Below are 43077 nucleotides of genomic sequence, written 5' to 3' on the forward strand. Positions count from 1 at the left end.
TGACGATCCGACCAATGACTTGAACGCCTACAAGTATCATTTGACTGCTCTCGCTGAATTAATCGTCGCTGCCTCCTTGAAATTAAAGGAAATGACGCTCATTCCATTATTACGCGGTCAGCTTCTGGCAACATGTTCATAACTCAGAAAATATTTGCAATAAAATCCTGCGCTTCTTGCGCAGAATTTTATTGATAACTGTTTAATAGCCGAACCCCCGTCCGGCGATTTATATTTTGTCGTCCGGAAGCGACGCATAGGGATGCGGCTCCATCGCTCAAACATAATTGCCGCCTGTGGCGGCCTGATTTCTGGCTGGCGGTTTTGCAGCCCTTACCGGAATATTCCGGTCAAATCGCGGCAGGAAAGAAATTCCGCGCCGCGCTGTTTCAGCAGGGTGATCAGCCGGTCAAGCTCCCGTGCCGCGCGTTGCCCGCAGTTTTTGACGATAAAAGGGTCGGGCTTGACCGACCCTTCCCCGAAATGAATAAGGCCCCGCGGCATTTCATGAAATTCCCAGGGATGCATGTAAAAACAGAAGACCGGCGGCAGTTTTTTGCGCGCGTAAAATTCCAGCATGTTGTCAATGTGTTTCATCAGCGCCGCGGCCCCTTTGGTTCTGAAAAGCGGCCATTGGTCGCGGTCGCGTCCGTATTTGTCCCTGCTTTTGATGGTCATGTCGGCAAAGTTCGGAATTTCAAGGATCTTCATATTGCCTTCCTTGGTCCAGTCCTTGCGGCTGGGGTGATAGGGGGTCAGCCGTCTTTCGTAAAAATAGAGCGGGTAGGTGGCGTCCGCCGTAAAGCCGAGGTCTTCCAGGGCATTGACCATGGCGGTGCTTCCCCAGAGGCGCGGCGCGCGGAAGGAAGTGGTTCTTTTTCCCAGCGCCCGGCTGACAATATCGGCGGCCGTTTCAATCCGGCGGAAACATTCTTCCGGAAGCACGGGTTTCAGGCCGGGGATTGGAAAAAGCTCGTCGCCGATGGTTTCGTGGTAAAGCGTATGGCAGCCCACCTCGTGTCCGGCCTGGTCCGCCTTTTTCACAATCTGGGGATATTGCCTGGCGGCGTCGCCCACAAAAAAGAAAGTGGCCGTGATTTTCTGTCTGGCAAGCACCGCTAAAATGCGCGGTGTTCCCTTGAGCAGCCCCTCATAAAAAGGAGTCCAGCTGCCGATGTCCGTTTCCATGTCAAAACCCAGCACAACGATCGGTTTCATTGTTTATTGTTTGGCGCGCCGCGTTAGAACGCCGCGTTCATATTTTTTTATTTCGTTTAACCATTCAATTCCGGCGGGAACTCCCTGCCGCCGGCAATACTCGTTCCAGACAATGCCGGCCGGCATGGTTTTTAATTCTTCCAGCAACGCCAGGCGTCCGGTGTGGTTTCCCCGCCGTTCCATTTGCCGCAAGTTTGTTGCCGGCTCAAGCATGGCGGTCAGGAAAGCTTTCAACACGCCGCGCGCGGCGATCACCCATGCCGCGACGCGGTTAATGCTGGCGTCAAAAAAATCCAGGCCGATTTTCACGCGGCCAAGAAATCCGCCGCGGACAATTTCCTCGGCCAGGCCGCGCAGTTCGTCCGAAAGAATTGGCGCGTGATCGCTGTCCCAGCGGATGCCGCGGCTGATATGCAGAAGGATGCCGTCAAGATACAACAGGAGCGCCGATAACTTGTCGGCCACCGATTCGGTCGGGTGAAAATGTCCCATGTCCAGGCAGAGCATTTTGCCGTTGGCGACCGCGTAACTTAAATAAAAGTCATAAGAACCGGCCACGTAGGCTTCCGAGCCGATTCCGAACAGCTTGCCCTCAAGGGAATCAACGAGGTGGCGCGGGTTGAATTTCCGGGCAAAGATTTCATCCAGTGATTTTTTCAGAATTTCGCGCGGTTTTTTACGGTCAAACGGGATATCCTTGAAACCGTCCGGGATCCAGATATTGGTCACGCAAGGGGACCTCAATTTTCTGCCGATATCCGCGCCGATGCGCCGGCAGGCGGCCGCGTGTTCTATCCAGAACCTGCGACTGTTTTCGTTCCGGGCGGACAGAGTGAAGCCGGAAGCGGCGAGGGGATGGCCGAAAAATGTGCCGTTGAAATCCAGCCCGAGCCGGTTGGCCTGCGCCCATGCGATCCAGGCGGAAAAATCGCGCGTTTCAAGCTCGTTGCGTTGTTTTCCGGGCCGGCGCGGCTCGGCGTAAATGGCGTGGAGGCTGACCCGGTGTCTCCCCGGGATCAGGGTGAGCGCCTTGTGAAGGTCGGCGCGCAATTCTTCCCCCGAGCGCGCCCGGCCGGGATAGGAGCCGGTGCAGACCAGCCCGCCGGAAATGCCGGTCTCGTTCAAAAAACCGGTAACGTCGTCGCCCTGCCAGCAGTTGAGCGCAATGTTTATTTTCCGCAAGCCGGCGATGGCCTGTTCCGTGTTCACGCCCAGGCGCGCGTATTGTTCGCGCGCCAGCCGGTAGATTTTTTCAACTCCTTTGTCCTTCATGGAAACCGCTTTTTGCCTTTTCGGGTTACCGGCGCAGCGGCGCCAGTTTCAACGCGTTGCCGGAATAAATTTTTTCCAGTGTTTCTTCCGGCAGAGCGAGGTTGTTCAAGAAATCCTGGTGCTTGTTGTCAAAATAATCGCGTCCATAGAGAATACGGTCCTGGAATTCCAGCAGGAAATCCCTGGCGAATTCCGGATCGCGGGTCAGAGCGTTCAGTCCGGACCCGGCCGAAATGTCGCAGTATAAATTTGGATATTGCCGAAGCATGGCGATCAGTTTGCCGCCCGGCGCGATTTTGCCCTTGGGATAGGCGGTTTTATCGTGCTGTCCATCGCCGGAGATATGCGCCCAGAATCCCGGGGCGTGGCCGCAGAAAATTGTTTCCGGGCATGCGCCGACCGCGCGTTCAAACGCTTCCAGGCCGCCTCCGTACCACCAGTTCGGCCGCGGATATGCGGCGCCGGTGTCAAATTCATAATCAATATGTGCGATAACCGGAACATGTTTTTCTCCGCAGAAACGGTAGAGGCGGAGGGCGTCCGGGTTGTCATACATCATTCTTAATTTAAGCTCGCCGCAGACGCGCGCGCCGTAGATTTCCATGGCGGCCTGCAGCTTGTCAATCGCCTCGGCCCGGCGCGGATCAGGGGCGTAACCCAGGACAAACCTGCCCGGCGCCCGTTCCGCGCAGGAAACACAGCGTGCAAAAGGAATCGGGCCGTTTGCTCCGCCCGCGTCGGGAACGACGTTGCCGTAGGCGGGCGCGTATTCGTCAACCGGGCATTCCCAGCTCAAAAGCCAGGCAGCGTCAATCTTGAAAAGGGCCATGTTGGCCAGGAATTTGTCCAGGTTGTGTCCGTGCCAGTCGGGATGGTTGTGAGCGTCAATAATCATCTGAATGCCCGTTCCGCTTTTGCCAGAATTTTGACGATATCATCGGCTTCGGTCTTGCCCCAGCTTTCAAAAGAGGTCAAAACAAAGTGGTCGTTGATGGCCTGCAGGGCGTTGGGGCAGTTAAACACGCGCGGCGCATTGCCTTTGTAAAGCGGCGAGGACCACGGCAGCCGGCTCGTTCCGAAAACGCGCCGGTTCTTGAACCAGTCGTGCAGGTGCGGCATGTGTTTATAGGATGGGGCGACGATTAATCCTTCGGCGGCCAGCGCCCGGCAGTAGGTTTCCTTGTCGCAGGTTACGGCTTCCGGATGAAACCGGAGGCGCAGGAACCAGTAACTGGGTTTCCCCCCCTTGACTGTTTCCGGGAACGAAACGGAACGCAATCCGCTTATTCCCCTCTGAATCCATTGCGCCATCCGCCGCCGGCGCTGGATAATGCCGGGCAGTTTTTTCAATTGCGCGCCGCCGATGGCCGCCGCCAGGTCGTTCAGGTTCAGATTCAGCGCGGCGACGCAGTTGGTTGAGCCGGGCGGCATGAAAAACGGCTTGCCGCGGTCGGCAACGCGCCGGGCCTGATGGTATATTTTTTTACTGCGGGTATAGACGATGCCGCCCTGTCCGCCGGTGCAGAAATGTTTTCCGAACATGGTGGAAAAAGCGGCCGCGTCGCCGAAGGTGCCCACCAGCCGTCCGTTAATCGTGGCGCCGTGGGCCTGGGCGCAGTCTTCCACCACCGGGATACGGCGTTTCCGGGCAACCCGCATTATGCCGTTCATGTCGGCCGGTTCGCCGTGGATATGGGCCACCAGGATGGCGCTGGTATGAGACGATATCATTTTTTCAATCTGTTCGGCGCCGGCGTTAAAACTGCCCGGGGCGGTGTCGGCCACGACGGGAATGCAATTCAGCAGGGGAATCGGCATCATTCCGCCCGGATCGGTGATCGGGCTTACGATGATTTCGGTGAAAGGCTCAATATCCAGCGCGCGCAGGGCAGCGTAAACGGCGTTTGTGCCGGAATTGACGGCGTCCGCGTATCCGCCGCCCATGAAGCCGGCGAACTGTTTGCAAAACGCTTCTTCCTCGGGGCCGTTATAACCGAAAGCGTTGCCGGATGCGATGGCTTTGTCAAACAGCCCGTCAACCGCTTTTTTTTCTTCTTTACCCAGCAGTTTTCTGGGCGGCCATGGCCGGGAACGGACCTTCGGGCCGCCGTGCAGCGCCAGTTTCGGGCAGGAGCAGGAAGTTTTGCGGGGTGAAGTGCGGCTCATTATTTTTCCTTTCTATTTTGTATTTGCCGGAAGGGAGATGCCAGATTGTCACTGAAGTCCCGGAATGCTGGGCGCACCCTCCCACGGCTGGGGCACGTTCCAGGGAATATCGGAAGAATTGTTTGTGGATGAACAGCCTTGCAGTCCGATGAACAGCGCGCCGGCCAGAATAATACAGAGGAAAACCCAAGCCGGTGATTTGGCGCGGCGCGGAATAAAAATATGTTTTCGTGAAACTTTCAAAACATTAAACATGCTCCGCTTTGCGGAAGCGCACAGCGGGAGCAAAAGTTTTCAGCCGCGGCCCGGAAAAAACCACTTCAATAGAGGATGCCGTCGCCGTTTTGGGGTATTGTCTGCTGCCAGTCATTGATAATTTCCGCCACGGCCAGATCGTTCGCTATGCTTGCGAGCCGCACTTTGCCGACCAATTTGTCCATCCGGTAGACCATCAGCTCCAGGTCCGGCGCGGCGGTCTTGATGCTTTCAGGCGTCAGGCGCAATATCAGGAAATTCCATTCGGGATTGACATAGGCCACAACCCCCTGCCGGCCTTTCGGAATGATTTTTTGCTGGAGTTCCGGGAAAGCCTTGACTTGCAGAATGCCGATTTTATCCTCCAGGACGGAGACCTGGTCGGTCAGGTCCTGGTTTTCAACTTCCATCTCTTCCAGCCGCGCTTTCATGGCGTCGGCGGTGGTGATCAATTCGCTCTTCTGGCGCTCCAGTTTGCCGATGGCCACTTCCTTCTCGCTGATGATATTGTTTTTTTCCGCGATGACGCCTTCCTGTTCCTTGATCTTTGCGTTGGCGGCGGCCAGTTCCAATTTGGTGTTTTTTAGCTCGTCCTGGGTTTTGGCCAGGGTCAGCTTGGTATCGGCCAGTTCGGAGCGGGTATTGTTCAGACAAACCAGCTGGCTCTGGGCGGCCGTTATCAACCGGTTCAGCGGTTCATCCATTGCGGGCGGTCCGCCGGGTTTTGATTTAAACGTTTTCAGTTGATCGTCCGGAATTGAAAACATGACGTTAGTGGCGCCTTCGTTTTCAATGGTGGCGGCGATTTTATGGATGGCGCTTTCAAGTTTCTGGGCGCGACCCTTGAGGGTTTCGCGTTGTTGGAAAAGGCGCACGGCCATTACCAGGGCAATAATACTCAACACCAGGGCGGCGGATATGGCAATCCTTGTAATCAGCCTAAACATATTCTTTATTTAATAACAGGAAGGCGGAAAAGTCAAATAATATTTAAAAAAATAATTACTGGTTTTTTTTTGCCTCTCCTGTAGAATTAACCGTGTCTTTCAGAAACAACCGGGGGGCTTTTTATGGCGTCGGTCAGCGCGTGGATTGTGCGGGAATATTTTGAAATGCTGGGATTTTTGATCATCCAGCCCTGCAAGTACGCGATCAGCGGCCGGCCGAAAAGGATTGAAGAGGAAACCGACCTGATTGCTTTTAACCCGCTCGTCGCGGAGCAGTCCGTTCCCCCTCATATTTTATGGGTGACCGCTGATTTGAAAAAAATCGCGCGAGCCGTGATCGGCGTCTACGGCTGGCATACCGAGCGTTTTTACCCGGCCATGCTTGAAAATCTTCCGGAACTCGTCCGTTTTGCCGGCGAGGAATCGGCGCGCATGGCGTCCCGCCGGCTCGGCGGCGGCCAGATCGTGAAAATACTCTGCCTGCCCCAGCTTCCGGTCGCGCAGAAACTCAAGGATGACGCCTTGCGCCTTCTCAAGGCCATGGGAATTGACGGGGTTCTTGAATTCCGGACAATACTCGCCGAAATAATCAGCCGCGTTGACAAAAACCGCAATTATGAAAAGTCGGACGTACTGCAGGTCGTCCGTATTTTTAAAAATTACGGCCTTTTCCGGGAGGCGCAACTGGAGCTTTTCAGCGGCCGGCGGAAAACCTGTCGCCGAAAGGAATCCGCCGTTGAGTCCTGAATCCGCGAAGGCGGCGTATGACCGAACGCGAAGCATATATTGCCCTTAATATGATGGAAAGCATCGGCCCGGTCGGGACGCGCGCGCTCGTTTCATTGCTCGGCGCGCCGCAGTCCGTTTTTGAGGCTGCGCCGGAAAAACTGCTGGCCGCGCAGGGCATCGGGAAAGGGACGGTTGAAAACATTATCGCGCAGCGAAACAATGCGCGTCCCGGCGAGGAAATCAGGCGCGCCGCCGCAATGGGGGCGGCCATTATCACGCCGGCTGACGGCGATTATCCTAAAAGTCTCGCTCAAATCCACGATCCGCCCCTTGCCCTTTATGCCGTCGGAAGTCTGACGGCCTCCGACCGGCGCGCGATTGGCATTGTCGGTTCGCGCCGCACCACCATATACGGCCGGGAAACCGCCGAGTCTCTGGCCTATCAGCTCGCGCACGCCGGTTTTACGGTGGTCAGCGGCCTGGCGCGCGGCATAGACACGGCGGCCCACCGCGGCGCGCTCAAGGCCGGGGGACGGACATTGGCCGTTCTGGGCGGGGGCCTGGATTGTGTCTATCCCCCCGAAAACAAACCGCTTGCCCGTGAAATCGCCCGTTCCGGGGCGGTTTTGAGCGAGTTCCCTCTTGGGAGAAAGCCGGATAAAACGACCTTTCCCATCCGCAACCGCATTATCAGCGGCCTTTCCATGGGCGTGGTGGTCGTTGAAGCGGGCTTGACAAGCGGCGCGCTGATTACCGCCAATCAGGCGCTTGAACAGGGGCGGTGCGTTTTTGCCGTTCCGGGCCGCATTGATTCGCCGGCCTCCAAAGGAACTCATCTCCTGATTAAAAACGGCGCCCGGCTGGTGGAAAATGCGGACGACATTCTGCAGGAATTTGAGTTTCTTATTCCGCGCTCGTCTCCGGCGGATTCAGCCGGCGCCGCGCCGGATAATTTTCTGCCGCCGCTTGACGACGATGAAAAAAAAATTGTCAGGTGCCTTGGCGAAGGCGAAAAGAACGTTGATGAGCTTATTCGCGGGACGGGGATCGGCGCGGACCGTTTCGGCGCTGTATTGCTGGCCCTTGAAATGAAAAGAATCGTGCGCCTTCAACCCGGAAGGATGATTCATCTTGTCCGCAAAATCGTTCCGGGAGAAAGTTAAACATGCCGGCTCCGAAAGGAAGTATTAAAATTCTGGAAGAAGACAAAGGCGTTGGCCATTTCCTTCGTTATCTGAAAGGCGAGCGCAACGCCTCGGCGCATACTATTGCCAATTATCTTTTTGATATCCGGCAGTTTGCGTTTCTGACCTGGGGCGGCGGCGCCCGGCCCCCTTATTCCTGGCCTGCAATTGATAAATTCGCGGCGCGCAAGTTTGTGGTCCAGCTTCAGAAAATGTCGGCCGGCGCCGCGACCATCGGGAGGAAAATATCCAGTCTCCGCTCTTTTTTTAAATTTTTAAGCCGGGAAGGATACGTCAAACAAAACCCTTTCGCCGGTCTTTTGTCGCCAAAGCGCAGAAAGGGCCTGCCGCGCGTTTTGACCATAGGCGAAGTCGGCCGGCTGCTGGATGCGCCCGGGGGGGACGATGTTTCCCGGCAGGAAGAGAAGAAAGGGGGAGACCGCCGTCGGCGGGCCTGGCTTGAATATGCCGTCTTGCGGGACAAGGCCGTGCTAGAGGTTTTATACAGCACGGGCATGCGCCTTGCCGAGCTGGCCGGCCTGGAAGAAAAGAACATTGACCTGCTGGCGGGAGTGATCAAGGTGCGCGGCAAGGGTAATAAGGAGCGGTTTTGCCCGATGGGCCGGCCGGCGGCCGCCGCGTTGTCGGCCGCGCTGCGCAAAAGGGGCGATATCGTTTCTTTTCTCCGTGTAAAAAAAGGAGCGTTGCCCTTGTTTATCGGCCACAGCGGCGGAAAACTTACGCCGCGTTCCATGGAACGGATGATGAAACGCTATCTGATCCAAGCCGGCCTCAACCCTGATATTTCTCCCCATGCCCTGCGCCATTCCTTTGCCACGCACCTGCTGGATGCCGGCGCCGACTTGCGCAGCGTGCAGGAATTGCTCGGACACTCCAGTCTCTCCACGACCCAGATTTATACCCATGTCAGCGTTGAACGCCTGAAAAAAGTATACGGCGAGGCGCATCCCAGGGCCTGAGGGGGGCGAAAGAAAGAAGACAAAGAGAAATGGAACGGATAATCTGGACTTGTTATAATTTTCTTTTCGCAATCGGATATTTTCTGATCCTGCCGCGCTTTTTGTGGCGCATGTGGCGCCGCGGAGGCTATTTGCCCGCCTTTGGCCAGCGGTTCGGCATTTACGATGAATCCGTCCGGCAAAAACTTTCCTCGCCGCCGGCGCGTGTCTGGATCCATGCCGTAAGCGTGGGCGAGATTCAGGTGGCGCTGCGGTTCATGACGGAACTGCGGGCGGAAAAACCGGCCGTCAGATTCATCCTGACAACGACGACTTCCACCGCCCATGCGCTCGCCGGGAAAATGATGAGCCGGGGCGACCTCCTGCTCTATTTCCCGATTGACTTCCCCCTCGTGATCGGCCGCGTTTTACGAAGACTGAACCCGGCGGGACTGGTTCTCGTGGAGAGCGAGTTATGGCCGAACCTGGTCCGCCAGGCCGCCTCCCGGCGGATACCGGTCATGCTTTTGAACGGCAGGATTTCAAACCGTTCCTTCCGCGGTTACCGGTTTTTACGTCCGCTGGTGCGGAGAATTCTGGCGCATTTCACCATTCTCTGCGCGCAGAGTAAAACGGATGCCGGCCGATTGATTGAGCTGGGAGCCGACCCGGAGCGCGTGCGGGTAACCGGTTCGGCGAAATATGATATCGCCGGCGTTCCCTGTCCGGCCGGCGCTCAATTCGCCGGAAATCTTCGTGCGCTCGGATTTGGAGAGGACAAACTTCTGTTTGTCGGCGGTTCCACCTGGCCGGGCGAGGAAGCCGCCCTCCTGGAAATTTTTATCAAATTGCGCGGCCGGCATCCCGGCTTGCGCCTCGTTCTGGTCCCCCGCCATGCCGAGCGCCGGAAAGAGGTTATGGCGGAAATCGCGGCCAGCGGCCTCGCGTGCAGGCTGTGGAGCGAAGCTTCCCGCGTTATTCCCCGCAATTTTTCAGCGGATGAGAACCGGGTCCGCGTTGCGGGAAACAGTCCGTTCAATGATGTTCTCCTCGTGGATACCACCGGCGAACTGCGGGCCTTTTATGCGGCCGCCGCCGTTGTCTTTATCGGCAAAAGCCTGGCCGCCAGGGGCGGACAGAATCCCATTGAAGCGGCGGCGTGTTCCAAACCGGTTGTGGCCGGCCCGCATATGGAAAACTTTGACGCGGTCGTGGCCGATTTTCTTGAGGCCGGGGCGATTGTGCGGGTCGGCGGCGCCGGAGAACTGGAGCAGGTCGTCGGCCGTTTGCTGGGCGATGCCGGGGAACGCCGGCTTATCGGCGAGCGCGCCCGGCGGGTTGTGCTTGAAAAATCCGGGGCGCTCCGCGCCAGCACAAAATTTTTTCTGGACAGCCTTTCCGCCGATTCGCGTCCCGCCGCTTCTTGTGCGTTCCGGATTTAGCCCGGCAATCCGGCCGCGGTTCTTCGTCCGGCCCACCGTTTTTTTAAATTTAAAGCGAAGATTACTCCTCGCCGGATAATTCCGGGAGTTTAAATCCGAATTTCAGCGGCGAAAAAAAATGAAAAAAAGCAAAAAAATCGTTGACATGTTTTCTTTCAGAGATAGATTTAATTTCAGCAGGGTTCTAAGTTAATCGTTCAGACAAAAGAATTGAGCGAATCGTTGCAAGTAGCCCTAGTCTATAGCTCGAAAAAAAAAGCGCGGAAGGTGTTGGGCGGCGCCGGCCCGGACGGAGGGGACGCGCGGGCCGACCGTCCTTCCGATCTGCTGGTTGAGTATGACGGCGATAAAACCATTGCGGCCGTGGCCGGGGCCCTGGCGCGCCGTTTCCGCGTGACGCTTGTTGAGGCTGATGACCGGGCTTATTCCCGGTTGAAAAGAAACCGGCCCGACCTGGTGTTTAATATTTCCGAAGGTTTCCACGGTCCTAACCGCGAGGCGCATATTCCAATTATCTGCGAAATGCTGGGGCTGGCTTACACCGGCTCGGACGGATTAACGCTGGGTATTTGTCTGGACAAGGCCCGCGCGAAGGAAATCCTTGCTTTTAATGGCATTCCCACGCCGGCTTTTGCTGTTTGCGCGGACCCGCGCCGGTTGCATCACGGCAATCGGCTGCCCGTGCCGGCCATTGTCAAGCCGCTCAGGGAAGGATCCTCCAAGGGCATCCGGAACGACAGCGTGGTTTTAAAGCGGAGCGATCTGCGCTCGCGCGTAAACGCGGTGATCATGCAATACCATCAGCCGGCCCTCGTGGAAGAGTTTCTGCCGGGCCGTGAGTTTACGGCCGGTGTTTTCGGCAATGCTCCCGATTTTGAAATCCTGCCCCTGATAGAGATCAACCACAAGTCCCTTCCCCCCCATGCCAATCCGATCTATTCGTACGAAGCCAAGTGGGTGTGGGATTTGCCCGAAAGGCCGCTTGACATACTCGTCTGCCCCGCCCGGGTGCCGCCGCGTCTGCGCGCCCAGATTCATGCAATAGTAAAGCGGGCGCTGACGGTTCTGGGCGTGAGGGACTGGTGCCGCGTTGATTTGCGCCTGGACTCCGCCGGCCATCCGAAAATCATTGAGTTGAATCCCCTGCCGGGGATCGCGCCGGACCCGCGCGATAATTCCGCTCTGCCCGCGGCCGCCCGCGCGGCCGGTTACAGTTACCATGAGCTTATATTAAGGGTGGCGCAGGCCGCCATACAGCGACAGGATATCAGGTGAAACGGCGCAAGAATAAAAAAATACTGGCGGCGGTCGTTTACGACGTCTTCATGCCGCGCCGTACGGCGCCGGACGAATTGGAAGCGGCCGCCATGGAGGAGGACGCGCGCTACGTGTGTGAAACGCTGGCCGCCGCCGGGTTGGAAGCGGTCGCGGCGCCGATTGACGGCAATATTTTGGCGGCCCTCAACGCCCTTAAAAAAATCAACCCGGCGGTGATTGTCAACCTGTGCGAATCTTTCCGAAATCGCTCTTCTTGCGAAGCGCAGGTTGCCGGTTTGTTTGAAATGGCCGGCTGGCCATGTACCGGCAACAGTTCAAACGCCCTCTGGTTGTGCGAGGACAAGTTCAGGGCCAAGGCGGTTCTGCAGTCCTGCGGCTTGCCGACGCCCAAAGGCTGGCTGGTGTCCGGCGAAAAAGATATTCCCGCCAAAGCAGATTTTCCGTTGATCGTGAAACCCAACTTTGAAGACGGCGGCATCGGCATCTATGCCGACTCGGTGGCTTATGATTGCCGGGCGCTGGCAAAACGGGTGAAACGCGTGATTTGCAAGTACCATCAGCCGGCGCTTATAGAGGAATTCATCAAAGGCCGGGAATTCAACGTGGCCTTAATTGAAATTCCGGGGAGCCGGCGGATCAAAGTTCTGCCCCTTTCGGAAATCAGTTTCGCCGGTCTGCCGCCGGATCTGCCGCGCGTGGTGGGTTACGAGGCAAAGTGGATTCAAAAACATCCTTTTTACAAGGGCACCACGCCGGTCTGCCCGGCGAGAAACGTTCCCCCGGAAACGGCCAAACTGCTGCGCGCGCTGGCGCTTGAAACCTGGCGGGTTATGCGGCTCAACGGCTACGCCCGGATTGATTTCCGCGTATCGGCCGGCGGCCGGCCCTATATTCTTGACGTCAATCCCAATCCGGATTATTCCGCCGACGCCGGATTGGCCCGCTCGCTCGCGGCGGCCGGCATAAGTTTGCCGGATTTCTGGCGGGGACAGGTGGTCCTGGCTATGGAAAGCGGCAAAACAAACCCATGAACATCAGGGCCATGACGGAAAACGACCGGGCGGCGGTAGCGGAAGTCATCGGTTCCGCCGGCGTCTTTAGCGCGGAAGAGCAGCGAGTGGCAATTGAAATGATTGACTCATATCTGCGCCGGGACGGGGAAGACTATGATGTCGCGGTGGCGGAAGACGAAACCGGCCCGGCGGCCGGTTTTGTGTGTTACGGGCCAACCCCCCTCACGGAAGGAGTATGGGATATGTACTGGCTGGCCGTTCATGGCGGCCGCCGGAAACAGGGATTCGGACGGGCCCTGCTGGCCTGGCTTGAAAAAACTGCGGAGGAAAAAAAGACAAGGTTGATCGTGGTGGAAACCTCGTCCACTCCGCCCTACGCCGGCACCCGCCGTTTTTACGAACGGATGGGATACGCGGAAACGGCGCGTATCCGCGATTTTTACCGCCCGGGCGACGACCGGATCATTTACTGCAAGTATTTGTTAAATCAGGGAGGCGTTTCCTGAAAATTAAAGCACCAACCGGAGAAAGATAATGCAAAATTGGCGAAAGTTAATGCGCAAAAGCCTGACGACGGCCGACGAAACGGCTGAAATTTTCGGGCTGAATCCCGAGGCGGTGAAACAGGTCGCATCCCGGTTCAGAATTCGCATCAATCCTTATTACTTGAGTCTGATCAAAGACAAGGGCGGGCCGCTTTACCGGCAGATTGTGCCCGACCCTGCCGAACTGGAAGATAACTGCGGCATGTCGGACCCGCTCGCGGAGGAAGGCGATTCTCCCGTACCGGGCATTGTCCACCGCTATCCCGACCGGGTCCTGTTTCTCGTATCGCACGAGTGTGCTTCTTACTGCCGCTTTTGCACGCGCAAGCGGATGGTCGGCAATCTGGCCAAAATGTATCCGCGTTTCATTGAAAACGGTTTGAAGTATATCCGCCTTCATCCGGAAATACGCGACGTGATTGTTTCCGGCGGAGACCCGCTGATGCTTTCCGATAATCGTCTGCATGCCGTTCTGAAAGAGTTGCGCGCCATTCCCCACGTGGAAATCATCCGCATCGGCACGCGCGTCCCTTGTTTTCTGCCCCAGCGCGTCACTCCGGGGCTTGTCCGCATGCTTAAAAAACATCATCCCCTCTTCATGAACGTGCATTTTAATCACCCGGACGAGCTCACTCCCCAGGCCGGGCGCGCCCTGAACCTGCTGGCCGGCGCCGGTATTCCTCTGGGCAACCAGACGGTTCTGCTGAAGGGGGTCAATGACGATCCGGAAGTCATGAAAAAACTGATGCAGAAACTGCTGGTTTTCCGTGTCCGGCCGTATTATATCTACCAGGCCGACATGGTGGCCGGCACGGCCCATTTGCGCACCACGGTCCAGAAAGGTCTTGAAATCATTGAAGCCCTGCGCGGCTGGACATCGGGACTGGCTGTGCCGCATTTTGTCATTGACAGCCCCGGCGGCGGCGGCAAAATTCCGCTTCTGCCGTCTTACGTGGAATCCATCAGCGACAAGGAAGTCGTTCTGCGCAATTACCGCGGCCGCCGGTTTGTTTATAAACAGGTTGCGGCTTCTCTTCCCGAGGAAAAACCGCCGCCGGCCGACGGCGGGGCTGAGGAGAAAAAATTATCCCGCCGACCTGCGGTCAACCCCGTGACCGCCTGAAAAAGAAGATGATTTGTTTGGCGCCCTATCGTTATCGCAATAACACAATCATTCATGAATGCCATCCGGCTCCGGCAATATTTTTTCCCCTTCTTTGCTTTTCTGGCCGGCGGCGCCTTGTTGCTCATGCTCCATACCCGCGGGCATGTGGTTGAACCTGTCTTTTTGCGCTACCTGCTGGTGTGGGCCCCCGTTGCCCTTTTTCTGGCCGCCGCGGCGCGTAAGGAATTTTCCGCGGCGGCGCCGGACTTTGCCCGGCCGGGCGCCATCCTGCTCATCTTCATGGTTCTCTATCTCTTTTCCAGCAGTGCGGATTATCCCTGGTTTTATTTCCTTTCCTGGCTGCCGCGCAATACCTTCGGCTTCCATCTGCTAGAATCCCAACTTGGCCGGTTCGTTCTGCTGACGGCGCTCATGGCGCCGTTCTTGATGGCGCGCGGGCGCTGGATAAAATTTGCCCTGCCGGTTATCCTGCTTTACGCCGTTTTCTCCTCCGCCCATGCCTTCATCCGCGAGACGGGCGGCGCTTTCCTTTACCGCGACGATCATCCCTCCTTCCTTTTCCGGCTGCATGAATTTTGCGCCGCTTTTCCCAGTCCGGTCAATTACAATCCGTTCTGGAACGGCGGCCTGGTCTCAAATCATCCGGTTCTGACGGGGACGCCGGCGTTTGGCGTTTTTTTTCTGCCTTTTTACGGGTGGCTGCCGATTGAGCAGTGTTATACGCCGCTCATTGCGGTCGTTTTCATAGGCCTTGTGCCGCTGATGGCGCTTTTTTCCATGCGGCTGATCGGCGCCTCCTGGCCGGCGGCGTTCATTGCCGGCATTCTGGCGCTGGGCACGAGCCAGTTTTATTTTCTCTGGCTTTTGTTCTACGGCACGGTCGGGGCCGTTTTTTCGGCGGCCTGCCTGATGCCGGTGAGCGCGGTCCTGTTTCGCGCGCTCTTTTTAAACAAGCGTGAAAAATGGGCGGGGGTCATTCTGGTGAGCGGGGCCTGTTTCCTGCTGATGTGGCCGCCGAACGCCCTTCTGGCGGCGGTGTTACTGTTCGTTCTCCTTCTGAATTTCCGGAGGCTTTCGCGGCCGAATGTTTTTTTCCTGCTGGTTTGCGGCGCCATAATCATTTTACTCCAATGGCCGCAGATTTTTGAGATATCAAAGGAATTGCTGCAGGGATATTACGCGGGCGCGCCGGTTGTTTCTGAAAAGGTCCGCTTATCCGGGCTGTTTTTTAACGGTTACGGCAAGCTCGTTGATTATATCAGAATGGCGCATCCCCTGCTCATTTTCCTGGGGTTGGGCGGCGCCATTGCGGCGGTTGGCGTAAATTGCCGCCGTTGGTTTCTGCCCCTCATTCTATTCCTGCTTCTGCTCACAGGGTGGGGGCCGGAGCTTGCTCCGCAATTTCAGTTGTTCAGAATGATGATCCCGCTTTCTTTCGCCGCAGTCTTTCCGGCCGCGCTGGCGGCGGACGGAATCTTGCGCGCGCCCGGCGCGCGCTTCGCGCTTTTCCGCGCCGCCGTCATCGCCGTCCTGGTTGGCGGGGCGGTCAACACCGTTCTGCTGTTCGGCAATCATGCGCGGGCGCCTTATCAGACGATGTCTTCCGATGGTTACGCTTTTGCGGATTGGATCCGCGCCAACGCGCCCGAAGGGACGCGGGTTCTGTTTGCCGGGTCAACCGTGCACGGATATGACGGCGGTCATGTGGCTTTTCTGCCTTGCCTGACCGGGCGGGAAATGATGGCCTGCGACTATTATCATTTTTCGCCAACGGCCGTTGAATATGATTATCCGCCCCGGCCGTGGCGCGATAACGCGGAACTTTTCAACCGGTTCCTGGAGTTTTACAACATTTCGGTGATTACAACCTTGCGCGACAACTGGAAAGAATACCTGCGTTCCCGTCCCGATGAGTATCGGGAGGGCCAATCGTTCGGCGAGGGGAAACCGCTCGCGTTTTTCCGCGTCGCGCGCCCGGCGCTATCGCAGTTTCTTGAAGGCGCCGGGCGGGTAAAAGCTTCGTTTAACCGGCTGGAAGTTGATTTAAACGGGACAAATGAGCGGGCCGTCATTAAATATAACTGGCAGCCCGGCCTTTTCGCCGATAAACCGGCGGAAATTTTCCCCTGTCCGGCCGGACCGGGGATCAGGCTGATCGGCATCCTGCCTCATGGCCGGACAAATATTGTCATCCGCTATAAATCATGGCCGTGAGCGAATTACATTGCGGGGACATGGAGCGCGCGGCGGGGCGGAACAAAAAGGAAAACCTGCGCTCACTGCGTTTCGGCGGTAAAATTTTTATATGCCTGCTCTTGCTCGGCGCTGTCGTCCGCATTTACGGCGCCTGGCAATTGCGGTTTAATCTCAATCCGGATGCCGGCATTGCGGCGCTTATGGCCGGCCACATGGCGGCGGGCAGGGATTTTCCCGTATTCTTCTACGGCCAGCCATACATGGGGAGTCTTGAGCCGCTGATCGGCGCCGTTTTCTGCGCGCTTTTCGGGACCAGCGGCTTTATGGCCGCCCTCGGCACGGCTTTTGCCGGCTGGCTCATTCTTTTCGCGGTTTACCTCTGGGCCAGAGACGCGCATTCTCCCGCCGCCGGTTTAATCGCAATGGCTTATTGCGTGATCGGGCCGTCCGGTTTTATTCACTACAACGTATCCCCCCGCGGCGGATATATGGCCGCCATCCTGTTGAGCGCGTTGATTCTCTGGCTGAGTTCAAAATTGATTTCTGAAACGATGGCATCGTCAGCTGACCCGGAAAACCGGGGTGCGCAACGCCCCGTGTCCGGTTCGCTTTATCGCAAATGGTTTTTACTCGGACTCCTGGGCGGACTCGGCTGGTGGTCCAACCAATTGATTGTTTCCTCCCTCTTGACCGCCGCGCTGATGGCATCATTATTTCTCCGGGGGAAGGTTTTTTCGCGGAATACTCTTCTGGCGGCCATCGGGTTTTTTGCCGGGAGCCTGCCCTTCTGGTGGTGGAATGTCAACCACGGCTGGGAGTCGTTTGTCTTTGCCGGCTCGCTCGGCCGGACGCCTTTTCTGGCCGGTCTGAAGATGTTTTTTTCCAGCCGCATTCCCGACCTGCTTGATCTGAACCACGGTTCTTTGGGTTGGCGGATTGTTGGGGCGGCGGTTTATGCCGGCGCGCTTGTTTTTGTTTTGTTTTTCATGCGGCGCATGCTGAAAGGCCGTTCCGCCGGCCGCCGGGTTTATTTTGGGGCTTTGTTCGTGTTCATTCTCGTTTCCGGTTTCTTTTTCAGCATTTCGCATTTTGCCCTGATGAACACCTCCCGCTACCTTCTGCCGCTGGTGCCGGCCGTCGCCGTTGTCCTGGGGATCGCAACGGCGGAAATGGCGGATAAAATAAAGGGGCGGATGAAAATATTAAGCTGCATCCCCCTGCTTGCGCTGGTGGCCGGCCAGTCCGCCGGTTTCTTGTGGCTGGCGCGCCGCGGCGCCGGCGAAGAGGCGTATCAACAACAGATTGAAGCTTGTGGAAATTTTCTCCGGTCCCGTCAAGTAGACGCCTGTTACGCTCCTTATTCCCGGCACGCCTGGAATTTCGCGCTCAAGGAAAACATATGCTTTTGCGATCTGCCCACCGAGCGGTACCGGCCGTATATGCTTCGCGCCGAGCTGGCCGATAAAATCGCCGTGTTGGACAACCTGGGCGATATTGACAATTTTATCGCCAATTACGGCGGGCGCGCGGCCATTCTTTGGCGCGAAGGAACGCAGATCGCCTGCGATTTTGTTCCTCCCGGCGGCGGACTGGCGCCCGTTCCGGCCGAAGCCATTGTGTCAATCCGCGATTCGCTTGACCGCGACGTTTTTTCCGAAATAACCGACGGCAATATTCATACCGCCTGGGAAAGCGCCGCCGCCGGATGCGATGACGAATGGCTTGAGATTACCTTTAAAAATCCGCGCGAGGTCGCCATGTTGCGTCTGCTTTCCAGCCGATATCCCGGGAACTGGCAGATTGCCGGAGAGGACGAGCATGGCGTCCGGAGAAACCTGACGCCCTCCGTTGCAACGGCCGGTTATATCTGGTCCGGTCCGCGTCCTTACTGGAGTTACGGCCGGCCGGGATATCGTCTGGAATGCAGAATTCAGCCCGGAACATTCAAACGCCTGTGGCTGCACCGCCTGGAAAGCAATTCCTTGTTGCTGGAATTGCAGTTGTTTGGTCCGGCCCCCGCTCCGGCGAGCGAAGTGTCCGCGCTCAATGAATTGCTGGATGTCCTGCGCGAAAGGAATATGAAAAGATTGTATTGCGATCGTTGGCCGGCCAACGCGGTTTTTTGCGCGGCGCGGGGCGCGGTGGAAACCCCGCTTGATCCCGATGTGTTCGGCGGCGGCCCGCCGGTTTTAAGCGACGATATCCTTTTCACGCCCCGCACCGGCATCCTTGTCCGCGGAGAAGACGCCGGTTTTTGCGGGCGGGTCCTCCGTGAACGGATGATTGAAATGCGTTCCACAAAAATCGGGCCTTGGGTCCTTTTTGATTTCTCGCCCGGCAGAACGCCCGGGCAAAACACGGCCAGGCCGGGCAAATGGCTTCCGCATTACGGGAGGGATTGCGAATTGCATTGGGCGGGTTTTGGCTGTTTGGCTAAAAACAACAAGCGCTGGGCGGCTGAACTGGCGGACCGGGCGGATTTTTGTTCGGCAAAAGGAGCGCCGGCCGCGGCCGTTGTTCTCCTGCAAAAAGCGCTGGAAACATGGCCGTTCTATCCGCCGGCCGTGGAACGGCTGGCCCGTCTGGCGGCGGAGCATCCTTTCCCGCCTGTTCCGGAAGCCGGGCGCTGGATGGCCGAACTGAAAAAAATGCAGCCGGAAACCAGGGCGGAAATCAAATTTGACAACGGGGTTGAATTTGCCGGCATTTCGCTCTCCACCAATGAAATTGCGGCCGGCGGCAGTCTGACGGTGAAATATTTCTGGAAATACCCCGTTGCGCCCCCGGCCGGCCGGCCCTGGGTTTTCGTGCATTTTTTGCGGGGTTGTGATATTTTTCAGGACGATCGCCCTTTGGAGCGGTTTCCGGGCGCGGAGTGTCAGCCGTTTCAGGAGCTTTTTATTGAAACCAGAAGTTTTACCGTCCCCCCGGCCGCGCCGGCGGGAGAATATTTTATACGAATAGGACTTTACGACGCGGCCCGGTCGGATCAAAGACGCCTGGGCGTGAAATCCGTCCTGCCCAGCCGGTTGAATGCGGCGGAGCTTCCGGTCAAACTGACGGTGAAAACGGAAAAAATAAAGACGAATGATGAAAGATAAAACAACACATATTCACGTCCTGGCGGACCACGTGATCAATAAAATCGCCGCGGGCGAAGTGGTGGAGCGGCCCGCTTCGGTGGTTAAGGAGCTGATGGAAAACGCGCTGGATGCGCGCGCTGGCAACGTTGACGTTGAAATCACCGCGGGCGGTAAAAGGCTGATTGCGGTCAGCGACAACGGCCTGGGCATGGACCGCAACGACGCGCTTCTTTCAATTGAACGGCACGCCACCAGCAAGATCAACGACGTGGATGATATTGAGAAAATCGCCACGCTCGGATTCCGCGGCGAGGCCCTGGCGGCGATCTCCTCGGTTTCCCGTTTCACGCTCCGCACCCGCCGCGCGGATTCCCTCGCCGGGACCGAACTGGTCATGGCCGGCGGGAAAATGCAGGATGTGCGCGAGGTCGGCTGCCCTCCCGGAACTCTGGTGGGGGTGCGTCATCTCTTTTTCAACGTGCCGGCGCGCCGGAAGTTTCTGCGGACGGAGCAGACGGAGGAAGCCCATATCCGCCAGGTTTTCATGATGTATGCTCTCTCCAATCCAAAAGTCGGCCTGCGGCTGAAAGCCGATAACCGGCTTGTATATAACCTGCCCGCCAACGCGACCGTGGAAAACCGCCTCGGCGATATCTTCGTTTCCATTTCAAAGAACGATCTCCGGCCGGTGGCCTGGTCGGCGCCGGGAACGCGCATCAGCGGTTATGCGGCTTTGCCTTCTTTAACCCGCGCCGACCGTTCCGAGCAGTATCTGTTTATCAACCGCCGTCCGGCTTCCGCCGCCCTGCTTGTCGGCGCCATTCGCGAGGGTTACCAGGGGCTCATTCCGAAAAACAGATATCCGGTGATATTCCTTTTCTTGGAAATTAATCCCGACCTGGTGGACGTTAACGTTCATCCGGCCAAAAAAGAGGTCCGCTTCCGCAATCCGGGTGAAATACGCAACGCGGTTGCCATGGCCATCAGGGAGGCGCTTAAAAACCCGGGCTTTGTCCGCCCGTTTCCGGTCCCGTTTGCTTTTGCTTCGCCGTCCGGCGGCCGGACCGCGCCGGGCTTGTCGGCCGCTGGCGGCGACGGCCGGGAAATTCGGCCGTCCGGAACAATTGATTATGCGCGGCCGCGGAAACATAAACCTGGCGGCGTTGCGCCGGCGGCGTCCGTCCTGCCGCTTGCCGGTCATTTTGCGCCGGCCGCGAATGAAGGAACGGGTTCGGAGGAAGAAAACCAGAGGAAACCCTGGGCCTGGCGCCGGGTCGTAGGGCAGATTGCCAATCTCTATGTGCTCATGGAAACCGAGGATGGACTGGTGCTGATGGATCCGCACGCGGCGCACGAACGGGTGCTCTTTGAGAAATTCATGGCGGAGGCCGCGCAAAACGCGGTGAAAAGCCAAACCCTCTTGATGGCGGAATCGGTGGTTCTTTCCCCTCCCGATGCCGTTTGCATCCGGCGCGCGATAACGGCGTTGCGGAAAATCGGGTTTGGCATCGCCGAATTCGGGCCGGACACTTTCCTGGTTGACGCCCTGCCGGCCTGTTTCGGCAATGTTGCCGCGCGGTCGCTGCTCATGGAAATAGCGTCAGCCCTGCATGAATTGTCCGGACGCTCCGCCGGCGAAGACGCGTTGAAGGAGCTGATTGCCCGGTCCGCCTGCCATGCGGCGGTCAAGGCCCACAGCCGCTTGTCGGAAAGCGAAATAGAACGCTTGATTTCGGAGCTGGAAAAGGCGGAAATGCCCTATACCTGCCCCCACGGCCGGCCGGTGATTATTCATTTCTCATTTCAGGACCTGGCCAGGAAATTCGGCCGGAACGCGCCGCGCGGAGAATCCGGCTGAAATTGGCGCGCGGCCGGTATCTGATTTTTCCGGCCCGCGCGTACCGTCAAAAATGCAGTTCAGCGCGGCAAGGTCGTTCAGGCGAACCGGTTTGCGGAACAAAACGGCAGGAATGTTCCGGAGGATGGAATCCGGCGCTCGCGCGCCAAATGGGCGCGGAGTTCTTCATAGGCGAGCTTATAACGCTTGCGCTCCTCCTCGTTCATGTCTTCCAGGAGCGATCGCCGGAGGTCTTCCACCGGTTCTTGCGACAATTTGAAAAGGTGCGCCGCGTCGTCCAGCAGTTGTTCCCCGCTGCGCGCGAATTTTACCGTCTGGTTGATTTTGCCGCGCAGATGAAGAAACTGCCAGAGGGGGCTTTTGCGGTCGTCAAGTTGAAGTTCATTGTCCAGCAGAAGCCGCGCCGAATACATGCAGATCAGCATCATTCGGATAAAGGCCATGAACGATTCTTCCAGCGGATTGGTCCGGGTTGATTTTGCCGCCAGCGTTGAGTGCTCCAGCGCCGATTGGAGATAATAGAGGCTGCCTTCAATCAGTTGCACCCTGCGTTTCGCCGGTGTTTTTCCGGCGCATTCCTGAAAAAGCCGGCGGGATTTTTCAATAAAGGCGCTGCTTCGGGCCAGATGCACCGGCCGGTTCAAATCGTAAACCGAATTGGCGTTTTTGTTCACCGTTGATTGGTCTTTCTCTCTGCTTGCAATTGATTGCTTTTAGTGCCATATTATCGCGACATAGGCAAGAAAAAAAGCGTTTGCATTAGGTTTTGCGGAGATTGACAAAAATGCTTGATATCAAATTTATCCGTGAACATGAAACAGAAGTCCGGCAGGCCTTGGGCCGCCGCGGAGCAAACGTAAAGCTGGATGAATTGTGCGATGCGGACCGCGGCCGCCGCCGGCTCGTAACCGAAGCGGAGGCGTTAAAACAACAGCGCAATGCGGCTTCCGAAGAAATCGGTCGGATGAGAAGGGAAGGTTTGGATACTGCCGCCCGTCAAAACGCGGTAAAAGATATCGGGGGGAAGATTGCCGAGCTTGACCGTCTGGCGCGCGAAAAGGAAGAACAACTTGAAAAACTGCTTTTAAGCATTCCCAATCTGCCGCATTTCTCCGTTCCGGATGGTAAAGCCGGGCAGGACAATGTTGTCCTGCGCACGGAGGGCGCGCCGCGCGCCTTTGCCTTTCAACCCCGCACGCACCTTGAAATCGGCGAACAGCTCGGGCTTTTTGATTTTGCCCGGGCGGGCCGCCTGAGCCGGGCCGGGTTTCCGCTCTACGTCGGGGCGGGGGCCAGGCTTGAGCGGGCGTTGATTCGTTTCATGCTTGATCTGCACGTCCGGCAACACGGTTATCTTGAAGTTGCGCCGCCCTTTGTCTGCAATTCGCCGGCCATGACCGGGACCGGCCAGCTCCCCAAGATGGCGGAGGATATGTATTTTGTTTCTTCGGACGACCTCTGGCTGATTCCCACGGCCGAGGTCCCGGTGACCAATATTTACCGGGAGGAAATCATTGAGCGTCCTTTGCCGATCAAGCTCGTGGCCTATTCGCCCTGTTTCCGGCGCGAAGCGGGCGCCGCCGGCAAGGAAACGCGGGGGCTTATCCGGGTGCATCAGTTTGACAAGGTTGAAATGGTTAAATTCGTGGAACCGGAAACTTCGTATGATGAGCTGGAAAAGCTGGTCAATGACGCGGAAGAGGTTCTGCGCGCCCTCGGCCTGACTTACCGCGTGATGGCTTTGTGCGCCGGCGACTTGAGTTTTGCCGCCGCAAAATGCTATGACATTGAACTCTGGGCGCCCGGCCAGAACGCCTGGCTGGAGGTTTCATCCTGCAGTAATTTTGAATCATTCCAGGCGCGCCGGGCTAACATCCGCTGGCGGAACAGCAAAAAGAAAGTTGAATTTGTCCATACCCTGAATGGTTCCGGCGTGGCCTTGGCCAGGCTCGTGGTGGCGATTCTTGAAAATTACCAGCTGGCCGACGGATCTGTTGAACTGCCGGAGGCGCTCGTGCCCTACATGGACGGCGTCCGGCGGATTGAAAAGGCCGCTCCCGGCGATCGTTTGTAATGCTTGCGCGGATGCCGGGCGCTTTGCCTAATATTTTGCTTTGATAAATCGCAAACAATCGGAATCGTCTCCAAAATTGGAGGTACAATGAACTATCGCCCTGACCTTCTGGATGAAAAATCCCCCGGAAATATAAAGGTGGTTCAGCTTACAACGGAAAAGGACGTACCCAGCTCGCATATTTACATGGAGGCCCCTGATGGTCTTTGATCTTGAAAAGCCCGCCGTAAAGCTCATCCTGCAGGGGCCGACCTGGTGCAACATTCATCCGCAGTATTGCCGCAGTGCCGCTGCGGACGCCAGCCATGATATTATGGTCCAGGAAAACCACGGCAATGTTGTCGACGCCCGGGGAGAACTACAGAAACTGGTCGGCGGAAACGGCGCGGATATTCACGTGATCCGCGACGACGGCACGAATTTCCGTAATATGCCGTGGGGCCGGGATGGAAACGAATTCTGTCAGGGACATCAGTGCTGGCGGGGACAGAGCACGTGGGCGATTACCGGCACGAGTGTCCGGGAGCCCCAAGAAGCACGGCTTTTTTAATTCGGACGAATCGGGCCTTTTGCAGGCCTATATGGTTACCCTGGCCTGACCGGACCGGGTGCGCGGAAAAATTTCATGAAAACGGCCATGTTCTGGCATACCGGCCAAGCGGGCCGGGTCGTTTGCGAGCTTTGTCCGCATCATTGCCGCATCACGGAGGGGCAAAGCGGCATCTGCGGCGTCCGGAAGGCGCAGGGCGGCAAATTATACGCGGCCGGATACGGATTGATCTCGTCGGCGCACAACGACCCGATAGAAAAAAAACCGCTTTATCATTTTTATCCCGGCACGCAGATTTTCAGCGTCGGCGGGTGGGGTTGTAATTTCAAATGCAGATTCTGCCAGAACTGGACCATATCCCAGCAGGTTGACTTGAAAGGCAACGTGATTCAGCCCGAAAAAATCGTCGCCGCAGCCCGGGATGCAAATTCCAGGGGGATCGCCTACACTTACAACGAGCCGCTGATAAACGTTGAATTTATTGCCGAATGCGCGGCTCTGGCCCGCAAAACCGGTCTGTTTAACGTGCTGGTCACCAACGGCTACATTGAAAAGAAACCGGCGGAATTTATTCTGCCCCTGATTGACGCGCTCAACATTGACGTCAAAAGCATGGACGAAGAATTCTATAAAAAACAGTGCGCCGGGTCGCTTGCGCCGGTACTGGAATTCGCAACACAGGCGGTTGCGGCCGGGTGTCACGTGGAAATCACCTGCCTTATTATTCCCGGGTTGAACGACGCCGAGGAACAGATAAAACGGCTGGCGGAATGGACGCGTTCTAACCTTGGTGAAAAAACCCCGCTCCACTTGAGCGCCTATCATCCCGAATTCAAGCTGGAACTGCCGCCGACTTCGGCCGGAACCCTGGAACGCGCTTTCCGGTTGTGCCGGGAAAAACTGCTTTATGTGTACATCGGCAACCTGTTTTCCGATTCGGGACGGGATACGCTCTGCCCGCAATGCGGAAATTTATTGATTGCCAGGCGCGGATGCGGCGTCCGCGCCGCCGGCCTGAAGAAAAATCTTTGCGCCAAATGCGGCTGTGCGGCGGATGTTGTTACGGGCGCCTGAACATCAGGAAACCACGGCCGGGCGACCGGGGATGAAATGCGCGCCGGCCGTTCCCCGCCGGAAAACCCTCATTTTTTTGCCGCGGCCGCGCGCGCGGTCCGTTTCTTCTGAATAAGCTGCTGAACAATGACGATGCATTGATTGGCGGACCAGTAAAGAACCAAGGCCGAAGGCATCATGTAAAACATGACGAGCATCACGGCGGGCATGAAAAAAAGCATCATTTTCTGCTGATTCGGGTCGGTGGCGGGCATTAAAGATTGCTGCCAGGCCTGGCTGACGGCCATGAAAATCGGGAGAATATTCAACGGTATCGGCAGAACATCCGCAAAAAGTCTTTCCGGGGCGCTCAAATCGGTTACCCAGAGGAACGAGGCAAAGCGCAGTTCAACCGCGCTGCGCAGGACCACAAAGAGGGCGATAAAAACCGGGATCTGGATCAACATCGGCAGACAACCGCTGACCGGATTGACCTTGTGTTTGCGATAGAGGGCCATGGTTTCTTCCTGCAATTTCTTGGGATTATCCTTGTGCTTGGCCTTGATTTCCGTCATGAGCGGCTGCAACGCCTGCATCTTTTTCATGCTCTCGGTGCTCTTGTGGGTGAGCGGCCAGAATATGATCCGGATCAGGATGGTGAGCAGAATAATTGCCGCGCCGTAATTGGGAATAACATTGTAGGTTTTATTGAGCACGGTAAGCAGAAAGCGGCAGACCGGCGACCACATGCCGAACTCCATGACCTCTTCCTGGTGCAGCCCCAGCGTCCGTAAAATGGAATATTTTTTAGGCCCGACATACAATTTGAAGGTCCGGCATAAAGTCTCGCCGCCGTTCAGGGTTTTTGCGGATATCACTGCCGCGGCGGACACGTTTTGAATCTCGGCGTTTTTGGGCTTGAGCGCGGGGTTAAGGTCTTCGCCTTCAATAACAATGCGTTCCGCCGCCAGGCGGTACCCGGCCGCCCCGCCCTCCGGCACAAGGATCTGGGTGAAAAATTTATTCTTAACGGCTATCCAGTCAACCGGCATCTCCTCTTCCTGCTCAATTGTCTTGGGCAGAAAAGACATTTCCTTTTCCTTTTTGAAAGTTTTGAATAATTTTGCCAGTTTGCCCGCCCAGTGGATCACGCCTTCGCCGCCGCTGGCGGCCAGGGCGTCAATTCCGAGGTAATTCATGCCGCTCATCCGATATTCATGGGGCGGCGCCTGCATGGCGCCGGCCTGAACGGCATGTTTCGGAATAAGCCGGTCCGCGGCGGCGGTGTTGACAAATAAATCGCGCACTACCGCCTGGTATTGAGAGTTCAGTTCTATGGTCCGCGTCAAGCGCAGTCCGTCCGCGGTCTTGCTTTCCAAGACAACCGCCGCCGGGCTGTTGCTGACAACCCGAAAATCGTCATCCGCCGAAAATCCGGGCAGATTTTGATAGGTCAAGGCCGGCCGGCCGGCGAAATCAAGCGCCAGCGGCCCGCTGTCTTTTTCAACTGTCTGGCGGTAATCGGCGAACGTGGCCGAGACAATGCCGCCGCCCTGCGTGGATATCTCAAGGGAAACTCCGGTATTGGCCAGCGTCAATCGCTGTTCCGGCGTCCGCGCGGCCGGCTTTTTTTCCTGAGGCTGAACCGGCGGGATTGGTTCGGCCGGGATAACTTGCGCCGCTGTTACGGATGTTGTCGGCGAAAGCGCGGGAACGGGGAAACGAGTTGTTTCCGCCTGCCCGGCCGTTGGAAGCGTTTTTGCGGGGCCGGTTTCTTCAGGCGCAATCCAGCGCTTATAAAGAAAAGGCCAGGCCATCAAGAGGGCGAACAACACGGCGATAATCAGCAAATCCTGTTTTTTCATGCGCGTTCCCGGAAAATATCAATTACAAAAAATTCAATGCGGCTTTTTTGCCGGCACGGGATCAAAACCGCCGGGATGAAAAGGATGGCATTTGCACAACCTCCGGACCCCGAGAAACGTTCCCTGCCAGGAGCCCCATTGGCGGACGGCCTCTATAAAGTAGACGGAACAAGACGGATAAAAGCGGCAGCATTGACCGAAAAAAGGCCACAGGACCAGTTGATACAGCCGGACTAAAAATATTAAAATACCGCTCATAAAATTATTTTTACGTTATTTTTTTCGGCGGTAGAGCGCGCTCTTGCGATTCATTGCCGGCCAGTATGTCCGCCCTGGCCGCCAGCGAAATCAACTCCGCCCGGGCTTCGTCCCAGGACGCTTTGCCGAGCTTGCCGCGGGCCATCAGGACGACGTCGCATCCGCCCCGCAGGCGGTGGCGATGCAAACGGAACAATTCGCGCAACCGTCTTTTCGCGCGGTTCCTCTGCACGGCGCCGCCAATGCTCCGGCCGGCGACAACGCCCAGACGCAACGAGGCGTCAGTACCGTTCCTCAGCCACATGATCATCAAGCGTCCCGCGAAACGGCGGTTTTGCTCAAAAGTTTCCTGCAGCAGCTTGGCAGACTTCAAACGCTGTTTTCGGGATAATCCGCGATCCAGACGGCTGGTTTGAGGCAAAACCAATTGGACATCCCTCCCTTTGGCATATATTGAGACACGGCGGATTCAATCTGTCCGCCTGCGCCGGCGGGAAACCCGGATTCCGAATTGAAGACCGGATAACCGGCCTCAAACCGTAAGCTTGGCGCGCCCTTTCCGGCGGCGGCGCGCAAGAACCTTGCGGCCGTCGGCGGTTGCCATGCGCGCCCGAAAACCATGTTTCCTTTTTCTCTTTTTAACTGAAGGTTGATAGGTGCGTTTCATTTTTATTCAGCCATCGGATAATTTATTTTTATTCCGGAGTGCATTAGGCAGTTTAAATAATTCCCAAGTCTTGTCAACCGAATTAGCGGCTTGACTTATCGGCGTAATGCCGCATTATTCCGCGGATGAATCAGACGCAGGAAAAGCCGGAGCGGCCCGGGAAAGCGTGGTATCTGCGGCCGTTTGCCTGGGGCAAGAGTCTTTACCAATGGGTCCTGCACTGGGTGGAAACTCCCTACAGCGCGCCCGCCCTTTTTCTTCTGGCTTTTTCCGAATCGTCCTTCTTTCCCATTCCGCCCGATGTCCTCCTCGTTGCGATGGCATTGTCCCTGCCCAGAAAGGGATTTTATTATGCCGCCGTTTGCTCGCTCGGCTCAGTGCTCGGCGGAATCGCGGGTTACGGCATCGGATATTTCTTCTGGGACGCCGTCGGCCAGCCGATCATTAATTTTTACCATGCCCAGGCGGCATACGAAACCGTGCAGAAAGCTTACCAGGAGAACGCTTTTTTTGCAGTGTTTACCGCCGCGTTCACGCCCATCCCGTTTAAAGTCTTTACTATTGCCGGCGGCATATGCCACATAAGACTTTGGCAGGACCTGGTATTGGCCTCATTGATCGGCAGGTCTTTGCGTTTTTTTCTGGTGGCAACGCTTTTCTTCTTTTTCGGGCCTTCCATTAAGCGCTTTATTGACCGTTACTTTGAAGTCCTGACCATTATCTTCACCGTCCTGCTTATCGGCGGTTTCCTTGCCATCAAATACGTGTTGTAAGTCGGTCCCCTGGAAACGGCCGCCAAGCATCAGCGCCCTCATGGAATATCAACTGATGGCCCCTCCGCCGGCGGAGTCAAACGGCATATTGCCGTCTTAACGCCTTTCCGATAAGACATCTGCCCCTGGGCCGCGGCCAAAATTGCCTTAAAAATAGCAACGCACGCCCATTTTCATTCCGACGTCATAATTCTTGGCCTCGCTGCCGTTGATATAGGCGTCTTCGCTGGCAAGATCATAATATAATTCCGTAAAAATCGCCACTTCCTCCGAGAGAAAGAACTTGGCGCCGCCGGTGAACTCAAAGTTGATGAAATTTTTGACGTAAAAATCGCCGAAGAAATACTGCAGTTTCAGGCCCACGTACGGCATCATGAAAATTTCCAGGTCCAGGTTGAATTCTCCGAACCCTCCAATGCCGTAGCCGAACTCCGAACCGTCATAGCCCCAGGCCAGCAGGCCGCCGGCCTCAATGTTATCCAGCACGAAATAACCAAGGCCTGTGTCAAAAAGAAAATCAACCTTTCCGTTGGGATTATCAAAGTCCAGGTTGCCCCCCAGTCTCAATTCCAAGGTATCCTGCTGAATCGGCGTAGCCAAAGCCGACGCCGCAACAAACAATCCCGCAAATAGCGCTGTAATTCTTTTCTTCATCCTTTTCTCCTTCAAAAATCAATTAAGCTTGTTGTTTCATCCGCCATGTTTTTTTTTCTGAACAATCGTATATTTAACCGATATCACCTCCCATCAATATTTAACCCGTCCGGGGAACGGATGGTGGTGGGGGATGGATTCGAACCATCGAAGTCGTAAGACAACAGATTTACAGCCCCCTCAAATTCCACATATTCCCAATAAATTCAATGACTGTGCCCTCTATTCAAGACAAATTGTGCCCTTTTTCGGAACTGGATGCAACAAGGTTTTCTATGTCGCATTGCCGGAAGCTCATTTGCCGTATCATGAATCGGATCATGTCCTGAGTCGGTTGACGTGGATAACCTTGGCGGGCGGGAAACCGTTGAAGGGGGTGGAGGAAGCCACGCTGTAAGCGCCGATATTTTCGCTGTAAAGCAAATCGCCGCGCTCAAGATTGCCCGGGAGTTCCTCGGCCATGGCGACCACGTCCAGCGCGTCGCAGGTGGGGCCAAAGACCGTGCAAATCTGTTTTTTGCCCCGTTTAAACGCTTTCAGGCGATATTGGCAGTGGTCAAAGATGATGCCTGAAAAAGTGTGGTAAACGCCGTCGTCAATGTAATAACAGAGCTTGCCGTTGCGCACGGCCTTGCCAATGATTTTTGCGACGGCGGTCCCGGCGGTGGCCGCCAGAAATCTGCCCGGCTCGGCCAGAATCTGGATGTTTTTCGGGAAAAGACGCTCAAGTTCGGTGTTGATGATTTTTGCCAGGTCGCGGAACGGTTTTACGGTCGCGTCGTAGGGCGCGGGAAAACCGCCGCCGATGTCCAGCAAAAACATTTTCGTATAACCGCGGTCTTTTGCTTCCTTGAAGACGTCGGCCGCAAGGTTGATGGCCTGCACATAGTTTTCAAAGTTGGTGGTCTGGCTACCGACGTGGAAGCTTAATCCCTCCACGATCAGGCCGGCCCGCTCGGCCGCGAGGATCAGATTCACGGCTTCGCCCGATTCCGCGCCGAATTTTGAGGAAAGCTCAACCATCGCGCCGGTGTTGGCGACTTTCAGGCGCAGGACGAGGCCGGCGTGCGGGGCATACTTTTTGATTTTTTGTATTTCCTCCGGGTTGTCGTAAGTTACCAGCGCCTTGTATTGATCCAGCTCCCGCAGGGTTTCATTGGCTTTGATCGGATGGGCGTAAATGATTTTATCCCAGATCCAGTCCTGGCGCTGTCTGGCCGGCATGTTCCGGATGAGACTGTAAACGATCTTGAACTCCGGCATGGAGGCCACGTCAAAACTCGCGCCCGCTTCGTAAAGCGTCTTGACGATCGCGGGATCGGGATTAGCTTTGACCGCGTAGTAGGCCTGGACGCGCGGCAGATGTTTTTTGAAGGCGGCGTAATTCCGGCGCAAAACATCATGGTCCACCGCGACCAAGGGGGTCCCATGCTTTTTTGCCAGTTGTTGGAGCTTCCTTAATGTCGCCATAAACCCAATTTAAAATCAAAAGTTACCGCTAAGTTAACGTATAGGAATTTCAATGTTGTCTATTTTTTGTAGGGGCTTCGCTCGTCGAAGCCCTCTGAAGGGGCGCGACAAGCACGCCCCCTACATGCGAAAAATAACAGTTGCCGCCTTTTGGCGGCCTTCAGGTAGTATGAAGGCTCTTCTTATGCCCACTTGCGCATTTTTTTTGCAAAAAAATGGCGCCCCCTACGGGAGTCGAACCCATCTTTCCAGGATGAGAGCCTGATGTCCTGTCCGATAGACGAAGGGGGCGTTTCGTTTTTTCATTTGTAAACCGTATCGGGTAAAGAATAAGAGCAGGCGCAGTCATGTCCAGCAAAATTATTGCCAAATAACAATTTGATACTCGCCGGCTGGCGCAAGCGCTTGAGGCGGATCCGCCTGCGGAGGACAAAGTTGCCGCAAAAGAGCGCAAAATCGCGGGTAGGAGCCGAACCCCTGTTCGGCGATGCATCTGGTGTTTGGAATCGCCGCATGGGGATGCGGTTCGTCCGGAATCGCCGCATGGGGATGCGGCTCCTACGTCTATCAAATACAGTTGCCGCTTTTGGCGACCTAATTTGCGTTTGATATTCTGCGGTTTCCCCGGTGTGCATTCAGCCGGGGTGTTTCATTGTTACCGCTGGACCCGGCCGGAGGCGTCGCCGCCGGAAAGCGCTTCCACTTCCTTCGCCGTTGCGCGGTTGAAATCTCCGGGGATGGAATGTTTCAGACAGCTGGCCGCCACCGCGAAGTTGAGCGCGTCTTCCGGAGTTTTGCCGGCAATCAGCGCGTAAATCAGGCCGCCGGCGAACGAATCGCCGCCGCCCACGCGGTCAACTATGTCCGTGATTTCATACTGCCGGCTGAGAATAAAGTTTTTCCGGTCGTTCAGGCAGGCGGCCCAGCCGTTCTGGTCGGCGCTGTGGCTGGAGCGGAGCGTGATGGCGATTGATTTGAGATTCGGGAAAGCGCTTAAGACCTTTTCGGTCAGTTCGCGATACATGTCTATGTTGAGTTTGCCTTTTTCAACCTTTACGCCGCTTTTGATGCCGAGCGATTTCTGGCAGTCTTCCTCATTGGCGATGCCGATGTCAACATGTTTCACGAGGCCGGTCATGATTTCCGGGGCGGTCTTGCCGTATTTCCATAATTTACCCCGGTAATTAAAATCGCAGGAGACGGTCAGCCCGTTTTGTTTGGCCGCCTTGACCGCTTCCAGCGCGAGATCGGCCGCTGATTGCGATATGGCCGGAGTGATGCCGGTGATGTGAAACCAGTTCGCGCCCGCGAAAGTTTTTTCCCAGTCAATTGCGCCGGGTTTGGCCAGCGCAATTGCGGAGCCCTCGCGGTCATAGACCACTTTTGATCCCCGTTGGTTGGCGCCGGTTTCCAGGAAATAAATTCCCAGCCGGCCCGCTCCCCGCGCGATTAATGAGGTGTCCACGCCGAAACGCCGGAGTTCGGCGATGCAGCTTTCGCCTATCTCGTTCTTGGGGAGAACCGTTACAAAGGCTGCATTGAGGCCGAAATTTGCCAGGGAAACCGCCACGTTGGCCTCGCCGCCGCCGAAGGTGGCTTCCAGAACCGGCGACTGAAACAACCGTTCAAAACCGGGGGATTTCAGTCTCAGCATAATTTCACCGAAGGTGATCACTCTATTATTCATTATTATTGTTCCTTTCATATTGTATTTGAAACTTCATTGAACGTGCCTTCTTCTCACTTCCTTTGCAGCAGATGAATCGCAAACCCGCCGAATTCACCCTTCAAATACACGGCCCCATAAACGCCGCCGGCGTCTTTTTTGGCCGTGCTCATGTCCACCGCAACGCCCTTGCGTTCCAGCCAGGCCGCGGCCCGCGTTATGGAATTGGTGGTTACGGCGATATGCCCGTTGGTTCCCAGGCCCTTGCTCTTGTTGATCTCAAATCCCTTGCCGGCAAAGTTGGAGCTGTTGCCTTCTTTCAGGGCCAGGTTGAACATGGCGCTTAAATTCTTGGCCAACTCCAGGGATGATTCGGACCCGCTCATGTTGATGCCGATATGGCCGAGATCAAATCCCAGCATGGCATTGATTGCCTCGCGTGTCAGCCGGGTTACTTCGTCAAATTTGCCGGTTTTGATGAGATCGTCCTTGACCATCCATGTTCCGCCGCAGGCGAATACTTTTGGGAACAGAATATATTCGGCCAGGTTCTGGGCGGTGATGCCGCCGGTGGGAATGAATTTGACCGCGCTATAGGGCGCGCTCATGGCCTTCAGGGTTTTGAGTCCGCCAAAGGCGTCCGCCGGAAAAAATTTAAGCACGTCCACGCCGTGGTCAAGCGCCATCTGGATTTCGGTCGGGGTGGCAATGCCCGGCGTGACGGGCACTTGGCGCTCAACGCAATATTTCACAACCGCGGAACTGAAGCCCGGGGTAACGATGAATTTTGCCCCGGCTTTCAGGGCCTTTTCCGCCTGCGCAACATTTATCACCGTGCCGGCGCCCAGCAACACGTCGGGGCATTCCGCGGCGATTGCCTTGATGGCGTCTTCAGCCGCGGCGGTGCGGAAAGTGATTTCTGCCGCGGGCAGTCCGCCCGCGGCCAGGGCTTTTGCCAGCGGCACGGCGTCTTTGGCGTTATCAATTTTCACGACGGGCACAATGCCCATCTCGTTGATTGTTTTCAGTGTATCCTGCATGTCTTATCCTTTCTGATTTTATTCAAGATAGGCACAAAGGGGCAAAGGCAGAAGGCGCAAAGTAACGGATAAGAACAAAGCTATCTGAACATTTATCCTCTTGCATTTTCTCATTCTGGTTATTTGCTTCTTTCTCTTTCACTTTGTGCCTTTGTGCCTTCTGCCTTTGTGCCTTTTTATATCATATTCACTGCATATTTTGGTTTCCCGCCGCTCAAGACATCCCGGATGTTTTCCGCGGCCTTGCGTTTTAATTCGCTCTGGGCCTCTTCCGTGTACCAGCCCGTGTGCCCGGACACGGTTATGTTGTCAAGTTTCAGGAGAGGATTATCGGCGTTGACCGGTTCGGTGGCGAACACGTCCAGGCCGGCGCTGTTTATCCAGCGTTCCGAAAGCGCCTTGTGAAGCGCGCGTTCGTCAACGATCGGGCCGCGGGAGGTGTTGATGAGAATAGCGGTCTTTTTCATTTTTTTGAACGCCTCTTCATTGAACATGCCGCGGGTTTTCTCGTTCAGCGGCATATGAATTGAAAAGAAGTCGCCCTCGCGCAGGGCGGTTTCAAGGTCAACCTTTTCGGCGCCGGCGGCGCGCACGGCAATTTCATCCAGGAAGGGGTCAAAAACCAGCGTGCGCCCCAATTGAAAGCCGGAGAGTTTGCGGTGAAAAATGCGGGCGATCTGGCCAAATCCGAAAAAAACAAAGGTTTTGTCCTTGACGCGCCACTGGGGCCCGTCGGCCTGCGTTTGCCAGATGCCCGCCTTGACCTGTTTGTCGCGCAGGGCCACCTTGCGGACACAGCTCATAAAGAGGGCAAATGCCTGGTCGGAAACGTCCTCGCCGCAGTAGTCCGGCACATTGGCGACCCAAATGTTTTTTTTCGTGGCGGCCTGCACGTCCACATTGTCGTAGCCGACGCCGTATCTTGAAATAATTTTGCATTTTTTCAGGGCGCCAATCACCTTTGCGTTGATCGGCGGCAGGTTGACGATGATGCCGTCGGCGTTTTCACAGGCTTTTGCCAATTCATGCTGGTCGGCGCTTTTGGTAATAGTCGGCGCAATGCCGAGGTTTGTCAGGACTTCGTTTTCCTCGTTGTAATGAGGATAACGGTCATCTGCAATAACGACTTTTTGGCTCATTTTTTCAGCCCCTTCATCAGTATTTTACTCACGTCAACTCAACCCGCCAGCTGATCTGGCGCTGGTCTGTCCTGAAGCATCCGATCCGATAAATTCCATTGCGGTTGGGAGCGTCAAAAGGCTCGAGGTATTGTTCCGCAGAACCGGGGCTCAGACATTCTACCCGCAATGAATGTGCGGCGCATTTGACCGTAAATGAGCGCTCTTCCGCATGAATTTGTGAAGCCGTTCCGCCATTTGTCTTCAGCAGCGGAATCTGGACAAGGGTCTGAACCGCCGAAGCCGGCGGCGATGAGGTTATTTCAACGCCTGAGCCGGTTATGCAATATTTTTCGTTCACCATCATGGTCGCTCCGGAATTGATGGTATAGGCTACAGAAAACCGGACCCTTTCCGGGCTTTCAACCAGGTCCGTGAGCTGAACATCAACAATTTCGCCGGACAAGTCGGAAAGCCAGATCGTTTTGCCATCCCGCGTTATCCAGCCAAGCCCCATGGCAATATTGCGGGGCGAAGCCGGCTCCGGCACGATATAATTGGGATGCGCCGCAATCGGAATGGATAAGCCCAATTCGGTCGGCGCTCCCTTGCGGTGGATGCGTCCCAATCCGGTGGCGTCATAGTGGTGGTCGGCGCGCGTGTCAATTTCAATATGATATCCGCCGCAAGCGGCAAAAATCTTGTGAAAATCTTTCAATAATGGCAGCAGGTATCCGCCGATTTCGGCCGGAGCCGGCGACTCCTTGATCGTGTCGTCCGCCAGGAGATGCGCAAAACCGAACTGGCTGGCAATCAGGAGAGAGTAAACGGCATAAAGCCCGTAACTCCGCTCGCGGCCGTGCTGGGTTTCGGGAGGGAATTCGTTCTTGGTGAAACGCAGCGGAGAAAGATCAAGCCAGCGTTTCACGCTCAAGGCGGCGAGCCGGGCGGCGCGTTTGAATGCTCCGGCCAGAATCTCGTTGCCCAATTCCTTATATCTGCTCGCCTCATATTCGCAAATTACGCTGATGATTGCCTCGTTGAAATTCTGTTGATTGCTCCTTCCGCCGAACGGCGCCTCGCCGGTTGACGACAAGTACATCAGGGTTGTCAGGCCGCCCCGCCGCAGCATTTCATCAAAGAAGGCGGCATGTTTACCCTTGTATCCTGCGGCAAATAAAAGCGAAAGGTTCATGCGGGGGGTCCAATCGTACGTCAAGGGATCATTGGGATCGCGGTACATGCCTAGTTCCGTAAAACGGCGCTTTTGCGTTTCAAGATGCCGCTCGATAAACGGCGTGTTGCAGGAAATGCCAAGCTGCTTTTTCATCTGCTCTCCGGCTATGGCAAACGTGACAACATTGTAAATATCTTCTGCTTTAGATTTTGAAAGAACGCAGGCATAATTTTTTTCCGGGTCGTATCCGCCAAGTTGCCGCCGCCATTTCTCCATCCTCGCTTTGTCGGTCTTATCCCGCATTGCAGACAATCCCCTGATAATTTCTTTCGGATAAAAATCCACTCTGCATGTATGCTTCTCGTAGGGTTGCGCAACCTCTTGGCAAATAGCGTCAAGGCCTCTGGTAAGATTATCGGTCAGGTCCTGGCAACGGCCGTTTTCCACAAGAGCCCCAAGCGCGCCCACGAAACGCGCCGTGGTAAATGGCAAAAAGATGGTATCGCTCTGCTCGAACGGATCATGGATTCTTCCGTCATTATCCTGGAGAACCACAAGCTGGCGCACAATGGGTTCGCTTAAGTCCAAATAGAAATCCTTGGTCAAGCCGGTAGGCTGCCAGGCAGCAGGACGCTGTCCATCGGAAAGCATCTGCTCAATTTTTCCATCAAGCGGATAAGCAACAGCATTGTTCATTTCATCCCCATCTTCCGCGCACTGCCTTGCCGCCGGCGTTGGCCTTGTACATGGCCTCAATGATTTCCACGCAGGCCAGTCCCAATCGGCCGCTGCAGCCGTACATCGGCTCCTTGTCCTCCCGGACGCATTGCACGGCGCACGCCAGTTCGTCCACGTAGCCCAGGTTGTGAAATTCATCCACGGCCGGCTTTGTCCAGCCGAGGGTGTTGTCGGCCTTTTCAACGGCATAGCCGTAACCGGGGCGGGAATAAACATCCAGGCAGGAGCCAAGCGTCAGGTCGGCCTTGATGTTTCCGGCAGAACCGTAAATTTCAACCCGGTCTTCCATGCCGCCCACGGTGATGTAATTGCCCTCAATCAGCGCGTGTTCCCCGCCGGCGAATTTCATGATTGCCACGGAAAAATCCTCGCCGCTGTTCCGCTTGTGGACGTAATTGTCTTTGAGCCCGCCGTTGCATCTGGCAAAAACCTCCACCACCGGATTTTTGCCGCCTTTGGCCAGCAGGTAAAGCGCCCAGCCGATCGGGTGGATGCCAAGGTGAATAAGGCATCCGCCGCCGCAGGTTTTCTTGTTTCTGGCAAAGGGACTGTGCGTGCCGTTATGGCATTCCTTGGCCTTGACGTAGAGCGGCCGGCCAATGCCGCCTTCCTTGATGACGGTAACCGCGCGGTTCAGGGCCGGCGCAAAGCACCAGTCTTCGCCGTAAAATAACTTTACTTCTGCTTTTTTGCAGGCCGCCACCATGGCGCGGGCGTCTTGCGCCTTTGTGGCCAGGGGTTTTTCGCAAAAGACGTGTTTTCCGGCGCCGGCCGCGGCCAGGACAATGTCGTGGTGCAGGAAATTGGGCGCGCAGACCGAGACAAGGTCAATATCCTCTTTTGAGAGCATTTCGCGGTAATCCTTATAGACGCGCGGGATTTTCCATTTTTTGGCGAATGGCTCCAGGTTGTCAATGGCTGCCACGGCCTCCATGGAGACCGCGGGATTGCGGCGGTAGCTGTCGGCGTGGAAATCCGCCGCGAATTTTGAGCCCACGATGCCGACCTTGATTTTGTTGTTCATCATATTTTTTTCTCTGTCACTTTGTGCCTTCTGCCTATGTGCCTGCTTTCTCATCCCTTCTCCGGGCCGGTTATACCCCAGAATTTTTCCTGCAGTTTTTCCCGTTCATATTCCATGAAAGCGGCGGTTTCAGTGTAATTGAGCGTGGACTTGTAAATCGTTTCGCGGAACGACTTGACCCGCGGCGAGTTTTTTTCCAGGTTTTCCGCCGCCGCAAACTGTTCAACCAGTTTGTCCGCCTCAGTGTAATGCACAAACTGATACATGCGGGTGAAATCGCGCGCCGGCTTGGCCGTCTTGATCAGGCGGTGGCGGCTCGGTTTTTTTTCCTGGTCAAAGACCCGCTCCGCGTAGGCGCCCTTGTCGGCAAACTTGCCCTCGGGGGTGTCAATGAAGGCGGTCTTGTTGTTTTTATCCTTCATCAAAAATTGAGCGGCGGCAATGACAAGCGCGCGGGCTGTTTCATCGTTGTCGGCGATGAAGGGGCCGACAAACGGGCGGATCCGGCCGGGGCGGGTGAAACAATAGCCCTTGATGACGCCGTTGTCGTCCCGGCAAACAAAACAGCCGCCCCCGCTGTCTTTGAAAAGTCCGCGCATGATTTCGGCGCGTTCCACGAACGCGGAAGCATCGTAGCGGATGACTTCATTGAGGTCATTTTTCTTCACGGTAAAAACATGGTTGCGGTCATGTTTTTGCCCCGCAAATTCGGCCAATTCAAAAACCGAACGCCAGATGCGGTAGGAATTGACATACCCGACCGCGCCGTAGACCGTGTTGCCCATGGGGGTGGCGTCGAGGCCGTTGATGACTTTACCGCTGTCTAGCGCATATTTTACGCAACGTTGCATCATGGCATTGGCAATGCCCTGGCGCCGCGCCTCGGGGTGGACCAGAATCATTCCAATCCAGGTCTTGTTGTCCCCGAGCGGCAAGGTAGAACAAGTGCCCAGCGGTATGTCAAAGTTTTTCCCAGTGAGTCTGGCCACAAAAGTGCCGTTTGGATCAAGATCCACCATGCGGTCAATATCGCGGTCGGTCTGGTTCCAGCCGGCGCGCATGGTCAGGAGGTGCATGACGTCGCGGTATTTTCCTATCTTTTCAAGGCTGAAAAATTTACCGTTGATTGCCTTGCTGTTTGCCGGCAGATCAACGCGCATTTTTTCCGGCACCCGGACTTTGATCTTTTTTCCGCTGCGGGCGATGATTTCAATCTCCCGTTCTTCCGCGAAGGGGTCGCCTCTGGGATTGCTCAGCCGGAAACAGCCGTAGAGCGTGTCAACGTATTTGTCCTTGCCTATTATAATTTCGTTAACTTGATCTGGATGAGATTTCTTAATCAAAGTCTTCATTATTTTTATATTTTGTGGATTACATCCCTGTATAGATGGTTTCATTGTAAATGGTCGGAATGGCCAGCGGTCGGCTGTTAGCATAGATGTAAACGCCTGAGACTCCATATAAGACGGCCTCGTCCCGGCTATCTCCCCATATATCCGCCGCCAGACCGTAATAACCAGCCGGGCCGTAGATATTTGTGATCCAGTCCGGCGCCACCTGCGGCGGGACCGGTCGTAAAGCCAGGGTGTCCGCCACTTCCCCCTCACCGTTATATACCACCGCCGGCTCGCCGTAGCCGCGGCTATACATCAATATCCCCTGCGGAGAGCCTGGTCCAAACCAGTTGATGGACGTGATTGCCGCACCCCAACTGCCTTCGGGTTGAACGCGCCGCCATATTTCCCGGCCCTCCAGATCGAACAAGCACAGAGTCGCCGGGGCGCGGCCGCCGGCCGGCAATTTTTCCCCGCGGTTGAGCGCCGCCACTTGCGTGGAGGAGTCGCCCCGGAAGTGTCCGGTCACCACGTGCTGCGCCTCGCGTAACGGTATTTTCCATAATTCCCGGCCATCGGTGGTCAGGCAATGCAATCCACCGTTGCCGAAGAGCAGATGCCAGGATCCATCCGGAGTTTTAACGGCGCAAGCGGCATCCTGATGCTGATTGCCGGCGTCATGCTGAAAAAGCACCTTGCCGTTGTGATCTATCAGCGCGAACCCGACGAACACCTCATCGCATCCATCGCCATCCACGTCGGCCAGCGCCGGAAAATGTCCCGTTGAACCTTGATAGCGCCAGAGCACGCGCCCATCGTGCGCGACGCCCCACATGTTCCAGTAGCGGTCCTTGACCACCAGGTCCTCGCGGCGTCCGCGCCCTGTCAGATCCGCGAACAGAAAACAATCGTCGGCCGGGGCCGGCAAAGGGAGAGTGTCCTTCTGTTGCCCTGTGGCGGCATCCAGAATCAGTAGCGTGGCCGAGCCCTCGTAGCGCGCAGCCCGTTCCCGGTGCCATACTTTCGGCTCATGCAGTTCGGCATATACGGCTTGACGAACCAGCAGCACTTCGTTCCGGCCGTCGCCGTCCCAATCGTAGATTTGCACCGGCAGGTCGGAATAGATTCGTCCACATGCTTCGGCTGGACATCCCCATTGCCAGAGTCGCCGCCCCTCAATCGTTAATGCAGTTAAACCGGTGATCGCGCGTGTTTCAAAATGGCTGCGTGCGAAGAGCATGTCCGGCGCGCCATCGCCATTCAGATCGCCGACGCGCAGTGTGTTGGCGCAAAAATTATTCTTGCCTTCTTCGGTCGCCCCGATGTGCTTTACCAAGTGCATGGTCATGATTTTCTCCTCATATTAATTGCCCCTTGCGGACAGATATCCGCGCAGGTTGAACACGCCAGGCATTTTTCCTTTGTGATGCGGCTCTTGCGGTCAATGATTTCAATGGCGTTGCAATGGCCGATTTTTTCGCACAGCCCGCAGCCGTTGCATTTTTCCAAATCAACCTCGGCGTAACCTGCATGCAGTGTTAGCTTGTCGGCGGGAGTGATTTTCTGCATGGCAAGATCGCGGAAATCGCGGTAGCTTTTATAGCCGTGTCTATTCATGAATTCGCTCATTTGTTTAAGCCATTTGGGCAAAAAATCAAAACCGCGCAGCATGGTCTCGGTGCAGACTCCGAGCAAATCCGCGCCGCACATGATGAATTGAATCGCGTCCCTGGCCGAGGCGATCCCGCCCGTGCCCTGGATGAAGGGGGTGACGCCCGCTTTTTTACGGATCTCGTAAACGTCCCTGAGCGCAAGCGGCTTTATCCAGGGGCCGGAAAAACAGGCCATGGTGGGCTCGTCCTGAAGGCGGTAGGGGCCCTGGCTGGTATTTTCAATGTCAAATTCGGCGATGGCCAGACGGTTGGCGACCGAGACCACGCAGTCAATGCCCTTGTCAAAGCAGGCTTTGGCCACATCGGCGATCCGGCCGCCTTCGGGCGTGATCTTGACAAAGACCGGAATTTTGACCGCCTTTTTCACGGCTTCCGCGATTGTGCTGACGATGACGGCGTTCTGGCCCATGCTGGCGCCGGTCTGAGCCGTATTCTTTGCCTCTTTTTCAGAAAGGGCCACGTTGAAGGACATATTGGGGCAGCACATGTTGAGCTCAATGGCATGCGCGCCGGCCGCTTGGGCTTTTTTGGCCATGTCCTCCCAGCCGGTTGCGCTTTTGCCTACATAGGTAATGTTGGCAAAGAGCACAAGATCGCGCGTTGCCTTGCGCCCTTCCTCAATCAATTTCAGGCACTGGTCAAAAGTCAGGCGTTTTTCAGCGGTAAAGGCGTGATATTTTTCTTTGCCAAACCAGCGGTAGCGGGGCGGGAGACTGATGTAAGGCTCCGGGTCAAAGGCCAGTTTCAAGCTGGCGCCGGCCCAGCCTGATTCTTCGGCCAGGATCAGTTGCTCCTTCAATTTGACGGTGGGGCCGGAGGCCACGATGAAGTTATTGCGGAATTTCAGATTGCCGACGGTCAGCGATAGTTTCCCGTCATCCTGATGTTTTTGCGGTGTTTTTTTCATGGCATCAATCGTGTATCCTCCGGGCGGACATTTCCTTTTTGAGGCGATTTCTATCATAATGGCGGGATGTAATCCACCGCGATTTGCGAATATTTTTTCCCGATTTGCGACATGGGAAATCAAAACAAAAATGCGTCCGGCCGGGTGGATTATGGAAAACCGTCTTTCTGCGAAAGTCAGGTTGTTGCCGCTATTGCGCGTTCAGGCATGAGATTTTTCCGCCTACTGAGGACAATCTTGCCGCAAAAAAGCATAAAATTACGTAGGAGCCGAACCCCTGTTCGGCGATGCATGTTTTATCGTCCGGAATCGCCGCATGGTTCATTTTCTGGTATATATTGTTTATCGGAAGCCGCAAATAGTTCCGCTGTAAATGCATTCATAGGCGCCCATGTCCACCCGGCCGTAGCGGAGGCGCGCCGTGCCATCCAAATCAACCGAATTTGTCATCCAGTCCCGGTTTATGCCCGCGTTGACGCAGGGCGAGCCGGCCTTGAGGCGCCAATCGCCGGCGGCCTTATTCGCGAATTGGGGGTCGGATTCAATGTTGTTAACGCTGCCGGCGAGGATGGCCGATGAGTTCGTCGGAAAAACACAGCAGTTTGTGAAAATACCCCCGGCGCCCTCTATGGAATGAAGATTCTTGAAATGGTTGTCATAGATCACGCAGTTTTCAACCGTTGCCGTCTTGCCAACAGTAAAATACATTCCCCCGCCAACGTTACTATTCGCACAATAATTGCTTACGATCGTGCTGTTCTTTATCCAATACCCGCTTTCGTTAATCGTAACCGAGGCTAAATTACCGCTATTGACGGCAATCAGGCAATTGGCCAAATTACAATTCTGCACTCCGCCCGCGCCGGAAACAGAGGCGTTGTTGACCACGGCACAGTTGGACAATACGGAATACCCCACCATAGAGCCACCGCCGCTGTTGTTTGAAATCGTGCAGTTGACGGCATTGCCATGATAGATTATTACGCCGCGCGCGGCGACGCTGTTATTGCCGTTGTTATTTTTGACGATCGTATTGCACATTGTGCCGTAATACACCCCGGCTCCATAGTAATACGCGGCATTGCCGGCAATCACGCAATTTGAGATTACAGGAGGAATACCCGGACTTGTGGACGGGCAATAAATCCCGCCGCCGTTACCGTCGGCGGATGAACTGACGCGCGTTGCGCCGTTCGTAATCGTGAAACCGATCAGCGTGCCCGCGGACATGTAGACGCACCGGACAGAATCAAGCCCGTTCGTCTGGCCGTTGGACGCCCACGCCCCCTTGATCGCGGTAACGGACGCGCCGTTCACGCTGGTAACCGTAATGGCGGAAGTAATTACCAGGCGATTGGTCAGAAGCGTGCCGGTTGGATAATTGGTTAGCCCGCCGGCCTCGTACACCCCGTTGCTCACCAGAACCGTATCCCCCTCCGTGGCCGCGTCCGCCGCCCACTGGATATTGCTGGCGGCGTTTTCCCAGCTCGTGTAGGGCTCAACGCTGAGCATGTTCGTGGCCGCGTAATGCGTGTCGCCGGAACACGCGCAAATGCCGAAAAAACATATCAACAAAACCGCGGTCAGGCCGATCAGATAATGTTTCATGATTGTATCCCCTTTTTGCCCTGATTTTGCGCGATTTCCGCGCAATATTCGGATTTCAATTTGTTTGAAACTCAATAATCCTGATGCCGCCCGGCGGAACCGTGATTTCAAGCTCCGCGCCGTCCCGGGTGGTTTGCGCCTCTATCTCCCTGTTTTC

Annotated in this window: 37 protein-coding genes and 1 tRNA gene; 15 read left to right on the forward strand and 23 right to left on the reverse strand. The window is 55.9% G+C overall.

The annotated features are described in order from the left end of the window. Positions 1-333 precede the first annotated feature (333 nt). The 6 genes from PHP98_05065 to PHP98_05090 form a co-directional block, all read right to left on the reverse strand. Positions 334-1218, reverse strand: a complete 885-nt coding sequence (locus tag PHP98_05065; GenBank protein ID MDD5483003.1) for a polysaccharide deacetylase family protein — start codon at positions 1216-1218, stop codon at positions 334-336. A gap of 3 nt (positions 1219-1221) precedes the next feature. After that, entirely contained in the window at positions 1222-2490 is a 1269-nt protein-coding gene (locus tag PHP98_05070) for an L-rhamnose isomerase (GenBank protein ID MDD5483004.1), read from the reverse strand. Positions 2491-2515: 25 nt separating this feature from the next. Then, on the reverse strand, positions 2516-3385 hold the full coding sequence (locus PHP98_05075) for an amidohydrolase family protein (GenBank protein ID MDD5483005.1): 870 nt from the start codon (positions 3383-3385) through the stop codon (positions 2516-2518). Then, entirely contained in the window at positions 3382-4656 is a 1275-nt protein-coding gene (locus tag PHP98_05080) for a DegT/DnrJ/EryC1/StrS family aminotransferase (GenBank protein ID MDD5483006.1), read from the reverse strand. The genes PHP98_05075 and PHP98_05080 overlap by 4 nt, the downstream gene beginning before the upstream one ends. A 48-nt stretch (positions 4657-4704) precedes the next feature. Continuing rightward, positions 4705-4899 (reverse strand): hypothetical protein, encoded by a 195-nt coding sequence (locus PHP98_05085; protein ID MDD5483007.1) that lies wholly within the window; start codon positions 4897-4899, stop codon positions 4705-4707. Between the two features lie 77 nt (positions 4900-4976). Continuing rightward, positions 4977-5858, reverse strand: a complete 882-nt coding sequence (locus PHP98_05090) for a hypothetical protein (protein MDD5483008.1) — start codon at positions 5856-5858, stop codon at positions 4977-4979. A gap of 123 nt (positions 5859-5981) precedes the next feature. Here PHP98_05090 and PHP98_05095 point away from each other — a divergent pair, with 123 nt between their 5' ends. The 11 genes from PHP98_05095 to mutL all read left to right on the forward strand — a co-directional run bounded on the left by PHP98_05095 (position 5982) and on the right by mutL (position 21271). Further along, positions 5982-6605, forward strand: coding sequence for a hypothetical protein (locus tag PHP98_05095; protein ID MDD5483009.1), 624 nt, complete (start codon positions 5982-5984; stop codon positions 6603-6605). A gap of 17 nt (positions 6606-6622) precedes the next feature. Further along, the gene (gene dprA / locus PHP98_05100; protein MDD5483010.1) at positions 6623-7750 is read left to right on the forward strand and encodes a DNA-processing protein DprA; all 1128 of its coding nucleotides are present in this window, start codon (positions 6623-6625) and stop codon (positions 7748-7750) included. Positions 7751-7752: 2 nt separating this feature from the next. Beyond that, positions 7753-8751, forward strand: a complete 999-nt coding sequence (locus PHP98_05105) for a tyrosine-type recombinase/integrase (GenBank protein ID MDD5483011.1) — start codon at positions 7753-7755, stop codon at positions 8749-8751. 29 nt (positions 8752-8780) lie between these two features. Then, positions 8781-10172: a 3-deoxy-D-manno-octulosonic acid transferase gene (locus PHP98_05110; GenBank protein ID MDD5483012.1), complete on the forward strand. Its 1392-nt coding sequence runs from the start codon at positions 8781-8783 to the stop codon at positions 10170-10172. Between the two features lie 210 nt (positions 10173-10382). Further along, the gene (locus tag PHP98_05115) at positions 10383-11447 is read left to right on the forward strand and encodes a D-alanine--D-alanine ligase (protein MDD5483013.1); all 1065 of its coding nucleotides are present in this window, start codon (positions 10383-10385) and stop codon (positions 11445-11447) included. Further along, entirely contained in the window at positions 11444-12481 is a 1038-nt protein-coding gene (locus PHP98_05120; GenBank protein ID MDD5483014.1) for an ATP-grasp domain-containing protein, read from the forward strand. The genes PHP98_05115 and PHP98_05120 overlap by 4 nt, the downstream gene beginning before the upstream one ends. After that, positions 12478-12969: an N-acetyltransferase gene (locus PHP98_05125; GenBank protein ID MDD5483015.1), complete on the forward strand. Its 492-nt coding sequence runs from the start codon at positions 12478-12480 to the stop codon at positions 12967-12969. Before PHP98_05120 ends, PHP98_05125 begins: the two co-directional genes overlap by 4 nt. Positions 12970-12997: 28 nt before the next feature. Further along, entirely contained in the window at positions 12998-14131 is a 1134-nt protein-coding gene (locus PHP98_05130) for a KamA family radical SAM protein (GenBank protein MDD5483016.1), read from the forward strand. A 54-nt stretch (positions 14132-14185) separates the two neighbouring features. Continuing rightward, positions 14186-16348 carry a hypothetical protein gene (locus tag PHP98_05135; GenBank protein ID MDD5483017.1) on the forward strand — a complete coding sequence of 721 codons (2163 nt, stop codon included), beginning with the start codon at positions 14186-14188 and terminating at the stop codon, positions 16346-16348. Continuing rightward, entirely contained in the window at positions 16345-19431 is a 3087-nt protein-coding gene (locus PHP98_05140) for a hypothetical protein (protein MDD5483018.1), read from the forward strand. The genes PHP98_05135 and PHP98_05140 overlap by 4 nt, the downstream gene beginning before the upstream one ends. Then, positions 19421-21271, forward strand: coding sequence for a DNA mismatch repair endonuclease MutL (mutL, locus tag PHP98_05145; GenBank protein MDD5483019.1), 1851 nt, complete (start codon positions 19421-19423; stop codon positions 21269-21271). The genes PHP98_05140 and mutL overlap by 11 nt, the downstream gene beginning before the upstream one ends. Positions 21272-21348: 77 nt before the next feature. Here the strand turns inward: mutL and PHP98_05150 are convergent, their stop codons facing one another. Then, entirely contained in the window at positions 21349-21945 is a 597-nt protein-coding gene (locus tag PHP98_05150; GenBank protein MDD5483020.1) for a hypothetical protein, read from the reverse strand. 110 nt (positions 21946-22055) lie between these two features. Between PHP98_05150 and serS the strand changes: the two genes are divergently transcribed. From serS to amrS, 3 genes are all read left to right on the forward strand, one after another. After that, positions 22056-23345 (forward strand): serine--tRNA ligase, encoded by a 1290-nt coding sequence (gene serS, locus PHP98_05155; protein MDD5483021.1) that lies wholly within the window; start codon positions 22056-22058, stop codon positions 23343-23345. Positions 23346-23544: 199 nt separating this feature from the next. Then, positions 23545-23895 (forward strand): hypothetical protein, encoded by a 351-nt coding sequence (locus PHP98_05160; protein MDD5483022.1) that lies wholly within the window; start codon positions 23545-23547, stop codon positions 23893-23895. A gap of 75 nt (positions 23896-23970) precedes the next feature. Then, complete coding sequence (gene amrS / locus PHP98_05165; protein MDD5483023.1) at positions 23971-24969, forward strand: AmmeMemoRadiSam system radical SAM enzyme; 999 nt, start codon at positions 23971-23973, stop codon at positions 24967-24969. Between the two features lie 68 nt (positions 24970-25037). On the opposite strand, the gene yidC is transcribed toward amrS, so the two are convergent. The 4 genes from yidC to rpmH all read right to left on the reverse strand — a co-directional run bounded on the left by yidC (position 25038) and on the right by rpmH (position 27738). Then, positions 25038-26813, reverse strand: coding sequence for a membrane protein insertase YidC (gene yidC / locus PHP98_05170; protein ID MDD5483024.1), 1776 nt, complete (start codon positions 26811-26813; stop codon positions 25038-25040). Positions 26814-26846: 33 nt separating this feature from the next. Further along, positions 26847-27071, reverse strand: a complete 225-nt coding sequence (gene yidD / locus PHP98_05175) for a membrane protein insertion efficiency factor YidD (protein ID MDD5483025.1) — start codon at positions 27069-27071, stop codon at positions 26847-26849. Between the two features lie 10 nt (positions 27072-27081). After that, positions 27082-27492: a ribonuclease P protein component gene (gene rnpA / locus PHP98_05180; GenBank protein ID MDD5483026.1), complete on the reverse strand. Its 411-nt coding sequence runs from the start codon at positions 27490-27492 to the stop codon at positions 27082-27084. Positions 27493-27603: 111 nt separating this feature from the next. Beyond that, entirely contained in the window at positions 27604-27738 is a 135-nt protein-coding gene (gene rpmH / locus PHP98_05185) for a 50S ribosomal protein L34 (GenBank protein MDD5483027.1), read from the reverse strand. A 125-nt stretch (positions 27739-27863) separates the two neighbouring features. On the opposite strand from rpmH, the gene PHP98_05190 reads away from it, so the two are divergent. Further along, positions 27864-28511: a VTT domain-containing protein gene (locus tag PHP98_05190; protein MDD5483028.1), complete on the forward strand. Its 648-nt coding sequence runs from the start codon at positions 27864-27866 to the stop codon at positions 28509-28511. Between the two features lie 147 nt (positions 28512-28658). Here PHP98_05190 and PHP98_05195 read toward each other — a convergent pair whose 3' ends face one another. The 12 genes from PHP98_05195 to PHP98_05250 all read right to left on the reverse strand — a co-directional run bounded on the left by PHP98_05195 (position 28659) and on the right by PHP98_05250 (position 42920). Beyond that, positions 28659-29165 (reverse strand): hypothetical protein, encoded by a 507-nt coding sequence (locus PHP98_05195; protein ID MDD5483029.1) that lies wholly within the window; start codon positions 29163-29165, stop codon positions 28659-28661. Positions 29166-29483: 318 nt separating this feature from the next. Then, the gene (locus PHP98_05200) at positions 29484-30635 is read right to left on the reverse strand and encodes a type III PLP-dependent enzyme (GenBank protein ID MDD5483030.1); all 1152 of its coding nucleotides are present in this window, start codon (positions 30633-30635) and stop codon (positions 29484-29486) included. A gap of 216 nt (positions 30636-30851) precedes the next feature. Then, positions 30852-30926, reverse strand: a tRNA-Glu gene (locus tag PHP98_05205). A 364-nt stretch (positions 30927-31290) separates the two neighbouring features. Continuing rightward, positions 31291-32322, reverse strand: coding sequence for a sugar kinase (locus PHP98_05210; GenBank protein MDD5483031.1), 1032 nt, complete (start codon positions 32320-32322; stop codon positions 31291-31293). Positions 32323-32375: 53 nt separating this feature from the next. Continuing rightward, positions 32376-33341, reverse strand: coding sequence for a bifunctional 4-hydroxy-2-oxoglutarate aldolase/2-dehydro-3-deoxy-phosphogluconate aldolase (eda, locus tag PHP98_05215; protein ID MDD5483032.1), 966 nt, complete (start codon positions 33339-33341; stop codon positions 32376-32378). A gap of 176 nt (positions 33342-33517) precedes the next feature. Then, the gene (locus PHP98_05220) at positions 33518-34480 is read right to left on the reverse strand and encodes a C-terminal binding protein (protein ID MDD5483033.1); all 963 of its coding nucleotides are present in this window, start codon (positions 34478-34480) and stop codon (positions 33518-33520) included. Between the two features lie 28 nt (positions 34481-34508). Further along, positions 34509-36332 (reverse strand): hypothetical protein, encoded by a 1824-nt coding sequence (locus PHP98_05225; protein MDD5483034.1) that lies wholly within the window; start codon positions 36330-36332, stop codon positions 34509-34511. Position 36333: 1 nt separating this feature from the next. Next, entirely contained in the window at positions 36334-37401 is a 1068-nt protein-coding gene (locus PHP98_05230) for a Gfo/Idh/MocA family oxidoreductase (GenBank protein MDD5483035.1), read from the reverse strand. Positions 37402-37448: 47 nt separating this feature from the next. Beyond that, positions 37449-38750, reverse strand: a complete 1302-nt coding sequence (locus PHP98_05235) for a GNAT family N-acetyltransferase (GenBank protein MDD5483036.1) — start codon at positions 38748-38750, stop codon at positions 37449-37451. 19 nt (positions 38751-38769) lie between these two features. Then, positions 38770-40080 (reverse strand): hypothetical protein, encoded by a 1311-nt coding sequence (locus PHP98_05240; protein MDD5483037.1) that lies wholly within the window; start codon positions 40078-40080, stop codon positions 38770-38772. Beyond that, entirely contained in the window at positions 40077-41312 is a 1236-nt protein-coding gene (locus PHP98_05245; protein MDD5483038.1) for a 4Fe-4S binding protein, read from the reverse strand. The genes PHP98_05240 and PHP98_05245 overlap by 4 nt, the downstream gene beginning before the upstream one ends. 342 nt (positions 41313-41654) lie before the next feature. Continuing rightward, positions 41655-42920 (reverse strand): choice-of-anchor Q domain-containing protein, encoded by a 1266-nt coding sequence (locus tag PHP98_05250; protein MDD5483039.1) that lies wholly within the window; start codon positions 42918-42920, stop codon positions 41655-41657. Positions 42921-43077: the final 157 nt, after the last annotated feature.

This window comes from Kiritimatiellia bacterium (genome assembly GCA_028715905.1).
Lineage (GTDB): Bacteria > Verrucomicrobiota > Kiritimatiellia > JAAZAB01 > JAAZAB01 > JAQUQV01.

Bases quoted from the DNA above. Each gene is read 5' to 3' on its own strand.
- PHP98_05065 (MDD5483003.1), bottom strand. From the start codon at position 1,218: ATGAAACCGATCGTTGTGCTGGGTTTTGACATGGAAACGGACATCGGC.
- PHP98_05070 (MDD5483004.1), bottom strand. From the start codon at position 2,490: ATGAAGGACAAAGGAGTTGAAAAAATCTACCGGCTGGCGCGCGAACAA.
- PHP98_05075 (MDD5483005.1), bottom strand. From the start codon at position 3,385: ATGATTATTGACGCTCACAACCATCCCGACTGGCACGGACACAACCTG.
- PHP98_05080 (MDD5483006.1), bottom strand. From the start codon at position 4,656: ATGAGCCGCACTTCACCCCGCAAAACTTCCTGCTCCTGCCCGAAACTG.
- PHP98_05090 (MDD5483008.1), bottom strand. From the start codon at position 5,858: ATGTTTAGGCTGATTACAAGGATTGCCATATCCGCCGCCCTGGTGTTG.
- PHP98_05095 (MDD5483009.1), top strand. From the start codon at position 5,982: ATGGCGTCGGTCAGCGCGTGGATTGTGCGGGAATATTTTGAAATGCTG.
- dprA (MDD5483010.1), top strand. From the start codon at position 6,623: ATGACCGAACGCGAAGCATATATTGCCCTTAATATGATGGAAAGCATC.
- PHP98_05105 (MDD5483011.1), top strand. From the start codon at position 7,753: ATGCCGGCTCCGAAAGGAAGTATTAAAATTCTGGAAGAAGACAAAGGC.
- PHP98_05110 (MDD5483012.1), top strand. From the start codon at position 8,781: ATGGAACGGATAATCTGGACTTGTTATAATTTTCTTTTCGCAATCGGA.
- PHP98_05125 (MDD5483015.1), top strand. From the start codon at position 12,478: ATGAACATCAGGGCCATGACGGAAAACGACCGGGCGGCGGTAGCGGAA.
- PHP98_05130 (MDD5483016.1), top strand. From the start codon at position 12,998: ATGCAAAATTGGCGAAAGTTAATGCGCAAAAGCCTGACGACGGCCGAC.
- PHP98_05135 (MDD5483017.1), top strand. From the start codon at position 14,186: ATGAATGCCATCCGGCTCCGGCAATATTTTTTCCCCTTCTTTGCTTTT.
- mutL (MDD5483019.1), top strand. From the start codon at position 19,421: ATGAAAGATAAAACAACACATATTCACGTCCTGGCGGACCACGTGATC.
- serS (MDD5483021.1), top strand. From the start codon at position 22,056: ATGCTTGATATCAAATTTATCCGTGAACATGAAACAGAAGTCCGGCAG.
- PHP98_05160 (MDD5483022.1), top strand. From the start codon at position 23,545: ATGGTCTTTGATCTTGAAAAGCCCGCCGTAAAGCTCATCCTGCAGGGG.
- amrS (MDD5483023.1), top strand. From the start codon at position 23,971: ATGAAAACGGCCATGTTCTGGCATACCGGCCAAGCGGGCCGGGTCGTT.
- yidC (MDD5483024.1), bottom strand. From the start codon at position 26,813: ATGAAAAAACAGGATTTGCTGATTATCGCCGTGTTGTTCGCCCTCTTG.
- yidD (MDD5483025.1), bottom strand. From the start codon at position 27,071: ATGAGCGGTATTTTAATATTTTTAGTCCGGCTGTATCAACTGGTCCTG.
- rpmH (MDD5483027.1), bottom strand. From the start codon at position 27,738: ATGAAACGCACCTATCAACCTTCAGTTAAAAAGAGAAAAAGGAAACAT.
- PHP98_05190 (MDD5483028.1), top strand. From the start codon at position 27,864: ATGAATCAGACGCAGGAAAAGCCGGAGCGGCCCGGGAAAGCGTGGTAT.
- PHP98_05195 (MDD5483029.1), bottom strand. From the start codon at position 29,165: ATGAAGAAAAGAATTACAGCGCTATTTGCGGGATTGTTTGTTGCGGCG.
- PHP98_05200 (MDD5483030.1), bottom strand. From the start codon at position 30,635: ATGGCGACATTAAGGAAGCTCCAACAACTGGCAAAAAAGCATGGGACC.
- PHP98_05210 (MDD5483031.1), bottom strand. From the start codon at position 32,322: ATGAATAATAGAGTGATCACCTTCGGTGAAATTATGCTGAGACTGAAA.
- eda (MDD5483032.1), bottom strand. From the start codon at position 33,341: ATGCAGGATACACTGAAAACAATCAACGAGATGGGCATTGTGCCCGTC.
- PHP98_05220 (MDD5483033.1), bottom strand. From the start codon at position 34,480: ATGAGCCAAAAAGTCGTTATTGCAGATGACCGTTATCCTCATTACAAC.
- PHP98_05225 (MDD5483034.1), bottom strand. From the start codon at position 36,332: ATGAACAATGCTGTTGCTTATCCGCTTGATGGAAAAATTGAGCAGATG.
- PHP98_05230 (MDD5483035.1), bottom strand. From the start codon at position 37,401: ATGATGAACAACAAAATCAAGGTCGGCATCGTGGGCTCAAAATTCGCG.
- PHP98_05235 (MDD5483036.1), bottom strand. From the start codon at position 38,750: ATGAAGACTTTGATTAAGAAATCTCATCCAGATCAAGTTAACGAAATT.
- PHP98_05240 (MDD5483037.1), bottom strand. From the start codon at position 40,080: ATGACCATGCACTTGGTAAAGCACATCGGGGCGACCGAAGAAGGCAAG.
- PHP98_05245 (MDD5483038.1), bottom strand. From the start codon at position 41,312: ATGAAAAAAACACCGCAAAAACATCAGGATGACGGGAAACTATCGCTG.
- PHP98_05250 (MDD5483039.1), bottom strand. From the start codon at position 42,920: ATGAAACATTATCTGATCGGCCTGACCGCGGTTTTGTTGATATGTTTT.